Source organism: Streptomyces sp. YS415, from assembly GCF_023544665.1.
GTDB lineage: Bacteria > Actinomycetota > Actinomycetes > Streptomycetales > Streptomycetaceae > Streptomyces.
Genome location: NZ_JAMJFL010000001.1, coordinates 567,958 through 623,362 on the forward strand (window position 1 = coordinate 567,958; position 55,405 = coordinate 623,362).

The 55,405-nt window shown below is 72.3% G+C and carries 54 protein-coding genes, 1 pseudogene and 1 riboswitch (2 of these 56 running past the window's edge); of the genes and pseudogenes, 27 read left to right on the forward strand and 28 right to left on the reverse strand.

Going from position 1 to position 55,405, the window contains the following annotated elements:
- From cobN to M8H82_RS02615, 5 genes are all read right to left on the reverse strand, one after another.
- Window positions 1-352, reverse strand: partial view of a cobaltochelatase subunit CobN gene (gene cobN, locus M8H82_RS02595; RefSeq protein WP_250070642.1) — the start only. 3,302 nt of this gene lie to the left of the window's left edge; 352 of the gene's 3,654 nt are visible here — the first part of the coding sequence; it begins with the start codon at window positions 350-352; its stop codon lies beyond the left edge, outside the window.
- Window positions 349-1,860, reverse strand: a complete 1,512-nt coding sequence (locus tag M8H82_RS02600) for a cobyric acid synthase (protein WP_250070643.1) — start codon at window positions 1,858-1,860, stop codon at window positions 349-351. Before M8H82_RS02600 ends, cobN begins: the two co-directional genes overlap by 4 nt.
- Window positions 1,857-2,798, reverse strand: coding sequence for a cobalamin biosynthesis protein (locus M8H82_RS02605; RefSeq protein WP_250070645.1), 942 nt, complete (start codon window positions 2,796-2,798; stop codon window positions 1,857-1,859). Before M8H82_RS02605 ends, M8H82_RS02600 begins: the two co-directional genes overlap by 4 nt.
- A gap of 120 nt (window positions 2,799-2,918) precedes the next feature.
- Window positions 2,919-3,061: riboswitch (cobalamin riboswitch) on the reverse strand.
- A gap of 172 nt (window positions 3,062-3,233) precedes the next feature.
- Window positions 3,234-3,455 carry a hypothetical protein gene (locus tag M8H82_RS02610; protein WP_250070646.1) on the reverse strand — a complete coding sequence of 74 codons (222 nt, stop codon included), beginning with the start codon at window positions 3,453-3,455 and terminating at the stop codon, window positions 3,234-3,236.
- 31 nt (window positions 3,456-3,486) lie between these two features.
- Window positions 3,487-4,719, reverse strand: a complete 1,233-nt coding sequence (locus M8H82_RS02615) for an inorganic phosphate transporter (protein ID WP_250070647.1) — start codon at window positions 4,717-4,719, stop codon at window positions 3,487-3,489.
- A 265-nt stretch (window positions 4,720-4,984) separates the two neighbouring features.
- On the opposite strand from M8H82_RS02615, the gene M8H82_RS02620 reads away from it, so the two are divergent.
- The 3 genes from M8H82_RS02620 (at window position 4,985) to M8H82_RS02630 (ending at window position 8,877) form a co-directional block, all read left to right on the forward strand.
- Entirely contained in the window at window positions 4,985-5,686 is a 702-nt protein-coding gene (locus tag M8H82_RS02620; protein ID WP_250070648.1) for a class II aldolase/adducin family protein, read from the forward strand.
- A 489-nt stretch (window positions 5,687-6,175) separates the two neighbouring features.
- The gene (locus M8H82_RS02625) at window positions 6,176-7,303 is read left to right on the forward strand and encodes a S9 family peptidase (protein WP_250070649.1); all 1,128 of its coding nucleotides are present in this window, start codon (window positions 6,176-6,178) and stop codon (window positions 7,301-7,303) included.
- Between the two features lie 173 nt (window positions 7,304-7,476).
- Window positions 7,477-8,877 (forward strand): hypothetical protein, encoded by a 1,401-nt coding sequence (locus M8H82_RS02630; RefSeq protein WP_250070650.1) that lies wholly within the window; start codon window positions 7,477-7,479, stop codon window positions 8,875-8,877.
- 14 nt (window positions 8,878-8,891) lie between these two features.
- Here the strand turns inward: M8H82_RS02630 and M8H82_RS02635 are convergent, their stop codons facing one another.
- Both M8H82_RS02635 and M8H82_RS02640 read right to left on the reverse strand, forming a co-directional pair.
- Window positions 8,892-9,305 (reverse strand): VOC family protein, encoded by a 414-nt coding sequence (locus tag M8H82_RS02635; protein WP_250070651.1) that lies wholly within the window; start codon window positions 9,303-9,305, stop codon window positions 8,892-8,894.
- A 108-nt stretch (window positions 9,306-9,413) separates the two neighbouring features.
- A complete protein-coding gene (locus M8H82_RS02640) occupies window positions 9,414-10,304 on the reverse strand; it encodes a neutral zinc metallopeptidase (protein WP_250070652.1) in 891 nt (296 codons plus the stop codon).
- Window positions 10,305-10,845: 541 nt separating this feature from the next.
- Between M8H82_RS02640 and M8H82_RS02645 the strand changes: the two genes are divergently transcribed.
- From M8H82_RS02645 to M8H82_RS02655, 3 genes are all read left to right on the forward strand, one after another.
- Complete coding sequence (locus tag M8H82_RS02645) at window positions 10,846-12,444, forward strand: ABC-F family ATP-binding cassette domain-containing protein (RefSeq protein ID WP_250070653.1); 1,599 nt, start codon at window positions 10,846-10,848, stop codon at window positions 12,442-12,444.
- Between the two features lie 335 nt (window positions 12,445-12,779).
- Entirely contained in the window at window positions 12,780-12,998 is a 219-nt protein-coding gene (locus tag M8H82_RS02650) for a helix-turn-helix domain-containing protein (protein ID WP_019758351.1), read from the forward strand.
- Between the two features lie 108 nt (window positions 12,999-13,106).
- Complete coding sequence (locus M8H82_RS02655; protein WP_250070654.1) at window positions 13,107-13,898, forward strand: enoyl-CoA hydratase/isomerase family protein; 792 nt, start codon at window positions 13,107-13,109, stop codon at window positions 13,896-13,898.
- 50 nt (window positions 13,899-13,948) lie between these two features.
- Here M8H82_RS02655 and M8H82_RS02660 read toward each other — a convergent pair whose 3' ends face one another.
- Window positions 13,949-14,674 carry a nucleopolyhedrovirus P10 family protein gene (locus M8H82_RS02660; protein ID WP_250070655.1) on the reverse strand — a complete coding sequence of 242 codons (726 nt, stop codon included), beginning with the start codon at window positions 14,672-14,674 and terminating at the stop codon, window positions 13,949-13,951.
- Window positions 14,675-14,762: 88 nt separating this feature from the next.
- On the opposite strand from M8H82_RS02660, the gene M8H82_RS02665 reads away from it, so the two are divergent.
- Genes M8H82_RS02665 through amaP form a run of 5 tightly spaced genes read left to right on the forward strand, consistent with a single transcriptional unit; the run spans window position 14,763 to window position 17,097 of the window.
- A complete protein-coding gene (locus M8H82_RS02665; protein WP_250070657.1) occupies window positions 14,763-15,239 on the forward strand; it encodes an Asp23/Gls24 family envelope stress response protein in 477 nt (158 codons plus the stop codon).
- Between the two features lie 31 nt (window positions 15,240-15,270).
- Entirely contained in the window at window positions 15,271-15,462 is a 192-nt protein-coding gene (locus tag M8H82_RS02670; protein WP_250070658.1) for a hypothetical protein, read from the forward strand.
- A 26-nt stretch (window positions 15,463-15,488) separates the two neighbouring features.
- The gene (locus M8H82_RS02675) at window positions 15,489-15,836 is read left to right on the forward strand and encodes a hypothetical protein (RefSeq protein WP_250070659.1); all 348 of its coding nucleotides are present in this window, start codon (window positions 15,489-15,491) and stop codon (window positions 15,834-15,836) included.
- Window positions 15,833-16,513: a DUF6286 domain-containing protein gene (locus M8H82_RS02680; RefSeq protein ID WP_250070660.1), complete on the forward strand. Its 681-nt coding sequence runs from the start codon at window positions 15,833-15,835 to the stop codon at window positions 16,511-16,513. Before M8H82_RS02675 ends, M8H82_RS02680 begins: the two co-directional genes overlap by 4 nt.
- 5 nt (window positions 16,514-16,518) lie before the next feature.
- A complete protein-coding gene (gene amaP / locus M8H82_RS02685; protein ID WP_250070661.1) occupies window positions 16,519-17,097 on the forward strand; it encodes an alkaline shock response membrane anchor protein AmaP in 579 nt (192 codons plus the stop codon).
- 34 nt (window positions 17,098-17,131) lie between these two features.
- On the opposite strand, the gene M8H82_RS02690 is transcribed toward amaP, so the two are convergent.
- The 5 genes from M8H82_RS02690 to M8H82_RS02710 all read right to left on the reverse strand — a co-directional run bounded on the left by M8H82_RS02690 (window position 17,132) and on the right by M8H82_RS02710 (window position 21,887).
- Window positions 17,132-17,887, reverse strand: a complete 756-nt coding sequence (locus M8H82_RS02690) for an SDR family oxidoreductase (protein WP_250070662.1) — start codon at window positions 17,885-17,887, stop codon at window positions 17,132-17,134.
- A 4-nt stretch (window positions 17,888-17,891) separates the two neighbouring features.
- The gene (locus tag M8H82_RS02695; protein ID WP_250070663.1) at window positions 17,892-19,676 is read right to left on the reverse strand and encodes a glycoside hydrolase family 15 protein; all 1,785 of its coding nucleotides are present in this window, start codon (window positions 19,674-19,676) and stop codon (window positions 17,892-17,894) included.
- Window positions 19,677-19,740: 64 nt separating this feature from the next.
- Window positions 19,741-20,538: an SURF1 family protein gene (locus tag M8H82_RS02700; RefSeq protein WP_250070664.1), complete on the reverse strand. Its 798-nt coding sequence runs from the start codon at window positions 20,536-20,538 to the stop codon at window positions 19,741-19,743.
- A 49-nt stretch (window positions 20,539-20,587) separates the two neighbouring features.
- Window positions 20,588-20,821, reverse strand: coding sequence for a hypothetical protein (locus M8H82_RS02705; RefSeq protein ID WP_250070665.1), 234 nt, complete (start codon window positions 20,819-20,821; stop codon window positions 20,588-20,590).
- 79 nt (window positions 20,822-20,900) lie between these two features.
- Window positions 20,901-21,887, reverse strand: coding sequence for a DEDDh family exonuclease (locus M8H82_RS02710; protein ID WP_250070666.1), 987 nt, complete (start codon window positions 21,885-21,887; stop codon window positions 20,901-20,903).
- Window positions 21,888-22,119: 232 nt separating this feature from the next.
- Between M8H82_RS02710 and M8H82_RS02715 the strand changes: the two genes are divergently transcribed.
- From M8H82_RS02715 to M8H82_RS02725, 3 genes are read left to right on the forward strand one after another with little or no spacing between them, the layout of a single operon-like run.
- Entirely contained in the window at window positions 22,120-22,980 is an 861-nt protein-coding gene (locus M8H82_RS02715) for a sterol desaturase family protein (protein WP_250070668.1), read from the forward strand.
- Window positions 22,977-23,636 (forward strand): lysoplasmalogenase, encoded by a 660-nt coding sequence (locus M8H82_RS02720; protein ID WP_250070669.1) that lies wholly within the window; start codon window positions 22,977-22,979, stop codon window positions 23,634-23,636. The genes M8H82_RS02715 and M8H82_RS02720 overlap by 4 nt, the downstream gene beginning before the upstream one ends.
- Before the next feature lie 34 nt (window positions 23,637-23,670).
- Complete coding sequence (locus tag M8H82_RS02725; RefSeq protein ID WP_250070671.1) at window positions 23,671-24,714, forward strand: zinc-dependent alcohol dehydrogenase family protein; 1,044 nt, start codon at window positions 23,671-23,673, stop codon at window positions 24,712-24,714.
- 18 nt (window positions 24,715-24,732) lie between these two features.
- On the opposite strand, the gene M8H82_RS02730 is transcribed toward M8H82_RS02725, so the two are convergent.
- The 4 genes from M8H82_RS02730 to M8H82_RS02745 all read right to left on the reverse strand — a co-directional run bounded on the left by M8H82_RS02730 (window position 24,733) and on the right by M8H82_RS02745 (window position 30,340).
- Window positions 24,733-25,731, reverse strand: a complete 999-nt coding sequence (locus M8H82_RS02730) for a CopD family protein (protein ID WP_250070673.1) — start codon at window positions 25,729-25,731, stop codon at window positions 24,733-24,735.
- 100 nt (window positions 25,732-25,831) lie between these two features.
- Window positions 25,832-27,184: a CoA transferase gene (locus M8H82_RS02735; protein WP_250070675.1), complete on the reverse strand. Its 1,353-nt coding sequence runs from the start codon at window positions 27,182-27,184 to the stop codon at window positions 25,832-25,834.
- 110 nt (window positions 27,185-27,294) lie between these two features.
- Window positions 27,295-28,788 (reverse strand): S8 family serine peptidase, encoded by a 1,494-nt coding sequence (locus tag M8H82_RS02740; RefSeq protein WP_250070677.1) that lies wholly within the window; start codon window positions 28,786-28,788, stop codon window positions 27,295-27,297.
- A gap of 25 nt (window positions 28,789-28,813) precedes the next feature.
- Window positions 28,814-30,340, reverse strand: coding sequence for a S8 family serine peptidase (locus tag M8H82_RS02745; protein WP_250070679.1), 1,527 nt, complete (start codon window positions 30,338-30,340; stop codon window positions 28,814-28,816).
- 303 nt (window positions 30,341-30,643) lie between these two features.
- Between M8H82_RS02745 and M8H82_RS02750 the strand changes: the two genes are divergently transcribed.
- The 3 genes from M8H82_RS02750 to moaA all read left to right on the forward strand — a co-directional run bounded on the left by M8H82_RS02750 (window position 30,644) and on the right by moaA (window position 33,756).
- Entirely contained in the window at window positions 30,644-31,000 is a 357-nt protein-coding gene (locus M8H82_RS02750) for a DUF485 domain-containing protein (RefSeq protein ID WP_250070681.1), read from the forward strand.
- Complete coding sequence (locus tag M8H82_RS02755; protein WP_250070682.1) at window positions 30,997-32,619, forward strand: cation acetate symporter; 1,623 nt, start codon at window positions 30,997-30,999, stop codon at window positions 32,617-32,619. Before M8H82_RS02750 ends, M8H82_RS02755 begins: the two co-directional genes overlap by 4 nt.
- Window positions 32,620-32,766: 147 nt before the next feature.
- The gene (moaA, locus tag M8H82_RS02760; protein WP_250070683.1) at window positions 32,767-33,756 is read left to right on the forward strand and encodes a GTP 3',8-cyclase MoaA; all 990 of its coding nucleotides are present in this window, start codon (window positions 32,767-32,769) and stop codon (window positions 33,754-33,756) included.
- Window positions 33,757-33,760: 4 nt separating this feature from the next.
- Here moaA and M8H82_RS02765 read toward each other — a convergent pair whose 3' ends face one another.
- Together M8H82_RS02765 and M8H82_RS02770 are read right to left on the reverse strand one after the other, a co-directional pair.
- Complete coding sequence (locus M8H82_RS02765; protein WP_250070684.1) at window positions 33,761-33,979, reverse strand: hypothetical protein; 219 nt, start codon at window positions 33,977-33,979, stop codon at window positions 33,761-33,763.
- Window positions 33,980-34,191: 212 nt separating this feature from the next.
- Window positions 34,192-34,590, reverse strand: a complete 399-nt coding sequence (locus tag M8H82_RS02770; RefSeq protein WP_250070685.1) for a DUF3099 domain-containing protein — start codon at window positions 34,588-34,590, stop codon at window positions 34,192-34,194.
- Window positions 34,591-34,835: 245 nt separating this feature from the next.
- Here M8H82_RS02770 and M8H82_RS02775 point away from each other — a divergent pair, with 245 nt between their 5' ends.
- Window positions 34,836-35,114: a GlsB/YeaQ/YmgE family stress response membrane protein gene (locus M8H82_RS02775; RefSeq protein WP_250070686.1), complete on the forward strand. Its 279-nt coding sequence runs from the start codon at window positions 34,836-34,838 to the stop codon at window positions 35,112-35,114.
- Between the two features lie 75 nt (window positions 35,115-35,189).
- Here the strand turns inward: M8H82_RS02775 and tyrS are convergent, their stop codons facing one another.
- The 3 genes from tyrS to M8H82_RS02790 form a co-directional block, all read right to left on the reverse strand.
- Window positions 35,190-36,458, reverse strand: a complete 1,269-nt coding sequence (tyrS, locus tag M8H82_RS02780; protein ID WP_250070687.1) for a tyrosine--tRNA ligase — start codon at window positions 36,456-36,458, stop codon at window positions 35,190-35,192.
- 69 nt (window positions 36,459-36,527) lie between these two features.
- Window positions 36,528-37,922, reverse strand: coding sequence for a metallopeptidase TldD-related protein (locus M8H82_RS02785; protein ID WP_250070690.1), 1,395 nt, complete (start codon window positions 37,920-37,922; stop codon window positions 36,528-36,530).
- Window positions 37,919-39,442, reverse strand: a complete 1,524-nt coding sequence (locus tag M8H82_RS02790) for a TldD/PmbA family protein (RefSeq protein WP_250070691.1) — start codon at window positions 39,440-39,442, stop codon at window positions 37,919-37,921. Before M8H82_RS02790 ends, M8H82_RS02785 begins: the two co-directional genes overlap by 4 nt.
- A gap of 242 nt (window positions 39,443-39,684) precedes the next feature.
- On the opposite strand from M8H82_RS02790, the gene fabG reads away from it, so the two are divergent.
- From fabG to M8H82_RS02805, 3 genes are all read left to right on the forward strand, one after another.
- Window positions 39,685-40,389 (forward strand): 3-oxoacyl-[acyl-carrier-protein] reductase, encoded by a 705-nt coding sequence (gene fabG / locus M8H82_RS02795; protein WP_250070693.1) that lies wholly within the window; start codon window positions 39,685-39,687, stop codon window positions 40,387-40,389.
- 5 nt (window positions 40,390-40,394) lie between these two features.
- On the forward strand, window positions 40,395-41,162 hold the full coding sequence (fabI, locus tag M8H82_RS02800) for an enoyl-ACP reductase FabI (RefSeq protein WP_250070696.1): 768 nt from the start codon (window positions 40,395-40,397) through the stop codon (window positions 41,160-41,162).
- Window positions 41,163-41,339: 177 nt separating this feature from the next.
- Window positions 41,340-41,666, forward strand: coding sequence for a hypothetical protein (locus M8H82_RS02805; protein ID WP_250070697.1), 327 nt, complete (start codon window positions 41,340-41,342; stop codon window positions 41,664-41,666).
- Here the strand turns inward: M8H82_RS02805 and M8H82_RS02810 are convergent.
- On the reverse strand, window positions 41,647-42,336 hold the full coding sequence (locus M8H82_RS02810; RefSeq protein WP_250070699.1) for a FadR/GntR family transcriptional regulator: 690 nt from the start codon (window positions 42,334-42,336) through the stop codon (window positions 41,647-41,649). The two genes, M8H82_RS02805 and M8H82_RS02810, sit on opposite strands and share 20 nt — an antisense overlap.
- 82 nt (window positions 42,337-42,418) lie before the next feature.
- On the opposite strand from M8H82_RS02810, the gene M8H82_RS02815 reads away from it, so the two are divergent.
- The 4 genes from M8H82_RS02815 to M8H82_RS02825 all read left to right on the forward strand — a co-directional run bounded on the left by M8H82_RS02815 (window position 42,419) and on the right by M8H82_RS02825 (window position 45,041).
- Window positions 42,419-43,894: an MFS transporter gene (locus tag M8H82_RS02815; RefSeq protein ID WP_250070700.1), complete on the forward strand. Its 1,476-nt coding sequence runs from the start codon at window positions 42,419-42,421 to the stop codon at window positions 43,892-43,894.
- A gap of 47 nt (window positions 43,895-43,941) precedes the next feature.
- A complete protein-coding gene (locus M8H82_RS36395) occupies window positions 43,942-44,061 on the forward strand; it encodes an SGM_5486 family transporter-associated protein (RefSeq protein WP_284048361.1) in 120 nt (39 codons plus the stop codon).
- A 189-nt stretch (window positions 44,062-44,250) separates the two neighbouring features.
- Window positions 44,251-44,457, forward strand: a complete 207-nt coding sequence (locus tag M8H82_RS02820) for a hypothetical protein (protein WP_250070702.1) — start codon at window positions 44,251-44,253, stop codon at window positions 44,455-44,457.
- 65 nt (window positions 44,458-44,522) lie between these two features.
- Window positions 44,523-45,041 (forward strand): histidine phosphatase family protein, encoded by a 519-nt coding sequence (locus M8H82_RS02825; protein WP_250070704.1) that lies wholly within the window; start codon window positions 44,523-44,525, stop codon window positions 45,039-45,041.
- A 55-nt stretch (window positions 45,042-45,096) separates the two neighbouring features.
- Here the strand turns inward: M8H82_RS02825 and serB are convergent, their stop codons facing one another.
- Window positions 45,097-46,305, reverse strand: a complete 1,209-nt coding sequence (gene serB / locus M8H82_RS02830; RefSeq protein ID WP_250070706.1) for a phosphoserine phosphatase SerB — start codon at window positions 46,303-46,305, stop codon at window positions 45,097-45,099.
- A gap of 203 nt (window positions 46,306-46,508) precedes the next feature.
- Window positions 46,509-48,500 (reverse strand): streptophobe family protein, encoded by a 1,992-nt coding sequence (locus M8H82_RS02835; RefSeq protein WP_250070708.1) that lies wholly within the window; start codon window positions 48,498-48,500, stop codon window positions 46,509-46,511.
- A gap of 240 nt (window positions 48,501-48,740) precedes the next feature.
- Between M8H82_RS02835 and M8H82_RS02840 the strand changes: the two genes are divergently transcribed.
- On the forward strand, window positions 48,741-51,254 hold the full coding sequence (locus M8H82_RS02840; protein ID WP_250070710.1) for an FHA domain-containing protein: 2,514 nt from the start codon (window positions 48,741-48,743) through the stop codon (window positions 51,252-51,254).
- 79 nt (window positions 51,255-51,333) lie between these two features.
- Here M8H82_RS02840 and M8H82_RS02845 read toward each other — a convergent pair whose 3' ends face one another.
- From M8H82_RS02845 to M8H82_RS02855, 3 genes and pseudogenes are all read right to left on the reverse strand, one after another.
- Window positions 51,334-52,083 (reverse strand): transglycosylase SLT domain-containing protein, encoded by a 750-nt coding sequence (locus M8H82_RS02845; protein ID WP_250070715.1) that lies wholly within the window; start codon window positions 52,081-52,083, stop codon window positions 51,334-51,336.
- Between the two features lie 299 nt (window positions 52,084-52,382).
- A pseudogene (locus M8H82_RS02850) lies at window positions 52,383-53,467 on the reverse strand (S-adenosylmethionine:tRNA ribosyltransferase-isomerase).
- Window positions 53,464-54,162 (reverse strand): SDR family oxidoreductase, encoded by a 699-nt coding sequence (locus tag M8H82_RS02855; protein ID WP_250070716.1) that lies wholly within the window; start codon window positions 54,160-54,162, stop codon window positions 53,464-53,466. The pseudogene M8H82_RS02850 and the gene M8H82_RS02855 overlap by 4 nt, the downstream one beginning before the upstream one ends.
- Before the next feature lie 199 nt (window positions 54,163-54,361).
- Between M8H82_RS02855 and M8H82_RS02860 the strand changes: the two genes are divergently transcribed.
- Window positions 54,362-55,405, forward strand: partial view of a GAF domain-containing sensor histidine kinase gene (locus M8H82_RS02860; protein ID WP_250070718.1) — the 5' portion only. 102 nt of this gene lie beyond the right edge of the window; the window shows 1,044 of its 1,146 coding nt (coding positions 1-1,044); it begins with the start codon at window positions 54,362-54,364; its stop codon lies off the right edge, out of view.

Consider the following 55,405-nt stretch of genomic DNA (forward strand, 5'->3'; position numbering starts at 1 on the left):
GGGCCAGTTCGGTGAGGTTGGCGGGCCCGCCCTCGACGAGGTACCGCAGTGCCTCGGCGACCACACCGGCGGGCACCGACGAGTCAGCCATCAACTCGGCGTCCGGGACGCTCTCCCCGCCCAGCAGCACCGTGGGGATGCCGGACGCCTTCAGCGCGGCGAGCCCGTCCTCCCAGGCGCGCTTGCCGCCGAGCAGCCGTACGACGGCGATGTCGGCGCCCGCGAGGAGCGCGGGCAGTTCTTCGGCGACGTCCACGCGGGTCGGGTTGCCGATCCGGAAGGAGGCACCGGAGGCGGCCCTGGCCGCCAGCAGATCCGTGTCGGCGGTCGACAACAACAACACTGTGCTCATGCGGGCGCTCCCGGTGGAATGAAGGGCAGTCCTTGCGGCGCGCCCGACTCGATGAGCCGCCAGAGCGCGTCGGTGTCCGCGTGCTGTTCGATCAGATCGCCCAGCAGGTCCAGCTGTTCCTCGCGCAGCGCGGCGAAGGAGGTGTCGGCGGCCGGCACGAAGCGGCGGCCCGCGGCGGCCGCCACCTCCCGCAGGAACGCCCGGCGGAAACCGTCCGACTCCAGCGAGCCGTGCCAGTGCGTGCCCCAGGTCTGGCCGACCCGGCAGCCGTCGAGGAAGGGCTCGCCGCCCGCCACGGAGGCCACCCCGTGGTGGATCTCGTACCCCTCGACCCGCTCGCCGAGGGCTTCCCCCACCGGCCGGGTGAGGGTCTTCTCGCGGGCGAACCGCACCCGCACGGGCAGCACGCCGAGCCCCTCGACCCGGCCCCGGCGGCTCTCCACGTCGTCCTCGATGTGCTCGCCGAGCACCTGGAAACCGCCGCAGATGCCGAGCACCGGCCGCTGCTCGGCCGCCCTGCGGACCAGGGCGTCGGCCAGCCCCCGGGCGCGCAGCCACTCCAGCGCCTTCACCGTGCCCCGGGTCCCCGGCACCACGACGAGATCGGCGTCGGCCAGTTCCTCCGGCCGGTCCACGAACCGCACGACGACGCCCGGTTCGGCGGCCAGCGCGTCGACGTCCGTGAAGTTGGACATCAGCGGGACCGCGCAGACGGCGACCCGCAGCACGTCCGCGCCGACGGGCGGGGCGACCACGGACTCCCGCACGCTGCCCCGCAGGGATACCCGCAGCCCGTCCTCCTCGTCGATGCCGAGCCCGTGCCGGAAGGGCAGGACGCCGTAGGTCCGGCGCCCGGTGAGGCCGTGCAGCATGTCGAGGCCGGGTTCCAGCAGCGAGACGTCACCGCGGAACTTGTTGACCAGGAACCCGGCGACGAGGTCCTGGTCCTCCCGGGAGAGGAGGGCCACCGTCCCGAAGAAGGAGGCGAAGACGCCCCCGCGGTCGATGTCGCCCACCACCAGCACGGGCAGCCGGGCGCGGCGCGCGACGCCCATGTTCACGATGTCGGTGCGCCGCAGATTGATCTCGGCCGGCGAACCGGCCCCCTCGCAGATCACCGCGTCGTACGTGCCCCGCAGTTCGGCCAGGCAGTCCAGCACCGTCCCGAGGAGCTGCTGCTGCCGTCCGCCGTGGTAGCCGCGCGCGCTCAGCTCGCCCACCGGCTTGCCCATGAGCACGACCTGGCTGCTCTGCTCGCCGCCCGGCTTGAGCAGCACCGGGTTCATCAGCGCGGTCGGTTCGACACGGCAGGCCTGCGCCTGCATGGCCTGCGCCCGCCCGATCTCGGCGCCCTCGCGGGTGACGAAGGAGTTCAGCGACATGTTCTGCGCCTTGAAGGGCGCGACCTTCACCCCCTGCCGGACCAGCCAGCGGCAGATCCCGGCGGTGACGACACTCTTGCCGGCGTCGGAGGTGGTGCCGGCGACGAGGAGACCTCCGCCGTTCATGACCGCCTCCCCGCCACGGCGCTGCGCGCGGCGGCGCTGACCGCCAGCGCGAGCCAGCTCACCCGACGGGACAGCCGTACGGCCCGCTCGATGTCCCCCACCTCCACAGCACGCCCTTCCCCGTTCAGCACCGGCCGGTGCTCGATCCGCCCGCCGTACGACAAGGTCCCCCCGAGCCGTACCCCCAGCGCCCCCGCGAACGACGCCTCCACGGGCCCCGCGTTGGGGCTCGGATGCTGCGCCGCGTCGGCGCGCCAGGCCCGTAGCGCACCCCGGGGATCGCCTCCGGCCGCGGCGGCGAGTACGGCGGTCAGCCGCGCCCCCGGCCACCCGGCGACGTCGTCCAGGCGCGCGGAGGCCCAGCCGAACCGCCGGTAGCGGGGCGACTTGTGACCGACCATCGCGTCGAGGGTGTTCACGGCCCGGAACCCGAGGAGCCCCGGCACCGAGCCCACGGCACCCCACACCAGCGCTCCCACGACGGCGTCGGAGGTGTTCTCGGCGACGGACTCCACCACCGCCCGCGCGATCCCGTCGGCGTCCAGTGCCTGCGGGTCCCGCCCGCACAGATGCGGCAGCCGCGCCCGCGCCGCCTCGACGTCCCCCGCCCGCAGCGCTCGCCCGACGGTCCGGGCCTCCCGCGCGAGCGACGTCCCGCCGACGACCGACCAGGTGGCGACGGCGGTCAGCGCGACGGAGGCGGCGGGGGAGCGGCGCACCGCACGGGAGGCGAGCGCACCCACGGCGACGGCGCCACCGGCGCACACGGCGGTGTGCAGCGCGCCCCGGCCGCGGTCGTCCCGCCACAGCCGCCGTTCCACGGCGTGCGCGGCCCGCCCGAACACGGCGACCGGATGCCCGCGGCGGGGATCGCCGAGCAGCAGGTCACCGAGGAGGCCGGCGGCGGCGCCGTACGCGAAAACGCGATCGGCCCGCATCGGCTCAGCCGGCCGTCGGGTCGGCCGGAACCCCGGCGTCGGGGGCCTTGCACCTCAGAGCCTGTGGCAAACGGCAGCCGCGCATGGCGATATGTCCTCACTCAGGGTGTCCACGCCCTGGTTCGACGAGACCGGCGGTGAGAGTTCCTGGCTCCCGGGGCTTCCTACCCCGGTGACAGTGGCGGGACCGCGCCGGAATCGCACCGGCTTCCTCTCCTGCCGCCGTAAATGGCTCCGGCAGTCCACCACGGGCCCGGAACAGCCGTCAACTTGCTGTTGACCTGCGAGAGAAGAGTGTGCTGAGGCCCACACCGGGCCCGGCGGGGCGGGTTTGGCCCCCTGGGGCCGCCCCGCTCGCGGCGCACGCGAAAGCGCCCTGCCCCGAGGACCCCCGCAGGGGTCACCGGAACAGGGCGCGAGTCCGTCGCGCAGGCGTCAGGCCACGATCAGATAGATCCCGTACGCCACGGCCGCCGCGCACGCCGCGAAGCACGCGTACGCGCCCGTGACGGCCAGGCCCGCGGAGCCCCCCTGCTCCACCGCCCGCTCGCGCCGCGTCAGACCCGCGATGCCGAGGGTGAAAAGGGCTACCAGGGCCACGGTGACCACGAGGCTGACGCCGAAGACGGAACCGAGAGCCGCCCAGTCGATCTTCATGATGCTGCTTCCTTGAGTATCCGGTCGGGGGTCAGACGCGGGCCGACGGCGTCGGCTCCCCGGACGGGGCCGGGATCGTCGCCGCGAACTCCTCGGTCGCCGGGCCGGCCGGCGGCGGCGTGACAGCCGCCATCGCCGTCGTCACGACACCCGCGGGCTCCTCGGTCTCGTTGACGTTGGTGTGGTCGACGACCTCGCGCCGCGACACCTTCCAGATGGCCGCGCTGGAGCCGACCAGGAAGACCGCCACCACCGCCGTGCCCCAGGAACCGAAGCCCGTGACCCACTCGGCCAGCGCGGCGACGAGCGCGGCGGCCGGCAGGGTCAGGCCCCACGCGACGAACATCCGGGTCGCCGTGGACCAGCGGACGACGCCGCCCTTGCGGCCCAGGCCGGCGCCCATCACCGCACCGGAGACGGAGTGCGTGGTGGAGAGGGAGAAGCCGAGGTGGGAGGAGGCCAGGATGACCGTCGCCGCGCTGGTCTGGGCGGCGAAGCCCTGCTGCGGCTGGAGGTCGGTCAGGCCCTTGCCCATGGTGCGGATGATCCGCCAGCCACCGAGGTAGGTGCCGAGCGCGATGGCCACGCCCGCGGAGAGGATGACCCACATCGGCGGGTCCGAGTCGGGCGCCAGGGTGCCGCCGGCGACGAGGGCGAGGGTGATGATGCCCATCGTCTTCTGCGCGTCGTTGGTGCCGTGGGCGAGCGAGACCAGGCCGGCGGAGGCGATCTGGCCGGCGCGGTAGCCCTTCTCGGAGGACTTGCTGCCGCCGGCCTTCTTGCCCATGGAGTACATCAGCTTCGTGGCCAGCAGCGCCGCGAGGCCCGCGACCAGCGGGGCGGCGATCGCCGGGATGAGGACCTTGGTGACGAGCACGTCGCCGTGGACCGCGCCGACGCCCGCGGAGGCGATGGTCGCGCCGATCAGGCCGCCCATGAGGGCGTGCGAGGAGCTGGAGGGCAGGCCCACCAGCCAGGTCAGGAGGTTCCAGAGGATCGCCCCGACCAGCGCGGCGAAGATGACCTCGGGACGGATGCCGGTCTCGTCCACGAGACCTTTGGAGATCGTGTTGGCGACCTCCACGGAGAGGAACGCGCCGACAAGGTTCAGCACGGCGGACATGGCCACCGCGACCTTGGGCTTGAGCGCACCGGTCGAGATGGTCGTCGCCATCGCGTTGGCGGTGTCGTGAAAACCGTTCGTGAAATCGAACGCGAGTGCGGTTATTACCACAATCGCGAGGATCAGCGAGAAGTTTTCCATTTACCCAGGCAATCGTTCGAGGTCATTGGCCGGACGAACGTAAGTAACCTGAGTGAACGGAAGGTGAACTGGGGTGAGCCGCATGGTGTCTGAATGAGGCATTCCGACTTTCCTCGGTTGCGCACCGCCTCGCACGGTCCAGGCGCCCCAAGGGTCACGCGCTCCGGGCGATCTTGCGGCGTGGTTCCGGGATCCGTGAAAGAGATCCTGGTCACCCGGCAGCGGGCCCGCGTTGTTCCGGCGCGCGGGCTGGCAGGATCGCCGCATGGCTGAGCAGCGAGAGGGCGCACCGGGCGTGGGGGAGTCAGGACCGGAGAAGGTGCGGCCCGAGGTGGCGCGGGCCTGGGAGGAACTGGTCGCGACCGCCCGCCGGACCGTGGCCGAGGGCCTGGTCGTGGGCACGTCCGGCAATGTCTCGGTGCGCGTCGGGGACACGGTCCTGGTCACCCCCACGGGGGTGCCCTACGACCGGCTCGCGCCCGAGGACGTGACGGGCGTCGACCTGTCCGGGCGCCGGATCCTCGGGAGGCTGCGGCCCACGAGCGAGCTGCCCATGCACCTCGCCGTCTACCGCGCCACCGGCGCCCGCGCGATCGTCCACACCCACGCCGTGCACGCCACGGCCGTCTCGGCCCTGGTGCAGGAGGTCCCGGCGATCCACTACATCACCGCGGACCTCGGCGGCCCCGCCCGGGTCGCCCCGTACGCGACGTACGGCACCGAGGAACTGGCCGAGAACATGCTCCGGGCCCTGACCGACCGCACGGCCTGCCTCCTGCAGAACCACGGCACGATGGCCTACGGCGCCACCCTCACCCAGGCCTACGACCGCACGGCCCAGCTGGAGTGGATGTGCCGGGTATGGCTCACGGCGTCCTCGGTACCGGGCCTCTCCCCGTCCCTGCTGTCCCCCGGGCAACTGACAGAGGTGGCGCAAAAGCTCCGGGGGTACGGCCAGCAGGACTGACCCCGCGCCGCGGCCCTGCCCCGGGGCCTCGTCCTGGGGCCCTCTCCCGTGGCCTCGCGCAGTGGCCCGACGCCGCGGCCCTGTCCGGCCTCCTCGCTCTGCAGCCTCGCCTTCTGGCCCGACCCCGTGGCCCCACTGCGCCGCCCCGTCCAGCGCCGTGTCCTCGCCGCCACGCCCTGCGGGCCCCACGTCGCAGCCCCGCCGCCCTGTCCCCTCGTCGTTCCGCACCGCGTCGCGGTCCTGTGCCAGCGCCCTGCGGCCCCTCGCCCTGCACCCCGCGCCGCGGCCCCTCGCCTCGCGGCCCCGCCCCGCGGACGTGGGCGATCACCCGCACGGCACTGCAGCCCTCGTCACCCGGCGCCGCGCTGCACACACCTCGTCCCCCGCCACGGCACCCCACCCCTCGTCACCCCGCACCGCACCGCACCCCCGTCACCCGCCTCCGCCCTCCCACTGGCCGTAGGCGGGGTCCGCCGGGACACTGGATCCGTGCGCACTGTCACCGCGACGGCCGCTGCCGTCACCATGGCCCTGGCCGCCGGCGCGGCAAGCGTGGCCGCCGGGCGACTCGCCAGCGACGCCGCGCTCAAGGCGCCCCCAGGCAGGCCCCTGCCCACCGAACCTCCGCTCACTGTGCACGGCACGGCGGCCGGCCAGATCTCGCTCACCCGGGACCTGGCCTCCCTGCGCCCCGGCGTCTACGGCCTCGGCGGCGACGGCTCGCACGCGATCGTGGGCCCCGTGATCGCCACCGCGACCCACACCGCCGACACGGTCGTCCGCCGCCTGGAACGCGTCACCCACGGCACCCTCAGCCCCGGCAACCGCGTATGGCTCACCCCCAACCTCTACGTCGGCGACCCGCGCGCCGCGCTCGGCCTCGACCACGCCGACGTCGACATCCCCGGCGAGCTCGGCACGCTGCCCGCGTGGTTCGTGCCCGGCGCCCGCCCCACCTGGATCATCGCGGTGCACGGCCTCGGCACCACCCGCGAACTCGCCATGAACGTCATGGAGTCCCTCACCGCCCGCCACTTCCCGGTGCTCGCCCTGGGCTACCGCGGCGACCTGGGCGCACCCCGCTCCCCGGACGGCCTGAACCACCTCGGCGAGACCGAGTGGCGCGACCTGGACGCGGCACTCCGCTACGCCGTGAGCCACGGCGCCCGGCAGATCGTGCTGCTCGGCTGGTCCACCGGCGCGACGATGGCCCTGCGCGCCGCCGCCCGCTCCGGGCTGCGGGACCGGATCTCGGGACTCGTCCTGGACTCCCCGGTGCTCAGCTGGGAGGCGACCCTGCGCGCCCTCGCCGCCGCCCGCCGCACCCCGGGCGCCCTGCTCCCGCTCGCTGTCCGCGCCGCCCAGGGCCGCACGGGCCTGTACGGCGACCGCGCCGCCCCCGACGAGATCACCTACCGGCTGAACGTGCCGACCCTGATCTTCCACGGCCCCGACGACATCGTCGCCCCCTGGATCCACTCCCGCCGCCTGGCCGACGCCCACCCCGGCCTGGTCAACCTCCACACGGTCAAACGCGCCCCCCACAGCGCCATGTGGAACGCCGACCCCAAGGCCTACGAGGAAACCCTGCGCCGCTTCCTGACCCCTCTCATGTGAGCGCCCCGGACGACGACACCCACCGGACCGGTCCCGCGGGTTCCGTTTAACCCGGTACAACTGGCCTGTTATCGGTCCTCCACCGCCCGCCGGACCCCGTGCGTTGGCCATCCCCGTCGCCCCTCGTGACATTCCGTTTGGGATTTCGGACCGTCAACCGGAAGACTGCACCCGTGACGTCCCGTATCCCGCGCGACTCCAGGCTTCGACTCGTCCGCCCGCGACCCCTGGCCGCCGCCCCCAGAGCTGTGAACCAACGGCGCCCGAGCCGTCCCGCGCCCCGCCCGCCCGAGGGCACCCCGGCCCCCGCCGAGCTGGCCAGAATGGCGCGCTCCGGCCTGGCCGCGGCGGCCCGGGTCGCGCACTGGGCCGACGTCGCCCTGCGCCCCGGCCGCGACGGCGCCCACCCCGACAGCAAGGGCACCCTCTCGGACGCGAGCGCCGAACGGGCCGCGTCCGACCTGGACCTGAGCGTCGCTCAGGTCCGCGCGGACTGGGACACCGCCCGCCTCGCCGGACTGATCGAGGTGCACGGCGACAGCGCGCGCCCCGGCTGGCGGCTGCGCGCATGGCACCGCGACGACAGTGCCGTCCTGCGCGGCTGGGTCGCCCTCTTCGACGCCTGGTCGCTCGCCCACCCGGAGCCCGCCGGCCACGAGCCCGCCGCGGTCGCCGAGGTCGTCTCGGCCATGCCCCAGGTGCTCTCCTTCCTCCAGCTGTCCGCCGGCCCCGTGCCGGTGGCGCAACTCCTCGACCTGCTGGAACAGCGCGTCACCGAACTGCGCACCGAGCGCTGCGAGATCCCCTACGGCCCCCAGCCCGAGCCGGACCGCGCCGCCCCCGCCGAGGACACCCCGCTCGCCCCGCTCCTCGACTGGGCCCTGCACGCCCTCGCCTCGGTCGGCGCCCTCACCTACGGCGACGGCCAGGCCACCCTGACCCCGCTCGGCAGCTGGGCGGTCTGGGTCAAGCTGGAGCAGATCTGCGTCGCCGCGCAGAGCCCCGCCGGGAACATCGAGCAGGCGGCCGAGGACATGCTCCGCGGCTGTGCCCAGCTCCGCCCCAACGCCGCCCGCGCCGAGTACCGCGCCTGGCTGGCCGCCCGCCCGGTCGGCAGCGCGGTCACCGAGCTGATCGACGCCGCCCGCGGCGAGGACGCCCTGCTGCGCGGCCTCGCCTTCGAGGCGCTGCGCGTGGTGGGCGCCCCCGCCGAGCCCGACGTACGGTCCGTGGCCGAGGAGCCGGCCCTCAGGCCGTACGCCCTGCTCTGGCTGGCCGAGCACGAAGGGGTCGACCCCGAGGACGCCCATGAGGTCCTCACCCGGGAAGAGGCCACCTGGCTCTGGGTCGACACCGCCGCCGCGGTCGCCGACCACGGCGAGGCCCCCATGCTCGTCCGCCACCTGGAGTCCGCGCTGCAGCCGACGGTCCCCGCCCTGCTGGACGAGGTACGCGCCGTCGGCCACCCGCGCACGGTCCAGGTCCTGGTGGCCCTCGCGGCCGCCCACCCCGACCCGGCCCTGGCCAAGGCGGTCCGCCGCGCCGCCTTCCAGGTCCACACGGGCGGGAACTAGGCCCGCCCGGCCCGCTATGCCCCGATCTCCGGCGCGTACGTGCCGAAGCTCCAGATGTTGCCCTCGGCGTCCCGGGCCAGATAGTCCCGGGAGCCGTAGTCCTGGTCCGTCGGGGGCATCAGGATCTCCACGCCGTGCTCGACGGCGCGCCGGTGGTGGGCGTCGACGTCGTCCACCACGACGTACACCCCGGCCGGCCCCGCGCCCTTCATCGCCGTGTCGAAGACACCGCCGCGGCCCTTCGAACCGACCATGATCGCGCCGTTGCCCTGGGTCAGCTCGGCGTGCAGCACCGTGCCGTCCTCGCCCTCGTACATGGTCAGCTCGGTGAAGCCGAGCGCTTCCGTGAGCTGCCTGACGCCCGCCTTCGCGTCCGCGTACAGCACTGTCGGAAAGATGCTCGGACGTCCGCCCTCCGTACCTGCCACAACGCTCACTCCCTCGAGATCACCGCACGGTCACCCAACTGCGCGGTCACTGCCGGAAATGCCACCTGCCGTCCAGTCTCGCAGCGCCCACTGACAACGCCCCCGCGCTCACCGGAAGGTGTCGCACCGGGCCATGTCCCCGCTGTCGAAGCCCTGCCGGAACCACCGCTGCCGCTGGTCCGCCGACCCGTGCGTCCAGGTCTCCGGCGTCACCCGGCCCTGGAAGCGCTCCTGGATCCGGTCGTCGCCCACGGCCGCGGCGGCGGCGAGGCCGTCGCGGATGTCGGCGTCGGTGAGGCTGGTGATCAGCGGCCGCCCGGTCGACTCGTCCTTCGTCGTGGTCGCGTGGTGCGCCCACACGCCCGCGTAGCAGTCGGCCTGGAGCTCCACCCGGACCGCGTTGCTGTCCGCCCCGGTCCGCCCGTCCCGCGACCGGTCGAGCGTGCCGGTCAGGTCCTGCACATGGTGCCCGTACTCGTGCGCCACTACGTACGCCTGCCCGAACGGCCCCCCGCCGGCGCCGAACGTGGTGCGCAGTTCGTCGAAGAACCCGAGGTCCAGATAGACCTTGCGGTCGCCGGGGCAGTAGAACGGCCCGACCGCGCTGGTCGCCGATCCGCACGCGGTGCCGACCTGCCCGCTGAAGAACACCGTCGCCGAGCGTGCGTACGCCCCGCCGCGCCGGGTGAACTCCTCGTCCCAGAAGTCCTGCACGCTGTTGACCACGGCCACCGTGCGGCAGTCGTCCCGGGTGTTCGCGTCCTGCCCGGTACGGCACGACTGCTGGACCTGCGCCAGGCCCGACGCCGTGCCCGTGGGCTGCTCGGACCCGTCGGTCAGCCCCAGCTGGTCGGGGCCGACCCCGAAGAACAGCGCCAGCACCAGCGCCAGCAGACCGGCGAGCCCGCCTCCGACGGTGGCCCGCCCGCCGGGTACCCGCCTGCCGCGCACGTCCTGCACCTCGGAGGTGTCCAGCCGGGCATCGTCGTCGAACTGCATGGACCCACACCCTCCACCTTGGCCAGACCCTCATCCTCGCCCGCGCCCGCACCCAGGGCGCCGACCACGCATCCGAACGGGCGACGCCATGGCGCCCGGCGCCCATCCGGACCTGCCCCTCGCGTGTTCCCCGTCCTCCTCGTCATAGCCCTGGCGGTCGCCCTGCCCGGGGCGTCCCGCGCCCCGCCGTCAGCCCTTGCCGCGTCATCGCGTACCGCCCCTCGGACGGCGATCCGCACCGGGTGCCCCCCGCCCGCAAGAGTCGCTCCTTCGCCCCCGCGCGTGCCGTACGTCACGGCCGGACGCCGCTCCTCGCGCAGTCGTGCCCGGGGGCCGCCCGGACGTCCCAGCTCATCGCGGTAAATCGGCCCGGACCGGGCCACTCCGCACCGCCGGCCGCCCGGCAACGACGTCCCCGGCGGCAGAAAACCGCTTGCACAGCCCCGTTAGAATGGCCGTATGGCCATTCTCCTCGCGCATTAGACGGCGGGAACGTCCTCAGCCGCCCATCCCGCCAACGACCCCGCCCTGGAGTCTGTCCGTGATCTCCGCCACCGGCATCGAGCTGCGCGCCGGCGCCCGTGTCCTCATCGAGTCCGCCACCTTCCGCGTCGCCAAGGGCGACCGCATCGGTCTGGTCGGCCGCAACGGCGCCGGCAAGACGACCCTCACCAAGTGCCTGGCCGGCGAAGGCATGCCCGCCGGCGGCACCATCACCCGCTCCGGTGAGGTCGGCTACCTTCCGCAGGACCCCCGCACCGGCGACCTGGACGTGCTCGCCCGCGACCGCATCCTCTCCGCGCGCGGCCTCGACGTACTGATCCGCAAGATGCGCGAGAACGAACAGCGCATCGCCAACGGCCAGGGCGCCACCCGCGAGAAGGCGCTCAAGCAGTACGAGCGCCACGAGACGGAGTTCCTCACCAAGGGCGGTTACTCCGCCGAGGCCGAGGCCTCCACCATCGCCGCCGCGCTCAACCTCCCCGACCGGGTGCTCGGCCAGCCGCTGCACACCCTCTCGGGCGGTCAGCGCCGCCGTATCGAGCTCGCCCGGATCCTGTTCTCCGACGCGGACACCCTGCTGCTCGACGAGCCGACCAACCACCTCGACGCCGACTCGATCGTCTGGCTGCGCGACTACCTCAAGACCTACCGCGGCGGCTTCATCGTGATCTCCCACGACGTCGACCTGGTCGAGACGGTCGTCAACAAGGTGTTCTATCTGGACGCCAACCGCGCCCAGATCGACGTGTACAACATGGGCTGGAGGCTCTACCAGCAGCAGCGCGAGGCCGACGAGAAGCGCCGCAAGCGCGAGCGGCAGAACGCCGAGAAGAAGGCCGCCGCACTGCACTCGCAGGCGGACAAGATGCGCGCCAAGGCCACCAAGACCGTCGCCGCGCAGAACATGGCCAAGCGTGCCGACCGGCTGCTCGCGGGACTCGAAGCGGTCCGTGCCTCCGACAAGGTCGCCAAGCTCCGCTTCCCCGAGCCCGCGCCCTGCGGCAAGACCCCGCTGATGGCCGAGGGCCTGTCGAAGTCGTACGGTTCGCTGGAGATCTTCACCGACGTCGACCTGGCCATCGACAAGGGATCCCGAGTCGTCATCCTCGGCCTCAACGGCGCCGGCAAGACGACCCTGCTGCGTCTCCTCGGCGGCGTCGAGAAGCCCGACACCGGCCAGGTCGTCGAGGGCCACGGCCTCAAGCTCGGCTACTACGCCCAGGAGCACGAGACCCTCGACCCCGAGCGCACGGTCCTGGAGAACATGCGCTCCGCCAACCCCGACCTCGACCTGGTCGAGGTCCGCAAGACGCTGGGCTCGTTCCTGTTCTCCGGCGACGACGTCGACAAGCCGGCCGGGGTCCTCTCCGGCGGCGAGAAGACCCGCCTCGCGCTCGCCACCCTCGTGGTGAGCTCGGCGAACGTGCTGCTCCTGGACGAGCCGACGAACAACCTCGACCCGGCGAGCCGCGAGGAGATCCTCGGCGCGCTGCGCACCTACAAGGGCGCGGTCGTCCTGGTCACCCACGACGAGGGCGCGGTCGAGGCGCTCCAGCCGGAGCGCATCATCCTGCTGCCCGACGGTGTCGAGGACCTGTGGGGCGCCGACTACGCGGATCTCGTCGCCCTGGCTTGATCGAATGGCTGATCCACTGCGTATGGATCATTCGGCCGATCCGTGATCCATCATCTGTGTGAGATCTCCTCGTACCGGGGTGTGTCCTACACGCATTTTCCGGCCGAGCCCTTTGTCGACAAGGGCTCGGCCGTCGTGCGTCCCTGACCTGGCACTTCGCGGAACAACCCGTTCGGCGGTACGAACCAGCCATCCCGGAATCACTGGTTCCTCTTGTGTGGACCTGCTCCTGTCGTCACATCCATGTCTCACGGACCTTGCCGAATGGGTGGCCATGAAGGCCGGGAGGGGTGATCATGAGGAGACCAGAGCGCACTTCCCATGAGGAGGCACGGGTGGCCGAGACTCTGAAGAAGGGCAGCCGGGTAACCGGCGCCGCGCGCGACAAGCTCGCGGCAGACCTGAAGAAGAAGTACGACTCCGGTGCGAGCATCCGGGCACTGGCCGAGGAGACCGGCCGCTCGTATGGCTTCGTGCACCGGATGCTCAGTGAGTCGGGCGTCACGCTGCGTGGGCGTGGCGGGGCGACCCGCGGCAAGAAAGCCGCGGGCTGACCCTCGGGCGGCCCACCGGCTTCGATGGTGGCCACCCGGTCGGTCGGTTGATCGGCCGGGTGGTTACTGTGCAGTCACTTAAGCGACCGCACCCATCGGAGGCGCCCCATGGCTTCGCTCGACCCGGCTCTCGACAAGGACGGCGTACGACTCACCGTCGATGACGCAGTCGCCACGGTGACGCTGACCAACCCCGCCAAGCGCAACGCGCAGAGCCCCGCTCTGTGGCGTGCGCTGGCCGAGGCCGGTCGGCTGCTGCCCGGATCCGTCCGGGTCGTCGTGCTGCGGGCCGAGGGCAAGTCCTTCTCGGCCGGACTCGACCGGCAGGCGTTCACGCCGGAAGGCTTCGACGGTGAGCCGTCGTTCATCGATCTCGCGCGCGGTGACGACGCCGACCTCGACGCGACGATCGCCGAGTACCAGGAGGCGTTCACCTGGTGGCGGCGCAGCGACCTCGTGACCATCGCCGCCGTCCAGGGCCACGCCATCGGGGCGGGCTTCCAGCTCGCGCTCGCCTGTGACCTGCGCGTCGTCGCGGACGACGTGCAGTTCGCCATGCGCGAGACCAGCCTCGGCCTGGTTCCCGACCTGACCGGCACCCACCCCCTGGTGAGCCTCGTCGGCTACGCCCGGGCGCTGGAGATCTGCGCCACCGGGCGCTTCGTCACGGCCGAGGAATCCGTCAGCACCGGCCTGGCCAACATCGCCGTCCCCGTGGACCAGCTCGACGACGCGGCGCGCGACCTCGCCGCCGCCCTGCTGGCCGCCCCCCGGGACGCGGTCATCGAGACCAAGGCACTCCTGCGCGGGGCGGCCGACCGCACCTACGAGGAGCAGCGCGTCGCCGAACGCGCCGCCCAGGCGCGCCGGCTGCGGGACCTGGCGGGCGTGGGGGAGTGACGCCTCATCCAGTGGGCGAGTGACCCCTCACCCGGCGAGCGAGTGACCCCTCACCCGGCGACGGCGGTGATCAGGACCGCCACCGTCGGGTGATCCGGCAGCGCCTGCGAGACCTGGGTGCGGACCTCGCGGGCCACCTCCACGGCCCGGTGGTCCGCCCGTACCGCGATCTCGACCCGGACATGACGGGCCGGCAGGGCGGCCTCGGCGGGCCGTTCCTCGAAGTGCACCGGCCGGCCGAGGCCGCCCAGGATTCCGGTCAGCCCCGCCACGCCCGGCACCGCGAGCGCGGCCTCGGCGGCGCGGGCCTCCTCGCCCTCGGCGGGCTCCCGGGCGGACGGCGACTCCCGCGGCGATGCCGCAGCGGCCTGCGTCACCTCGTCCAGCAGGGCCGTCACCCGGAGATCCACCTCCGTGACCGTCAGCCCCAGCCGCCGGTCCGCCGCCTCGGCCAGCACCTCGCGCAGCCGGTCCGCCACCGCGGGCAGCGGCTCCGCCGCCGTCGCCGCGAAGTCCGCCGTCACCCGCAGCGCGCCCGGCGGCAGTGCGCTGGGCGGCGCCGGCACCACCGGCTCCTGCGTCCGGCCGGGATCGGCGAGTGCGATCCGCAGCGCGCCGAGGCGCACCCCCGGCACCTGTTCGTCGGCCGCGCGCCGCAGCGCGGTCGCGGCCGCCTCCTCGGCGATCCATGCGCCGTCCCGCGGCCCGCCCAACGGCAGCAGCCTGCCGAGCCCCAACTGCTGCCGTACCGTCCTCGCCCATCCGTCCACCGTCATTACTCCAGCCTGCCGCATCCCCGGGGCGAAATGGCGCAACCCCGCTTACGGTGGACGAAGGAGGACGAACCGAAAGGGACGTGCGGCGATGAGTGACATGACCCAGAGGGCCGAGGTCGAGCAGGAGCCGACCTCGCAGACCCGCAAGACCGTCAAGCGCGGTGGCGGTGACCCGGCGAGCCGGGGCCGGACCACGATCGCCGACGGCGTGGTGGAGAAGATCGCGGGGCTCGCGGCGCGGGACGTCGTCGGCGTGCACGCGATGGGCAGCGGGATGAGCCGCACCTTCGGCGCGGTACGGGACCGGGTGCCGGGCGGTGCCTCGAAATCCGTCACGCGCGGGGTGAAGGCAGAGGTGGGCGAGGTGCAGACCGCGCTCGACCTGGAGATCGTCGTCGTCTACGGCGTGGCTATCTCCGACGTGGCCCGGGCCGTGCGGGAGAACGTGGTCGCCGCGGTGGAACGGATGACCGGCCTGGAAGTCGTCGAGGTCAACATCGCGGTGAGCGATGTGAAGCTCCCCGACGAGGAGGAAGAAGAGGAACCGGAGCCCCGGCTCCAGTGACCAGCCATCCCAACGCTGAAGGGAGCGCACCATGAGCATGGCCGTCGTCGGCTTGATCGCCGGCATGGCGCTGGGCTTCGCCGGGTATTTCGGCGGCTTCGGTGCCTTCCTGCTGGTGGCCGCCCTGGGCGCCGCCGGGTTGGTCGTCGGCCGGTTCCTCCAAGGGGACCTGGAACTCGGCGACTTCTTCCGCACCCGTGACGACCGGCGCGACCGGCGGTGACGTAGGTGACCGTGCAATCCGGTGACGTGGACAGACCCCGGGCCGTCGTGCCGCCGAGTGAGCGCGGCGCCACCCGGATCGCCGACCGGGTCGTGGTGAAGATCGCCTCGCAGGCGGCCCGCGAGGCCCTGGGCCCGCTGCCCGCGGACGCCTCGCCCCCGCACGCGGGTGCCGTCGTGCACCACGGCACGGCCCGCCTCCGCCTCCATCTCGAACTCGACTACCCCACCGACATCGGCGCCCGCTGTTCCGCCGTGCGTCGTCATGTCGCCGAGCGGGTAGGCGCGTTGGTGGACATGGAGGTGCCGGAGGTCGTCGTCCACGTGGAGCGGCTGCATCCGGTACACGGCGCGGCACAGGGGAGGACGCGATGAGCGAGCCCCAGGGCTCCGAGGGCACCACACGACCACTGCCGGTCCTGGAGAAGCAGACCGGCACCGAGCCGCTCGCCCGGAACGGGCCCGCGGCCGGCGACGACCCCCCACCCGTCCTGGAGGGGAAGGACGCCGCGAACGGCCGCTTCTGGTCGCCCCGCCGGATCACGGCAGCGATCGTCGCCCTGCTGCTCCTGGCCCTCGTCGGCCTGTTCCTCTACGACATCGCCGCCGTGCGCGCCGACCGGTCCCCCATGGCCTGGCGCCGGGAACTGACCGACCAACTCGCCCAGCGCCCCCTGGACGACACCTGGGTGCTGATCGGCGCGGGCGTCGCCACGGCCCTCGGCCTGTGGCTGCTCGCGCTGGCCGCCACTCCCGGCCTGCGCTCGCTGCTGCCGATGCGCCGCACCCACCCCGACGTCCGCGGCGCACTGGACCGGGAGGCCGCGGCGCTGGTGCTGCGGGACCGCGCCATGGAGATCTCCGGTGTGCAGTCGGCCCGGGTCCGCATGCGCCGCAGGCGGGCCGACGTCCAGGCGGTCTCCCACTTCCGCGACCTGGACGACGTACGCGCCGACCTGGACGGCGCGCTCGCCGACGCCGTCCACGGCCTCGGCCTGTCCCGGCCGCCCGCCCTGTCGGTGCGGGTACGGCGACCCGGACGGAAAGGGTGAGCGCGATGCTCAGGACCGTCAACCGCGTCCTGCTCGGCCTGCTCGGGCTGCTCCTGATCGTCCTCGGCGGCTCCGTGCTCGCCGTGGGCCTCGGTCTGAAAGCGCCGTCCTGGTGGATCCACCACGGCAAGGACGACGTCCTGCTCAGCGACGCCGAACGGACCCGCTGGCAGGACGAGGGCTGGTGGTGGCCGACGGTCATCGCCGCACTGGCGGTGCTGCTCCTGCTGCTCCTGTGGTGGCTGGCCGCGCTGCTCCGGCGTCGCCGGCTCACCGAGGTCCTCGTCGACACCGGCGACGGCGAGGGCGCGCTGCTGCGGGGCCGCGCCCTGGAGGGCGTACTGGCGAGCGACGCGGAGTCGATGGACGGCGTCCATCGGGCGCACACCCGGCTGACCGGCCGGAGGAGCGCTCCCGGGGCCCGCGTACGGCTGATGCTGGAACCGCATGTGGACCCGGGCACGGCGCTGACCGGCCTCACGGACGGGGCCCTCACCCACGCGCGCCGGTCGGCGGGGCTGGCGGCGCTCCCGGCGGAGGTCAGGCTGAGGGCGGCCAAGCACCGCGCGGAGCGGGTCAGCTGAGCCGGACCCGCTCGTTCGGACCACTCCCCGGCCGCTAGAACCCGTGCCGCAGGCCGCCGTCCACCGGAACCATGATGCCGGTCAGGTAGGAGGCGGCCGGGGAGAGCAGGAACGCGCCGGTGCGGCCGAACTCCTCCGGCCGTCCGTAGCGCCGCAGCGGGATCCGCGTCTCGGCGGCCGACCGCGTGGCCTCCGGGTCCGCGGACATGCCGTCCAGCTCGCGGACCCGGTCGGTGTCGATGCGCCCCGGCAGCAGCCCCACGACCCGGATCCCGCGCGGCCCCAGCTCGTCCGCGAGGGACTTGGCGAACCCGGCGAGGCCCGGCCGCAGTCCGTTCGAGATGGTCAGGCCCGGGATCGGCTCGTGCACGGACCCCGACAGCACGAAGCCGATGACGCCGCCCGGCTCCAGCTCGGCCGCCGCCGCCCGGGCCAGCCGCACCGCGCCGAGGAACACCGACTCGAACGCCGCCTGCCACTGCTCGTCGGTGTTGTCGGCGACGAAGCCGGGCGCCGGACCGCCGACGCTGACGAGGACGCCGTCGAAGCCGCCGAAGCGCTCGCGCGCGGCGGCCATCAGCCGGGCGGGCGTCTCCGGGTCGGCGTTGCCCGCCGCGACCCCGGCCGCGTTCGGGCCCAGCGCGGACGCGGCCTCCGCGACCGTCGCCTCCTCCCGCCCCGAGATGATCACCTTCGCGCCCTCGGCGACCAGCTCCCGCGCGGTGGCGTTGCCCAGGCCCCGCGTCGCTCCGGTGACGACGTACACCCGGTCCTTCAGTCCAAGATCCATGCTCCTATCCTGCCTCCTCCGTCCCGAACAGGGCGAGGGCGGTGTTCACCAGGCCGATGTGGCTGAACGCCTGCGGGAAGTTGCCCAGCTGGACGCCGACCGCGGGGTCGTACTCCTCGGCCAGCAGCCCGACGTCGTTGCCGAGCACCACGAGCCGTTCGAACAGCTCCCGGGCCTCCTTGCTGCGGCCCGTCATGTGCAGGGCGTCCGCCAGCCAGAACGAGCACGCCAGGAAGGTGCCCTCGCTGCCCGGCAGCCCGTCGGGGGCCGTCTTCTCGGGGCTGTAGCGGCGCAGGAAGCCGCCGAGGCACAGTTCGTCGCGGACCGCGTCGATGGTGCCGATGACCCGGGGGTCGTCCGGCGGCAGGAAGCCCACGCGCGGGATGAGCAGCAGCGAGGCGTCCAGCTCGCGCGAGCCGTAGTACTGGGTGAAGGTGTTCCGCTCGGGGTCGTAGCCCTGTTCGCACACCTCCTGGTGCACCTCGTCGCGCAACGCGCGCCAGGCGTCCACGTCACCCTCCAGATGGGGGTCGCGCTCCACCGCGCGCACCGCCCGGTCGGCGGCCACCCACACCATCACCTTGGAGTGGACGAACTGCCTGCGGCCCCCGCGCATCTCCCACAGCCCCTCGTCGGGCTGCCGCCACGCCTTGCACAGGAAGTCCATCAGCGCGAGCTGCAGCGCCCACATCTGCGGGGTGGAGGGCAGACCCGAACTGCGGGCCAGCGACAGCGAGTCCATGACCTCGCCGTACACGTCGAGCTGGACCTGCTTCACGGCCTCGTTGCCGATCCGCACCGGGCCGCTGTCGGCGAAGCCGGCCAGCCACGGCAGCTCCAGCTCGGGCAGCCGGCGCTCGCCCGCCAGGCCGTACATGATCTGCAGGTCCGCCGGGTCGCCCGCGACCGCCCGCAGCAGCCAGTTCCGCCAGGCCTCGGCCTCCTCCTGGTACCCGGCGGCCAGCAGCGCGCCGAGGGTGAGGGTGGAGTCGCGCAGCCAGCAGAAGCGGTAGTCCCAGTTGCGCACGCCGCCCAGCTCCTCGGGGAGCGAGGTGGTGGGGGCGGCGACGATGCCGCCGGTGGGGGCATAGGTGAGTGCCTTGAGGGTGATCAGGGAGCGGACCACGGCGTCCCGGTGCGGGCCGTCGTAGCGGCAGCGGGCCGCCCAGGCCTGCCAGTCGGCGACGCTGGTGGCCAGCGAGGCGTAGGGGTCGACGAGCGGGGGGCGTGGCTCGTGCGAGGGGTGCCAGGTGAGCACGAACGCCACCGACTCGCCCTCGGAGACGGTGAACTCCGAGTACGTGCAGTGGTCCGCGCCCCAGGTGCGCACCTCCGGTTCGCTGCGCAGCCACACCGAGTCCGGGCCCGCGACGGCGACGCGGTGGCCGTCGGAGCGGCGTATCCAGGGGGTGATCGAGCCGTAGTCGAAGCGCAGCCGGAGCGTGCTGCGGACGGTGACGTCGCCGCGCAGGCCCTCGACGATGCGGACGAGGTCGGGGGCGCGGTCCCGTTGTGGCATCAGGTCGGTGACGCGGACGGCGCCTTCGTCGGTCTCCCATTCGGTGTCCAGGACGAGGGTGTCCGGTCGGTAGGCGCGGCGGGTGCACCGCTCGGCGCCGATGGGGGCGATGCGCCAGTGGCCGTTCTCCTTGTCGCCGAGCAGCCGGGCGAAGCAGGCGGCGGAGTCGAAGCGGGGCAGGCACAGCCAGTCCACGGAACCGTCCGTGCCGACCAGGGCAGCCGTCTGCTCGTCGCCGATGAGCGCGTAGTCCTCGATACGGGGATGCACGGGGAGCGGGTTCCCGGCAGAAAGGACGCGCAATCTTGCGGTGTGGGCGATCCGGCCGGACGGCTCACACCGCTGCGGGCTCGCTCTCCGCGGCGGGCTGCCCGGTCGCGCGGGCCCGGCGGTCGCGCAGCTCGCGGCGGACCAGGACCACCCAGCCGGCGGGGACGCCCGCGGCGAACAGCCACCACTGGACGGCGTAGGCGTAGTTCAGCGCGGCGTCCTCCTTGCCGGGCTTGCCGAGCTGCTGCGGGGTGTCGCCCTTGGGGGGCGGTCCGGTCTGCACGAGGTAGCCGCCGAGCACCCGGGCGTCGAGGCGGCGCGCCTCCTGCTCGCTGTTGATCAGCATGATCTGGCGGTCGGGCAGGCCCTCCAGGTCCTTGATGCCGCTCGCCTCGGTCGTCTCGTCGGGCATCAGCCGGCCGGTGACGGTGAGCTCGCCGCTCGGCGGGGCGGGAACCTTCGGGTACGCGCTCTGGCTCGCGGCCCGGTCGGCGGGGATCCAGCCCCGGTTGACCAGCAGCACCTTGCCGTCGCGCAGCACGAACGGGGTGAGCACGTGGTAGCCGACCTCGTCGTCGCCGTTGGTGCGGCGGCGGACGACGACCTCGTCGTCGGTGTCGAAGTGCCCGGTGGCGGTGACGGTGCGGTACCGCTCGTTCCTGGTGACGGCGTGGCCGGGGGCGGTCAGCCGCTCGACGGGTACCGGCTTCGCGGCCAGTGAGTCGGCGACCAGCTGGTTGCGGGCGGTGCGCTCGTCGTAGCGGTGCATCTGCCAGATGCCCAGCCTGATCATCGTGGGGATGAGCAGCAGGGCGACCAGCGTGAGGATCACCCACTGCCGGGACAACAGGAAGCGGTACACCCCACGACCGTACAACTCGGTCGTGGGGTGCTTTCAGGCGGGTACCGGGTCAGACCTTGTCGATGATGCCCGCCTTTCCCTCCGCGCGGGCGCAGTGGGCACCGCAGTACCAGTGGCCCTCGACCTCGACGCCCTGCCCGATGATCTGGACGCGGCAGTGCTCGCAGATGGGGGCCATGCGATGGATCGCACAGGCGAAGCAGTCGAAGACGTGCACCGCGCCCTGTGCACGAATCTCGAAGGTCATTCCGTAGTCATTGCCGCAAACTTCGCATCTCGCCATGCGCCACAGGGTGGGCCGTCGGCGCGGTGCGAGCGAGTGGGCGCCGGGCGAGTCGCACGGCAATCACCCATCCGTACGGTCACTGCTCGGGTGCCGGCTCCACATCGGCGAGGAGCTGTCCGAACGCCGCCTCGTCCACCACGGGGGTGCCGTACTGCTGGGCCTTGACCACCTTGGAGGTGCCCGAGTCCGGGTCGTTGGTGACGAGCAGGCTGGTCAGCCGGGAGATGCTGGTGGCGACATGCAGTCCGGCCTCGACCGCCCGGTCCTCCAGCAGGTCGCGCTCGACGGAGGTGTCGCCGGAGAAGGCGATGCGCATGCCCTGCTTGAGTCGTTTGCCCTCTTCGTACCGGCCTGGGTTGGGATAGGGGCAGGCGGGCCGTTTGCGGGCGGGGCGCCAACTCGTGGGCCGGTAGCCCCCGTAGCCGCCCTGCTGCTGCCGCGGCACCGCCCGGTCCGTCCACTCGGTCAGCGGTCGGCACTCGTGCAGCGGAAGCCGTACGCCGCCCTCGGCCGCCGCCTTCAGGCTCGGCCGGAACGCCTCCGCCAGCACGCGCGCGTCGTCCAGCGCGTGGTGCGCGCGCTGCTGGACGACGCCGAAGTGCGCGGCCAGCGACTCCAGCTTGTGGTTGGGCAGCGGCAGGCCCAGCTCCTTGGAGAGCGCGATGGTGCACAGCCGCTGCCGCACCGGCGCCTCGCACCGGGCGCGTGCGTACTCGCGGGCGATCATCTGCCAGTCGAAGACGGCGTTGTGCGCGACGAGCACCCGGTCCGCCAGGCGCGCGGAGAACTCCTCGGCGATGTCCGGGAAGAGGGGCGCTCCCTCCAGTACGTCGCTCGTCAGACCGTGGATCCACACCGGGCCCGGGTCGCGCTCCGGGTTGACCAGCGTGTACCAGTGGTCCTCGACCTCACCGCGCGCGTCCAGCCGGTAGACGGCCGCGGAGATTATCCGGTCGTCCCGGGCCAGCCCGGTGGTCTCCACGTCAACGACCGCGTATCCCTGCGGATACGCGGTCGGCCACCCGGCGGGCGAGGACGCTGCGGTCGTACGGTCTTCGAGCATGGTCACTGAGGATACGGGCCGGGACTGACAGTCCCGGCGCGAGGCCCCGGCTCATCACCCCGTCAGGTGCCCTGCCACGCCCGCCCGTTCGAGCGCCGACCGGGGGAGCGCGTCAAGTCCCCTCCTGGGTCCCCCTTTGGCGGAGATCGCCAACAAGTAAGCGCGTACCCCTGGTAATACTTGTGAGTAACAACGTCTAGCCCTGGGCGACCTGCGGTTCTACGGTGCCAGCATGCCGAACCTGCCCGATGTCGTGCTGTGGTCGATACCCGCCTTCGTCCTGCTCACCGTGGTCGAGATGATCAGCGTCCGCCTCCATCCCGACGAGGAGGCCGCGGGGTACGAGACGAAGGACACCGCGACCAGCCTCGGCATGGGGGTCGGCAGTCTGTTCTTCGACTTCCTGTGGAAGATCCCCATCGTCGCCGTCTACACGGCCCTCTACGAGCTGACGCCGCTGCGGGTGGCCGTCCTGTGGTGGACGGTCCCGTTGATGCTGCTCGCGCAGGACTTCTTCTACTACTGGTCCCACCGCGGCCACCACGTCGTCCGCATCCTGTGGGCCTGCCACGTCGTGCACCACTCCAGCAAGAAGTTCAACCTCACCACCGCGCTGCGCCAGCCCTGGACCTCCCTGACCGTCTGGCCGTTCTACGTCCCCCTCATCGCCTGCGGTGTGCACCCGGCCGCGCTCGCCTTCTGCTCCTCGGCCAACCTCGTCTACCAGTTCTGGATCCACACCGAGCGCATCGACAAGATGCCCCGGTGGTTCGAGTTCGTCTTCAACACGCCCTCCCACCACCGCGTCCACCACGCCTCCCAGGGCGGCTACCTGGACCGCAACTTCGGCGGCATTCTCATCGTCTGGGACCGGCTGTTCGGTTCCTTCGTCGCCGAGACCGAGCGTCCCGTCTTCGGGCTGACCAAGAACATCGACACGTACAACCCCGTGAAGGTCGCCACCCACGAGTACGTCTCCCTCGCCAAGGACCTGAAGGCGGCGCGCCGTTGGCGGGACCGGGCCGGGCTCCTCCTGCGCGGGCCCGGCTGGCAGCCCGTCCCGCAGCCCGCGCGGGAGAGCGTGTCGGCGTGAAGCGCCTCCTCCTGGCGGCCTTCGCCCTGGCCGCCCTCGTCGACCTGGGCTGTCTGGCCGCCGGCTTCGACCCCGGGCACCTCGTCGCCAAGCCGCTGCTGATGCCGCTGCTCGCCGGGTACGCCGCCGTGTCCGGGGCGCCCCGGCTGCTCGTCGCCGCCCTGCTGTGCGGCTGGGGCGGCGACGTCCTGCTGCTCTTCGACGCCGAGCCGGCGTTCCTCGCCGGCATGGGCTCCTTCGCGGCCGGGCACGTCTGCTACCTGCTGCTGTTCCGGGCGCGCGGGAGGCACCAGCCGTTCCTGCTCGCCGTGTACAGCGTCGCCCTCACCACCACCGTCGCCGCGCTCTGGCCCCACCTCCCGGCCGACCTGCGCGTCCCGGTCGCCGGCTACAGCCTGCTGCTCACGGCGATGGCGTACCGGGCGGGCAGCCGGTTCGGCCTCCTCACCGGGCTCGGCGGCGCGCTCTTCATGCTCTCCGACACCCTCATCGCGACCGGCGTCGCCGAGTGGGCCCAGCCGCCCCGGCCGGACCTGTGGATCATGCTCACCTATATTGCGGCGCAGTTCCTGCTCGTCACCGGCACACTGAGAACGCTCGAAGCGCATCCGTACCCGGCGGCGACGTACGGTGAGGTGCGCCCGGCCACCCCCTGAGCGCTCCCACACCCCGCAGGAGAAGGACCTCGCCATGCGCGCCACCACCATCCACGCCCCGTTCGACATGCGGGTGGCGGACGTACCCGACGCCGTCGTCCAGCTGCCCACCGACGCCGTCGTGCGGGTGCTGCGCGCCTGCATCTGCGGCAGCGACCTGTGGGCCTACCGCGGCGAGGCGGCCCGGCAGCCCGGTCAGCGGATCGGGCACGAGTTCCTCGGCGTCGTCGAGGAGACCGGCTCCGAGGTCTCCGGCGTACGGACCGGCGACCTGGTCGTCGCGCCCTTCATGTGGTCCGACGGCGTCTGCGACTACTGCCGGGAGGGCCTGACCACCTCCTGCGAGCACGGCGGCTTCTGGGGCTCCGTCGGCTACGACGGCGGCCAGGGCGAGGCCGTGCGCGTGCCCTTCGCCGACGGCACCCTCGTCCGGCTGCCCCAGGAAGCCGCCTCCGACGAGCGGCTGCTGGCCGCCCTGCTCACCCTGTCCGACGTGATGGGCACCGGCCACCACGCCGCCCTCACCGCGGGCGCCCGGCCGGGAGCCACGGTCGCCGTGGTCGGGGACGGAGCCGTCGGCCTGTGTGCCGTGCTCGCCGCCCAGCGGCTCGGCGCCGAGCGGATCATCGCACTCGGCCGCCACCAGGCCCGTACCGACATCGCCCGCCGCTTCGGCGCCACCGACGTCGTCGCCGAGCGCGGCGAGGCCGCCGTGGACGCCGTCCGCGCACTCACCCGCGGCCAGGGCGCGCACGCCGTCGTCGAGGCGGTCGGCACCGAGCAGTCCATGCGCACGGCCGTGAACATCACCCGCGACGGCGGCGGCATCGGCTTCGTCGGCGTGCCGCACGGCAGCGGCACCGGGCTCGACCTCGGCGTCATGTTCGACCGGAACATCGCCCTGCGCGGCGGTGTCGCGCCGGTCCGCGCCTACATTCCCGAGCTGCTGCCCGACATCCTGGACGGCACCATCGACCCCTCGCCGGTCTTCGATCTGACGGTCGGCCTGGAGGGCGTGCCCGACGGCTACCGGGCGATGGACGAGCGGGTGGCGCTCAAGGTGATGGTCACCATCTGACGGGCCTCAAGGTCACGGTCACCATCTGATCGGCACCGGCAACGCCGTCAGCAGCCCCGACACCGCCACGACCAGCCCCAGCGCGACGACCTCCACGCGCGCGGGGGCGCAGGCCGTGAGCGGGTCGGCGGCCCGGCCCAGCCGGATCCGCGCCCACAGGGCGAGCGCGGCGACGGCGGCCACCAGCAGCACCTTGGCGAGCAGCACGCGCCCGTACGCCGTCGCCGTCAACTGCTCGACGATCGTCTCGGGCGGCATGCGGCGCAGCGAACTGCACACGCCGGTCGCCGTGATGGCGGCCAGCAGAACGGCCGCCACGCGCGCGTAGAGCCCGAGCAGCGCCGCCCCGGACGGCGGACCGCCGCGCAGGCTCCGCAGGACGTGCAGCAGACCGCCCGCCCACAGCGCCGCACACGTGAGATGGACCAGCGTCAGGCCGGAACCGGCGAGCGGGGACTGCTCGGTCACCGGATGCGCGCGCAGCGCCTCGGCGACGACGACCGCGGCCAGCGGCCACAGTTGGGTGCCGGGCCGCCGCGACAGCGCGCACAGCCCGGCCACGGCGAAGGCGTTGACCTCCAGCAGGGCGAGCTTGCCGTCGCGGGTGGCGTACAGGCCGCCGACGTCGAGGTCGGAGAGGCCCTCCGGTACGAGGTTGCCGGTGGAGACGACGGAGGCCAGTCCCAGGGCGGCGAGGAAACCGGCGCCTGCCGCCCAGGGCGCCCAACTGCGGGGCGGCGGGGGAGCACCGGGGACGGAACGGGCCAGCCGGTTCACGAACAGTTCGCCGAACGGCACGCACAGGGCCGCGAACAGCACCGTCCGCAGCAGCGCGATGCCGCCGGTGCCGGGGGCTGCGGCCTCCCCGGTGTCGTGCAGGGCGGGGGACGGCCCGAGCAGCGGTATCAGCGCCCCCAGGGCCACCAGCACGAGGACGGCCACGGCGCGGCCGGTGCCGGGGCCGCGCCGGGGCCCGCTCGTGTCGGCCACCTCCGACGTGGGTCGTATCAAGGTCACCTCATGATCTTCACCAGTCGCCCCAGAACCGGGCAAGCGCTGGAAAACAACTGGCGGTACGGCATTCCGCCCATGAGTACGTTTTCGGACGGCCCGCATCTCAGCTCCAGCCCGCCGGATCGGCGCCCAGGGGGCCGGGCGGGCGTGCCCAGTCACCGGGCCCGCCCTCGTAGGCCACCGGCGGCAGGGCGTACCGCAGCCGCCCGAGCGCGCTGTCCGTCTCGGCCAGCCAGGGCTCCGGCCCCTCGTACGCCACCCCGCCCGTGCCGGTCGCGTCGATTCCGTCCGTCAGCCACAGCGCGGTGCGCGCCAGCGCCAGCCGTACGACCCTGCTGCCGCCGTCGTCGGCCTGCTCGGTCAGGGCGCGCAGCACGGCCGCCGCGAGCAGGTAGCCGGTGCCGTGGTCGAGCGCCTGGGCGGGCAGTGCGCCCGGCCGCTGGGCCGAGCCCTCCGTGACGGCGATGCCGGTCGCCGCCTGGACCAGGCTGTCGAACCCGCGCCGCCGTCCCCAGGGCCCGGACGTGCCCCACGCCGACACCTGCGCCACGACCACCCCGGGCCGGCGCTCCGCCAGCGCCTCGGGGGCCAGCCCGAACCGGTCCAGGGCGCCCGGCCGGTACCCGGTGACGACCACGTCGGCGCTCTTCAACAGCTCCTCCAGGGCGCGCCGGTCCGCCCTCAGGTCCAGCGTGGCGGACCGCTTGCCGAACCCCGTGTCCGCGTGCTGGTCGGGGAGTTCGGGGTACCGCGGCGGATCGACGCGCAGCACGTCCGCGCCGAGCAGGGCGAGGGTGCGGGTGCCGACCGGGCCCGCGAGGACCCGGGTGAGGTCCAGGACCCGGACCCCGTCCAGCGGGAGCGCCGGACCGGCCGACGGAAGCACGCGCGCGGGGGCCGGGTCCAGCCGCTCCCGTTCCACCAGCGGACGCCCGGCCACCGCGCGGGCCTGCGGATGCGCCGCCCACTCCTCGGGCGTCCGTACCGCGACCGCGAGGCCGCCCGCCGCGTACACGGCCTCCTCGACCTGTGCGGCGGACCGCTCCGCGAGCGCCGCCTCGACGCCGTCCGGACGACAGCCCAGCGCCGTCAGCAACCGCTCCGTGTGGTGCGGGTAGTTGGCGTGCGTGCGCACCCAGCCGTCCGCTGTCCGCCAGAACCGCGACAGGGGTGCGAAGGCGACCGGCGCCCGGCCATCGATCAACAGATGCCGTTCACTCGCGAACGCCGTACCGACAACGCCGTCGTCCACCCGGACCCCGGGCACCACCCGCAGCCGGGCCCCCCGCGCACCGAGTTCGGCGGCGGCCAGCGCGCACGCGCTCACGCACGCGCGTGCCAACTCCCGCACCGGAAGCCGTCCCTGGAGCACCCCCTCGCGCGGAACGGTCGACAGCCGCGGAAGAAGCGCGGGATCGCCGCCCAGCGCGGCCCAGGCGTACGTCAGGGAGTCCATGACCGCACTATGCAGTATTGACTGAATCAATACATGACGCGGCCCGTCCTCCCCACCGCGCGAAAGGGCCGGACGGTGGCTCCGTCCGGCCCTTCACCTGCTGGTGTCCGCTACTTCGTGACCGCGTCCAGCGCGTCCGTCATGCCCCAGCCGTAGAACCCGTTGCGGTTCTTCGAGCCCTCGCACACCGCGTCGATCTTGCCGTCGCCGTCGATGTCGTACGGGTCGGTGCACGCCGTGGCGTCGGCCTGGGCGTACAGCAGCGCCTTGACCGCGGCCGGCGGCGCCCACGGGTGCGTCGACTTGATGAGCGCGGCGACGCCCGCGACGTGCGGCGAGGCCATCGACGTACCGGCCATGTAGCCCCACTTGCCGCCGGGCAGCGTGCCCAGGATCAGGCCGCTGGTGGCCGGCGGGGCCGGGGTCTGGAAGCGGGTCGAGTCGCCGCCGGGCGCGGCGATGTCGATCACGCCGAGACCGTGGTTGGAGAAGGACGACTTGATGCCCTTCGCGCCGGTCGACGCCACCGTCACGATGCCCGGCAGCTGGGTCGGTATGTCGAGGCACTCGGACGGGTCGATGACCCGCTCCGAGGGCGTGCCGTCGTTCGGCGAGACCGGGTCGGTGATCTCGTCGGCCGCGAGGTCGTAGTTCTCGTTGCCGGCCGCCGCGACGTTGACGGCGCCCTTCTTCTCCGCGTACCGCGAGGCCCGGGTGATGGCGTCGACGAGCGCCTTCTGGTCCGGGTCGTTCTTGCAGTTGAAGTACCACGGGTCGGTGTAATAGCTGTTGTTCGTCACGTCGACCCCGTGCTCGGCCGCCCACACGAAGCCGCACACGACGGCCTCCGTGTAGAAGTACCCGGCGGTCGTCGACACCTTGATGCCGGAGACCTTCACCCCGGGCGCGACACCGGTCATGCCGACGCCGTTCTTGGCGGCGGCGATCTCACCGGCCACGTGCGTGCCGTGCGCGCTCTCGGTCGGGCCCGGCCGCCAGGCGCCGTCGGCGGTGTCGGGCTTGCCCGTCACGCAGTTGACCGACGCCGCACGGTCGAAGTTGGGCGCGAGGTCGGGGTGGGTGTCGTCGACGCCGGTGTCGATCACCGCGACGGTGACGTCCCGGCTGCCCAGCGACTTCTCGTGCGCCTTGTCCGCCTTGATGGCAGGCAGGTCCCACTGCAGGGGCTGGAGCGGGTCCTGGCCCTCGGCCACCTCGACGGCCGCGGCCTCGGCGGTGCCGAGCACCTTCGGCGTGCCGACGTCCGTCGTCGACTGGGCAGGCAGCGGCGCGTTGCGGGTGTTGCCGGCCGAGGCCACCCCGGGCACCGTGCGCAGCGTCTTGGCGAAGTCGGGGTTCGCCGAGTGGACGACGATCACACCGATCTGGTCGTACGAGGTCACGATCGTGCCGCCGGCCTGGGCGATGGCCCGCTCCACGCGCGGTGAAGGGCCGTGGCCGGGCTGGACGTTGACGACGTAGCTGAGCGACGTCGCGTCCGGCTCGGCCGCCGCCGACACGTTCGGCAGCAGGGCGAGCGCCGTCGCCATGGCCATCCCGGCGGGGACGGCCAGCACGCGGCGAGAGCGGAAGTGCGCTGTCATGGTGTCAGTTTCTCCCGTTCGTGTCCTACTTGACCGCGCGCAGCGCGTTGACGATGCCGAAGCCGTAGAAGCCGTTCACGCGCGTGCCGCCCTCGCACACCGCGTCCTGGGTGCCGTCGCCGTTCTGGTCGTAGGACTCGGGGCAGCCCGGGTTGTCCGCCTGCGCCTTCAGCATCGCCTGGAGCGCGGCTCCGTTCGCCCACGGGTGCTTGGACTTCAGCAGCGCGGCCACGCCCGCGGCGTGCGGCGAGGCCATCGAGGTGCCCTGGAGGAAGGCGTACTGCCCGTTGGGCATGGTCGACAGGATGCGGCCGTTCTTCGAGGGCGTGTCGGGTATCTGGTACAGCCGGTCGCCGCCCGGGGCCGCGACGTCGACGACGCCCCTGCCGTACGAGGAGTAGTACGACTTGAGGTTCTGCACGCCCGTCGCGCTGACCGTGACGATCCCCGGCAGCTGGGTCGGCACGTCGTAGCACTCGTGCGGGTCGATCGTGCGCTCCACCGGGGTGGAGTCGTCGGGGCTGGAGTCGTCGACGATCGCGTCCGCGTCCAGGTCGTGGTTGGAGTTGCCCGCCGAGGCCAGGTGCAGGGTGCCCTTGCGCTGGGCGTACAGCTGGGCCCGGTTGACCGCGTCGACGATGGCCCGCTGGTCGGGGTCGTCCATGCAGTTGTACAGCCACGGGTCCACGTAGTAGCTGTTGTTCGTGATCTCCACGCCGTGGTCGGCGGCGAACACGAAGGCGCACACGACGCTCTCGGGGTAGAACAGCCCGTTGTCCGGGTCGCTCACCTTGATGCCGGAGACCTTGACGCCGGGGGCCACGCCCGCGACGCCGATGCCGTTGCGGGCGGCGGCGATCTCGCCCGCGACGTGCGTGCCGTGGTAGTCGTCCGCGGTGTACGGCCGCCAGGCGCCCTCACTGGTGTCCGCGACGCCGCCGACGCAGTTGGCCGACTGGGACTTGGAGAAGTTCGGCGCGAGGTCCGGGTGGGTGTCGTCGACGCCAGTGTCGATGACCGCGACGGTCACCTTGCTGCTGCCGGGGTTGATCTTCGCTGCCTTGTCGGCGCCGATGGCGCGCAGGTCCCACTGGTCGGCCTCGAGCGGCTCGGTGTCGGGAGCGGCGGCGGCCGCCGTCCTCGCGGCCTGGGCGTCGGTGAGGAACTCCGCGGCGCCCTGGTCCGTGGTGCCGGCGGCGGCCAGCGGCGCGGTACGCGTCGCACCCGCCGACTGCACTCCGCGCACCTGGCGCAGCTGCTTGCCGAAGTCCGGGTTGGCGGAGTGGGCGACGATCACCCCGATCTTGTCGTACGACGCCACGACGGTTCCCCCGGCCGTGGCGACGGCCTTCTTCACCGACTCGATGGTCCGGCGGTCCGTCGTGGTGTTCACGACGTAGGCCAGGTTCGGCGCGTCCGCGGCCTGCTCGGCGGTGGTCTCCGCGAGCGGGGCGGCCGTCGCGCCGGCCGGCAGGAAGCCGAGCGAAGCGGTCAGCGACAGCACGACGGGGACGGCCAGCGCGAGCCGGCGTCTGGAAGGCAGATGAGCCATGGGATCTCCACATCATCCGGAAACGAAACCGGCCCGAGGCACAGGTGGTGCTCGGGCAGGTACATGACGGGCGTGCAGGGTGAAACTATCTCCCCGCCTCGCTGGCCAGCAATGACCTACAGGCGATGAGTTCGGAAAGTAGTCCGCCGGGTTGAACCGGTCCTCGCGTGGCGCCGTGACGTTGAACAGGGGGCGCGAGCACGATCGAGCTCCCTGCCCACCGCTGAGAACAGAGCCGCCATGTCCGTACCGCACCCGTCCCCGTCCACCGCCGCACCAGCGCCCGTACCGCGAGGAGACTCCGTGGCCACCGACGCACCGCCCCCGTCGAAAGAGCAACACCAACTCCCCTCCACCGAGGAGTTCACCGCGGTGCAGCAGAGCGCGGAGTTCGCCGAACTGCGCCGTTCCTACCGCTCCTTCGCCTTTCCGCTGACCGTCGCCTTCATCGCCTGGTACCTGCTGTACGTGCTGCTGTCGATCTACGCCGGTGACTTCATGGGCACCAAGCTGTTCGGCAACATCAACGTGGCCCTCGTCCTCGGCCTCGCCCAGTTCCTCACCACGTTCCTCATCGCCTGGTGGTACGCGCGGCACGCCGCCGCGAAGCTCGACCCCAAGGCCGACGCGATCAAGTCCCGGATGGAGGGCGGCGCATGAGCACCGCGCACATGTTCCTTGCGGCCGACCCGGCGAGCGAGCACCGCACGCTGATCATCAGCCTCTTCGCGGTCTTCGTCGTCGCGACCCTCGGCATCACGGTGTGGGCGGGCCGCCAGACCAAGGACGCCAACGACTTCTACGCGGGCGGCCGCCAGTTCACCGGCTTCCAGAACGGCCTCGCCGTCTCCGGCGACTACATGTCCGCCGCGTCCTTCCTCGGCATCGCGGGCGCCATCGCCCTGTTCGGCTACGACGGCTTCCTGTACTCCATCGGCTTCCTGGTCGCCTGGCTCATCGCGCTGCTGCTGGTCGCCGAGCCGCTGCGCAACTCCGGCCGCTACACCATGGGCGACGTCCTCGCCTACCGGATGCGCCAGCGCCCGGTCCGCACGGCGGCCGGCACCTCCACGATCGTGGTGTCGATCTTCTACCTGCTGGCGCAGATGGCCGGCGCGGGCGTCCTGGTCTCCTTGCTGATGGGCATCACCAGCGACGCCGGCAAGATCGTCATCGTCGCCCTGGTCGGCGTCCTGATGATCATGTACGTCACCATCGGCGGCATGAAGGGCACCACCTGGGTCCAGATGGTCAAGGCCGTGCTGCTGATGACCGGTGCCCTGCTGCTGACCTTCCTGGTCCTGCTGAAGTTCGACTTCAACGTCTCCGACCTGCTCGGCGCCGCCTCCGACCAGAGCGGCAAGGGCGCGGCGTTCCTGGAGCCCGGCCTGAAGTACGGCGCCACCGGCACCAGCAAGCTGGACTTCATCTCGCTGGGCATCGCGCTGATCCTCGGCACCGCCGGCCTGCCGCACATCCTGATCCGCTTCTACACGGTTCCCACCTCCAAGGCCGCCCGCAAGTCCGTGATCTGGGCGATCGGCCTGATCGGCTCCTTCTACCTGATGACCCTCGCGCTCGGCTTCGGCGCCGCCGCGCTGATCTCACAGGAGGAGATCACCAGCTCCAACAAGGCGGGCAACACGGCGGCCCCGCTGCTCGCGCTGCATCTGGGCGGCGTCGACTCCAACTGGGGCGCCATCCTGCTCGCCACCATCTCCGCGGTCGCCTTCGCGACCATCCTCGCGGTGGTCGCGGGCCTGACGCTGGCCTCGTCCTCGTCGTTCGCCCACGACATCTACGCCAACGTCATCAAGAAGGGGAAGGCCACCGACAAGGAGGAGGTCCGCGCCGCCCGCTGGGCGACCGTCGGCATCGGCGTCGTCTCCATCGCGCTGGGCGCCCTGGCCCGCGACCTGAACGTGGCCGGCCTCGTCGCCCTGGCCTTCGCGGTCGCCGCCTCCGCCAACCTGCCGACGATCCTCTACAGCCTCTTCTGGAAGCGGTTCACCACCCAGGGCGCCCTGTGGTCGATCTACGGCGGTCTGACCACCGCGGTCGGCCTGGTGCTGTTCTCGCCGGTCGTCTCCGGCAAACCCACCTCGATGTTCCCGGACGTCGACTTCCACTGGTTCCCGCTGGAGAACCCCGGCATCATCTCGATCCCGGTCGGCTTCCTGCTGGGCATCATCGGCACCTACCTGTCCAAGGAGGAGCCGGACAAGGGCAAGTACGCCGAGCTGGAGGTCCGGTCCCTGACCGGCACCGGCGCCCACTGAGCACGCCTCCCCGCGCGGCCGCGTCGTAGATCCCTACGACGCGGCCGCGTCTTACCTCGTGGGATCGGGCCCTGTCGTTGTCGGTGCGGTCACGTAGGCTCGCAAGTGACGCAACATGAGTGCTCCGCGACGAGGGAGGGGGCCCACGTGCTCATCGACACCTACGGCCGGGTCGCCACCGACCTGCGCGTCTCGCTGACCGACCGGTGCAATCTGCGCTGCACCTACTGCATGCCCGAGGAGGGCCTGCAGTGGCTGGCCAAGCCCGACCTCCTCACGGACGACGAGATCGTCCGCCTGATCGACATCGCGGTCACCTCCCTCGGCATCGAGGAGGTCCGCTTCACCGGCGGCGAGCCCCTGCTGCGCCCCGGCCTGGTCGGCATCGTCGAGCGCGTCGGGGCCCTCACCCCCCGCCCCCAGATGTCCCTCACCACCAACGGCATCGGCCTGAAGCGCACCGCGAAGGCCCTCAAGGCCGCCGGTCTGGACCGGGTCAATGTCTCCCTGGACACCCTGCGCCCGGACGTCTTCAAGACCCTGACCCGCCGCGACCGGCACCGGGACGTCCTGGAGGGCCTGGAGGCCGCCCGCGACGCCGAGCTGACCCCGGTCAAGGTCAACTCCGTGCTGATGCCGGGGCTGAACGACGACGAGGCGCCCGACCTGCTGGCCTGGGCCGTCGAGCACGACTACGAGCTGCGCTTCATCGAGCAGATGCCGCTGGACGCCCAGCACGGCTGGAAGCGCGACGGCATGATCACCGCGGGCGACATCCTGACCTCGCTGCGCACCCGCTTCGAGCTGACCGAGGAGGGCTCCGAGGAGCGCGGCTCGGCCCCGGCGGAGCGCTGGCTGGTGAACGGCGGACCGCACCGCGTCGGTGTCATCGCCTCCGTCACCCGGCCGTTCTGCTCGGCCTGCGACCGCACCCGTCTCACCGCCGACGGCCAGGTCCGCACCTGTCTGTTCGCCCGCGAGGAGACGGACCTGCGCGCGGCGCTGCGCTCCGACGCCCCCGACGAGGAAATCGCCCGGATCTGGCGGCTCGCGATGTGGGGCAAGAAGGCGGGAGCGGGTCTGGACGACCCGAGCTTCGTCCAGCCGGACCGCCCGATGTCGGCGATCGGCGGCTGAAACCTTACGGTCCCGCGGGCTCTTCCCACTCGGCGAACGGCACGACGTCCTTCAGGAACCCCCGCACCCCCAGGAACTGGGAGAGATGCTCCCGGTGCTCCTCGCAGGCCAGCCAGGTCTTGCGCCGCTCCGGCGTATGGATCTTGGGGTTGTTCCAGGCCAGCACCCATGTCGCGGCCGCACGGCAGCCCTTGGCGGAGCAGATGGGGGTCTCGTCACTCACGGATTCGTCTCACAGGAGTCAACAAAAGGCGACGCCGAGCAGCCACGGGGGGAGCTGCCCGGCGTCGGTCAGTCGCTCCGACGGGGGATGCGGAGCGCCTACGAAGTATGTCATGGGTCACCCGCGGCCCGGCACCGGAACAGCACTATTGATCTGAGCTTTTCTTGAGCTTGGTGCGGAGGTTGCTTCCGTTTGTCAGCGCCTCGCCAAGGTCATTTCCGGTCATGTGTTTCGCCCGCCGGACCCGGTGCCGGATCACGGATCACATCTTCCGGGACGGGTTCCGCGAAGGGCACGTCCGGCCCCGGTCCGGCGATCATCGGACGCGTCGGCGCGACCACGAAAGTGGAAGGGAGCGACGGCGCGTTCTCCCGCCCGGCGTTGGCGATCACCACCGCGATGTACGGCATGACCACGCCGAGCACCAACGCCACGACGGCCACGTGCCGTTCGACGTTCCACAGGGTCGCGGCCAGGATCACCGACAGCGTACGGACCGACATCGAGATGACGTACCGGCGCTGCCGCCCTCGTACGTCCTCCTGGAGGCTCGTCCGGGCTCCGGTGATCCGGAATACCTGGGAGCTGCCTCCGTCGTGCTGCTTCCGCATCACATTCCACCATCCGCCCGCATCGGACTTTCCCCTGCCCGCACCCGGACCGCCACCGGCCGGGAGGCCGGGCCCGGACACCCTCCACGGTACGCCTGGCCTGCGCCGCCTACGAGACCGGGGCACCTTCCGCCCGGGCGACGGACCTCGGCCGTCCCGCGTACGGCCGTACCCGGCATGCGGCGTAGGCGGGGCGGCCCGAGACTGGGCGTAATGCTCACGTCGAGCCGTACAAGGAGGCAGCAATGGGCTGGTTGTGGGCCATCATCGTGGGATTCGTGCTGGGACTGATCGCCAAAGCGATCCTGCCCGGCAAGCAGCACAGTCCCCTCTGGCTGACCACCATCTTCGGCATGCTCGGCGCCATCGTCGGCAACGCCCTCGCCCGCGCGATGGGTGTCGAGGAGACCTCCGGCATCGACTGGAGCCGGCACATCTTCCAGCTCGTCGCCGCGCTCATCATCGTGGGCGTGGGGGACATGGCCTACATGGCGACCCTGGGCAAGCGGAAACAGCGGACCTGAGCGGACGTACGACGCCTCAGCGGGCGTACGACGAAGGGGCGGCCCTCCCGGTGGAGAGCCGCCCCTTCGGTGTGCCTAGGCCCCGGTGACCTCGACCGCGGCGAGGTTCTTCTTGCCCCGGCGCAGCACCAGCCAGCGTCCGTGCAGCAGATCCTCCGCCGCCGGTACGGCGTCCTCGGCGGTGACCTTCGCGTTGTTCACGTAGGCCCCGCCCTCCTTGATCGTCCGCCGCGCCGCCGACTTGCTCGCCACCAGCCCGACCTCCGCGAACAGATCCACCACCGGCGCCGGCTCCGCGACCTTGATGTGCGGCACCTCGGACAGCGCCGCCGCCAGCGTCCGGTCGTCCAGCTCCGCCAGCTCGCCCTGCCCGAAGAGGGCGCGGCTCGCGGCGATCACGGCAGCCGTCTGGTCGGCGCCGTGCACCAGGGTCGTCAGCTCCTCGGCCAGCGCCCGCTGCGCGGCCCGGGCCTGCGGCCGCTCCTCGGTCTGCGTCTCCAGCTCCTCCAGCTCCTCACGGGACCGGAAGGACAGGATGCGCAGGTACGTCGAGATGTCCCGGTCGTCCACGTTCAGCCAGAACTGGTAGAACGCGTACGGCGTCGTCATCTCGGGGTCGAGCCAGACGGCGCCGCCCTCGGTCTTGCCGAACTTGGTGCCGTCCGCCTTGACCATCAGCGGGGTCGCCACGCAGTGCACCTCGGCCTCGGGCTCCAGCCGGTGGATCAGGTCCAGACCCGCCGTGAGGTTGCCCCACTGGTCGCTGCCGCCCTGCTGGAGGGTGCAGCCGTACCGGCGGTACAGCTCGAGGAAGTCCATGCCCTGCAGCAGCTGGTAGCTGAACTCGGTGTAGCTGATGCCCTCCTGGGACTCCAGGCGCCGGGCGACCGAGTCCTTGGTGAGCATCTTGTTGACGCGGAAGTGCTTGCCGATGTCGCGCAGGAACTCGATGGCCGACATCCCGGCCGTCCAGTCCAGGTTGTTGACCATCACCGCGGCGTTCTCGCCCTCGAAGGACAGGAACGGCTCGATCTGTGCGCGCAGCCGGTGCACCCAGTTCGCGACCGTCTCCGGGTCGTTCAGGGTGCGCTCGGCCGTCGGACGCGGGTCGCCGATCTGGCCGGTGGCGCCGCCGACCAGGGCCAGCGGACGCAGGCCCGCCTGCTGCAGCCGGCGCATGGTGAGGACCTGCACCAGGTGACCGACGTGCAGACTGGCCGCGGTCGGGTCGAACCCGCAATAGAACGTGACGGGACCGTCCGCGAGCGCCTTGCGCAAAGCGTCCTCGTCAGTGGACAGGGCCCACAGGCCACGCCACTTCAGCTCGTCGACGATGTCCGTCACGGTTCTCGTATCTCCTCGGAAGTGCTGCTCGAAAGGGCCGCTCGAAAGTGCTGCGGGTCGGGTACGAGGTTATACGCCCTGACTGACAGAGCTCATATTGAAATCCGGCACCCGCAGCGCCGGCATCGCAGCCCGGGTGAACCAGTCGCTCCACTCCCTGGGCAGCGTCTTCTCCGTGCGCCCGGCCTCGGTGGCCCGGCCCAGCAGATCCACCGGCGACTCGTTGAACCGGAAGTTGTTCACCTCGCCGGTCACCTCGCCGTTCTCGACCAGGTACACGCCGTCCCGGGTCAGGCCGGTGAGCAGCAGCGTCGCCGGGTCGACCTCGCGGATGTACCACAGGCAGGTCAGCAGCAAGCCGCGCTCGGTCGCCGCGACCATCTCCTCCAGCGACTGCTCGCCACCGCCGTCCAGGATCAGATTGTCGATCCCCGGCGCCACCGGCAGGCCGGTCAGACCCGCGCTGTGCCGGCTGGTCATCAGGTGCCGCAGTTCGCCCTCGCGGACCCATTCCGTGGCCTTGAGGGGGAGTCCGTTGTCGAACACCGAGGTGTCTCCCCCGGAGGAGTGCGCCAGCACGAAGGGCGCCGCCTCCAGGCCCGGCTCGTTCGGGTCGCTGCGCAGCGTCAGCGGCAGCTCGGTGAGCCGGTCGCCGACCCGGGTGCCGCCCCCGGGCCGGGAGAACACCGTGCGGCCCTCGGCCGCGTCCCGGCCGGACGCCGACCACATCTGGTAGATCAGCAGATCCGCCACGGCGGTCGGCGGCAGCAGCGTCTCGTACCGTCCGGCGGGCAGCGCCACCTTGCGCTCGGCCCAGCCGAGGCGTACGGCCAGCTCGGCGTCGAGCGCCGCGGGGTCGACGTCCTTGAAGTCACGGGTGGAGCGGCCGGCCCAGGCCGAACGGGTGCGGTCCGGGGACTTGGCGTTCAGCTCCAGCGTCCCGTTCGGCTGGTCATGGCGCAGCCGCAGCCCCGTCGACGTACCGACGTAGGACGAGACCAGCTCGTGGTTGGCGAAGCCGTACAGCTCGCGGCCGCCCGCACGCGCGCGAGCGAAGGCCTCACCGAGCGCCGGGGCGAAGTCGGCGAACACCGCGGAGGTGGTCTCGGCGGGCACGTCCGTGAAGTCCGGCGCCGCCGGCACGCCGGTGACCAGCGGCTGTGCGTCCTCGGCGGGCCCGGCGCCGCGCGCGGCGGCCTCGGCGGCCCGGACCAGGGGCTCCAGCTCGTCCGGCGTCACCGCGGAGCGGGACACGACTCCCGAGGCCGTGCCCTCCTTGCCGTCGACGGTGGCGACGACCGTGAGCGTGCGCCCGCGCGTGACGCCGTTGGTGGTCAACGCGTTGCCCGCCCAGCGCAGGTTGGCGGTGGACTGCTCGTCGGCGATGACGACACAGCCGTCCGCGCGCGACAGCTCCAGGGCCCGCTCGACGATCTCGTGCGGCTTGTTCGTACGAGGACTCATCGACCGGCCTCCTGGGTGGTGTTGAGGATGTTGACGCTGCGGAACAGGGCGGACGGGCAGCCGTGCGAGACCGCGGCCACCTGCCCCGGCTGGGCCTTGCCGCAGTTGAAGGCGCCGCCCAGGACGTAGGTCCCCGGGCCGCCGACGGCCGCCATGGATCCCCAGAAGTCGGTGGTGGTGGCCTGGTAGGCGACGTCCCGGAGCTGGCCGGTGATCCGGCCGTTCTCGATCCGGAAGAAGCGCTGACCGGTGAACTGGAAGTTGTAGCGCTGCATGTCGATGGACCAGGACCGGTCCCCGACGACGTAGATGCCGCGGTCGACGCCGCCGATGAGGTCCTCCGTCGACATCCCGGCCGGGTCCGGCCGGAGCGAGACGTTGGCCATGCGCTGCACCGGCACATGGGCGGGGGAGTCGGCGAACGCGCAGCCGTTGGACCGCTCGAACCCGGTCAGCCTCGCGATCCGCCGGTCCAGCTGGTAGCCGACCAGGGTGCCGTCCTTCACCAGGTCCCAGGTCTGGCCCTCGACGCCCTCGTCGTCGTAGCCGATGGTCGCCAGGCCGTGCTCGGCGGTGCGGTCACCGGTGACGTTCATCAGCTCCGAGCCGTACCTCAGCTTGCCGAGCTGGTCGAAGGTGGCGAAGGAGGTGCCGGCGTAGGCGGCCTCGTAGCCGAGCGCCCGGTCCAGCTCGGTGGCGTGCCCGATGGACTCGTGGATCGTCAGCCACAGGTTGGACGGGTCGACGACCAGGTCGTACACGCCCGCCTCGACGCTCGGCGCGCGCATCTTCTCGGCGAGCAGCTCGGGGATCTGCGCCAGCTCGCTCTCCCAGTCCCAGCCGGTGCCCCGCAGGTACTCCCAGCCGCGCCCGACGGGCGGCGCGATGGTGCGCATCGAGTCGAACTCGCCGCTGGACTCGTCGACCGACACCGCGGTCAGCTGCGGGTGCAGCCGGACGCGCTGCTGCGTGGTCACGGTCCCGGCGGTGTCGGCGTAGAACTTGTTCTCGTGCACGGTGAGCAGGGAGGCGTCGACATGGTTCACCCCGTCCGCCGCCAGCAGCCGCGAGCTCCACTCGGCGAGCAGCGCGGACTTCTCCTCGTCGGGCACGGTGAACGGGTCGATCTCGTACGACGAGATCCACGTCTTGTCGGCGTGCACGGGCTCGTCGGCGAGCTCCACCCGCTCGTCCGACCCGGCCGCCTTGATCACCTGCGCGGACAGCTTGGCCATCGCCACGGCCCGGGCGGCGACCCGGGCCGCCGCGTCCATGCTCAGGTCCACCCCGGAGGCGAAGCCCCAGGTCCCGCCGTGCACGACGCGCACCGCGTAGCCGAGGTCCGTGGTGTCCGAGGAGCCCGCGGGCCTGGCGTCCCTGAGCCGCCAGGACGCGCTGCGCACCCGCTCGAACCGGAAGTCCGCGTGCTCGGCGCCGAGGGCACGCGCGCGTGCCAGCGCGGCGTCCGCCAGAGCGCGCAGGGGTAGTGCCGTGAAGGACTCGTCGATGGTATGAGGCACCTGGGTCTCTTCCTGTCGCCGTTACCGTGGTCGCTCCGATCATGTCGCGCGGGCCGGTCCCGGGACCACACGTTTGCCGCCGGTGGCCGGTTCGGTTCTGTAGGGATCCGACAGTGACTCCTGCGCGCCACTGTCGGTGCCCGCTTCTTCGCGCGCGCCCCGGGACCGATAGGTTTTCGGGGAAGCCGCCTGTCATCCAGGTGTCCGGGCGGGTGTCAGACCGTTATCGAAAGGGTGATCCGTTGAGCCGCTCGGTTCTCGTCACCGGAGGCAACCGGGGCATCGGCCTCGCCATCGCCCAGGCATTCGCCGACGCCGGCGACAAGGTCGCCGTCACATACCGCTCGGGTGAGCCGCCCAAGGGCTTCCTCGCCGTCAAGTGCGACATCACCGACAGCGATCAGGTGGAGCAGGCCTACAAGGAGATCGAGGCCGAGCACGGCCCGGTCGAGGTCCTCGTCGCCAACGCCGGCGTCACCAAGGACCAGCTGCTGATGCGCATGTCCGAGGAGGACTTCACCTCGGTCGTCGACACCAACCTCACGGGCACCTTCCGGGTCGTCAAGCGCGCCAACCGGGGCATGCTGCGGGCCAAGAAGGGCCGCGTCGTGCTGATCTCGTCCGTCGTCGGCCTGCTCGGCTCCGCGGGGCAGGCGAACTACGCCGCCTCCAAGGCCGCGCTGGTCGGCTTCGCGCGTTCCCTCGCCCGTGAGCTGGGTTCGCGCAACATCACTTTCAACGTCGTCGCGCCCGGCTTCGTGGACACCGACATGACCAAGGTGCTCACCGACGAGCAGCGCACGGCCATCGTGTCGCAGGTCCCGCTCGGCAGGTACGCGCAGCCGGAGGAGATCGCCGCGACGGTGCGGTTCCTCGCCTCGGACGACGCCTCGTACATCACTGGAGCCGTCATTCCCGTTGACGGCGGACTGGGAATGGGTCACTGATCACCATGAGCGGAATTCTCGAGGGCAAGCGCGTCCTGATCAGCGGTGTGCTGATGGAGTCCTCCATCGCCTTCCACGCCGCCAAGCTGGCCCAGGAGCAGGGCGCGGAGATCATTCTCACCGCCTTCCCGCGGCCCACGCTGACCGAGCGCATCGCCAAGAAGCTCCCCAAGCCCACCAAGGTCATCGAGCTCGACGTCACCAACGACGAGCACCTCGGACGCCTCGCGGACCTCGTCGGCGAGGAGCTGGGCGGCCTCGACGGCGTCGTGCACTCCATCGGCTTCGCGCCCCAGGACGCCCTCGGCGGCAACTTCCTGAACACCCCGTTCGAGTCGGTCGCCACGGCCATGCACGTCTCGGCGTACTCCCTGAAGTCGCTGACCACGGCCTGCCTGCCGCTGATGCAGAACGGCGGCTCGGTCGTCGGCCTCACCTTCGACGCCCAGTACGCCTGGCCGCAGTACGACTGGATGGGCCCGGCCAAGGCCGCCCTGGAGGCCACCAGCCGCTACCTCGCGCGTGACCTGGGCAAGCAGAACATCCGCTGCAACCTCATCTCCGCGGGGCCGCTCGCCTCCATGGCCGCCAAGTCCATCCCGGGCTTCGGCGAGCTGGCCGCCGTGTGGGACGACCGCTCCCCGCTGGAGTGGGACCTGAAGGACCCGGAGCCGGCCGGCAAGGGCATCGTCGCCCTGCTGAGCGACTGGTTCCCGAAGACCACCGGCGAGATCATCCACGTCGACGGCGGTCTGCACGCCATCGGCGCCTGACACTGCCGCAGACCTTGCGAGGGCCCCGCACCCGACCGGTGCGGGGCCCTCGGCACGTGGTGCCGGTGTCGCCCGTTCGGCCTATCCGGCCGGGCGGGGCGGCGCTGTGACCGGGCACTCTGGATTACGCCCGCACCACGCGTTTTCCTCGTCAGCACGGCCGAGGAGGTCTCTCTTGTGCGTCTGCCCCGCAGCCTCGCCCCAGTGACCGTCGCCGTAGCTCTCCTGGTGTTGCTGCCGTACGAGGCGACACCGCAGGCACGCGAGCCGGAGCCGTTCGGCTCCGAGTGCCGCACGCGCGTGCAGGGCTCCCATGTGATCGCCTACTGCCACAACCCCTACGCCGACGCCGACCGCGTACGGCTGCACATCGAGTGCAGCCGGTGGTGGGACCTCGACACCGACAGCTCCCCGGTCGACACCGGCCCGGCGGCGACCGTACGGCTCACCGGGCGCTGCTGGAAGGAGGTCCGCACGGCATGGGTCAGCCACCAGCAGCGGTGAACCTGCCCGGACGGCACTGGAACGGATAGCCTGCCGCCTCCCGGGCGGCGGTGGTCGCGTCGCCCGCGCGGATCGCCTCCACCAGCCGGGCGTGGTCCATGTACGTCTCCGGCGTCAGCTCCTCGCCGACGTCCTCGCGCAGCCAGTCCCGCAGCACCTCGCCCAGGTCCGCGTACATCGCCGTCATCGCGTCGTTGTGGGACGCTGCCACCACCGCGAGGTGGAAGGTGGCGTCGGCCGCCACGAACGCCTCGGCGTCGCCCGACGCCCAGGCCTCCTCACGCCGCGCCAGCAGCGCGTCGAGCTGCTTGAGGTCCTTCTCGGTGCGCCGCTCGGCGGCCAGCCTCGCCGCGCCCGACTCCAGCGTGGAGCGCAGCTCGGCGATGTGCCGCGGGTCCGCGTCGGCGAAGCGGCGGTGCATCACCCCGGCCAGCTCGCTGGTCGCCACGACGTAGGTGCCCGAGCCCTGGCGGATGTCCAGCAGGCCGTTGTGGGCGAGGGCGCGGACGGCCTCCCGGACCGTGTTGCGGGCGACGCCCAGCTGCTCGACCAGCTCCGGCTCGGTCGGGATGCGGGAGCCGACCGGCCACTCGCCGGAGGTGATCTGGTGCCGCAGCGCGGCGATGACCTGCTCGGACAGGGCGGAGCGGCGTTGCTGGCTCAGGGGCATGGCACACCTTCGCACGGGACGGGCGACCGGCCCAGCCCGGAGGTTGGACAACCATTCATCCCATGATTCTATGATGGACATCATGGCGAGCGAGGAAACGCGGACGACGAACCCCACGACCGTACGCAGTCCGGCTCGGGCGGCCGACGAGTCCCCGGTGCCCACGCGCGCGTGGACGACACGTCTGATCGTCCTCGGCATCGTGCTGGCCGCGCTGAACCTCCGCCCTGCCATCACCAGCCTCGGCGCCCTCCTGCAAGAGGTCCGGGACGGGCTCGGCATGAGCGGCAGCATGGCCGGGCTGCTCACCTCCGTGCCCCCGCTCTGCTTCGCGCTCTTCGGCGTCACGGCACCCCGCCTCGCCCGCCGCTTCGGCGCCGGTGCCGTCGTCTGCGCGGGCATGGTCGCCATCACGGCCGGCCTGCTGATCCGGCCCTACGCGGGCAGCACGCCCGCCTTCCTGGCCGCCACCGCCCTCGCCCTGATGGGCATCGCGGTCAGCAACGTCCTGATGCCGGTCATCGTCAAGCGCTGGTTCCCGGACCGGGTCGGCTCCATGACGGGCCTGTACTCGATGGCCCTCGCCCTCGGCACCTCGGCCGCCGCGGCCGTCACGGTGCCGATGACGGACGCGCTCGGCGGGAACTGGCAGACCGGGCTCGCGGTGTGGGCGGCCCTGGCGGCGGCGGCCGTGCTGCCCTGGCTCCCGTTCGTACGGGACCGGCGGGTGCCGGGAGCGGAGGAGCGGGCGGCCGGGCGTGGTGAGGTGCCCACGCGCGGGGGAGCTGCTGGGGCTGGGGGAGCGCCCGCGCGTGGGGGAGCGGCCGGGGACGGTGAGGCACTCGCGCGTGGGGACGCGGCCACCCGGGAGGACGCGCCCGCACGGCAGGGGGCATCCGCCGACGGCGGGGCGTCCGGGCGGGCGGGAGCGCTCGCTCGTAGGGACGCGCGACGGCGTGCGGAGGCGCCCGCGCTGCGGATCACGCGCAGCCGTACCGCCTGGGCGCTCGCCGTGTTCTTCGGGCTCCAGGCCACCGCCGCCTACATCACGATGGGCTGGATGGCGCAGATCTTCCGGGACGCGGGCGTGCCCGCGAGCACCGCCGGGCTGCTGCTGGCCGTCACCATGGTGATGGGCGTGCCGCTGGCCTTCGTCATCCCGCGCGTTGCCACCCGCCTGCCGCACCAGGGGCCCATCGCGCTCGTGCTCGGCGTCTGCGGCCTCGCCGGATACGCCGGCCTGTACTTCGCGCCCGCCGCCGGAGCCTGGGCCTGGGCCGTCCTGCTCGGCATCTCCAACTGCGCCTTCCCCCTGGCCCTCACCATGGTCGGGATGCGGGCCAGGACCGGCGCGGGCGTCGCCCAGCTGTCGGCCTTCGCGCAGAGCACCGGCTATCTGATCTCCATCCCGGGCCCGCTCCTGGTCGGCGTGCTCTACCAGCACAGCGGCGGCTGGGGCCTGCCGATCGCGCTGATGACCGCCCTGATGATCCCGCAGATGGCGGTCGGCGTCCTCGCCGGGCGCAACCGCACGGTCGAGGACGAGGCCGCCCGCTGAGCCCACCCCGCGGGCCCGCCCCGGGCGGCGGATGCGACACTTGCCCCATGTCGCCAGTGCTCGACCCGAACCCGCAGAACGGCCAGAAGAAGATGCTCCTCGTCTTCGGCTCGTTCCTCGCCATCTTCGTGATCATTGCCGTCATCGCGACGATCGCCTCACCCTGAGCCGGGGCGGCCCGGCACCGGCCGGGGGTGGGGGTAGCCCCCCTGTCCCCTAGGGGGCGAGTGTCAGGGTCAACTGGGTGGATCACCGGATGGGTTGTGTGCCGCGGATTCCGTAGCTTCGAGATGTGACCGCGAGACGCGGACCACGGAGCAGGAATCCCGGCCAGTCGACACCCCGCGGAGGCACCCATGTCGGCCCCTACGCAGACTCCGCCCCACCCGGCACGCCGCGGCGGCGTCGACATCAGGCTGCCCTGGTGGGCCCTGGCCCTGCCCGTGCTCGCCTTCGTCACCCTGCTGATGCTGATACTCGATCCGGCCGAGGCGCACGCCGCGACCGCCGACCCCGCGATCACCCAGCTCTTCGAGCGCGTACAGCAGCTGCTGGCTCGCTGAACACCGATGCGGCCGCCCGCCAACTCCCTGCGACGCGTGGCGTGTTTCATGCGAAGCTGGGACTCATGAGCGTCGCAGAATCCCGCAGGATCGTCCTCTTCCGGCATGCGAAAGCCGACTGGCCACAGGTGACCGACCATGAGCGGCCGCTCGCCGAGCGGGGCCGGATGGACGCCGCCGTCGCCGGACGCAAGCTCGCCGACACCGGTGTCCCCTTCGACCTGGCCCTGTGCTCCACCGCGACCCGGACCCGGGAGACCTGGAAGCTCGCCGTCCACGAGTTCCCGCACCGACCGAAAACGGTCTACGAGGAGCGGATCTACGAGGCCTCGCCGGGCGAGCTGATCGCCGTGCTCAACGAGACCCCGGACGAGGTGCGCAGCGCCGTCCTCATCGGCCACAACCCCGGCATCCAAGGGCTCGCCGAGGTGCTGGCCGGGTCCGCCGAGGAGGAGGCCCGCACGAGGATGGGCCGCCGCGGCTTCCCGGCCGCCGCCTTCGCCGTGCTGAGCTTCACCGGTCCCTGGAAGGCGCTGGAACCGGGCGGGGCCAGGCTGCTCGACTACTGGGCACCGTCGGAGTGACCGCACCCGGGTGACAGGGGGCCCGGTGCCGGGCCCCTTCCGGCGTACCGGCGACTCAGTCCTTCTCGTGCATGTCGGCGGCCTCGACCTCTTCGCGGGTGACGCCCAGCAGATAGAGCACCGTGTCGAGGAACGGCACGTTCACCGCGGTGTGCGCGGCCTCCCGCACCACCGGCTTGGCGTTGAAGGCGACCCCGAGGCCGGCCGCGTTCAGCATGTCCAGATCGTTGGCGCCGTCACCGATCGCCACCGTCTGCGCCAGCGGTACGCCCGCCTCGGCCGCGAAGCGGCGCAGCAGCCGGGCCTTGCCCGCGCGGTCCACGATCTCGCCGGTGACCTTGCCCGTCAGCCTGCCGTCGACGATCTCCAGGGTGTTGGCCTGGGCGAAGTCGAGCCCGAGCCGCTCCTTCAGATCGTCCGTGACCTGGGTGAATCCGCCGGAGACCACGCCGACTTGGTAGCCGAGCCGCTTCAGCGTACGGATCAGCGTGCGCGCGCCCGGCGTCAGCCGTACCTCGCTGCGCACCTTGTCCACCACGGAGGCGTCGAGCCCTTCCAGCAGCGCCACGCGCGCGTGCAGCGACTGCTCGAAGTCCAGCTCGCCGCGCATCGCCGCCGCCGTCACCTCGGCGACCTTGTCCTCGCAGCCCGCGTGCGCGGCGAAGAGCTCGATCACCTCGTCCTGGATGAGCGTGGAGTCCACGTCCATCACGACCAGGCGCTGCGCCCGCCGGTGCAGGCCGGCCGAGACCACCGCGACATCGACGCCGAGCTGCGCGGCCTCGGTCACCAGAGCGGTCCGCAGCGGCTCGGTCTCCACGCCGGACACCGCGAACTCGACGGCCGTCACGGGGTACTTGGCGAGCCGGAAGATACGGTCGATGTTGCCGCCGGCGTGGGTGATCTTCGCGGCGATGGCGGCCGTCGCCTCCGCGGTGAGCGGATGCCCGAGCACGGTGACCAGGGAGCGGCCGAGCCCGCGCGGGCGGTTGTCGCCGAGCCCGGAAATGATCTCGGCCTGCATCTTCAGCGACTCCGCCCAGCTGTGGACGGTGGCCCGCAGATCCCCCTCGAGACCGCGGGGCGGCTCGGTCACGAGCGCGCACAGCACGATCCGGCCGCGGGTGACGACCTGCTCGATGTCGACCACGTCGACGGAGTAGGCGGCGAGGGTGTCGAAGAGTCCGGCCGTGATGCCCGGCCTGTCCTTCCCGAAGATCTTGACGAGAAGGGTGGGGACGTCAGAGGTCTGCGAAGCGCTCATGGTGCTTCCACCGTATCCGGCACCCAGTGCCTCCCGCCCCCGAGGTCCGCCTGGCGGACACGGAACACTGGGCGACGACCCGATGACCCCCACGTTACCGACCGCCCACCCATCCAGGCAGGGTGGCCCTTCGCGCCGGGGCGGCCGCAGATGACCGGCGCCCGGACTTCGCGGCGGACCACGACGTACCCGCCGACCACACCTCAGCGGCGTCCCTTGGGCCCCCTGGGCGGCGCGGGCGGCGGCGGAGGTGGAGGCGGGGGCGGCCCCTCGCCGGAGCCGCCCGAGGACGACCGGCGCCCGGACCTCGGCGGCGGATCGATCGGCCGGACCACGGTGGGTGCGCCGTACACGTCCTCGCCGCTCCGACCGGCCTCCTCGGCCCCTGCCCTCTCCGGAGGCGCGTCCTCCGGTTCCCGCAGCTCCCCGGGCACCCGCAGATACGGATTGGTGCCGGGATTGGGCGGCCGGTACGGCACCCCGGGCGCGTACGGCCCGTCACCGGGCGCGCCGGTCGATCGCCCGGGCGTTCCGGATGCCTGGCCGGCCGCCCCGGCTCCCTGCTCTGCCGCCCTGTCGGCCGGCCCACCCGCCCCGTCCGCTTGCCTGGCCGGCCCACCCGCCCCGGCCGCTTGCCCGGCCGCCCCGCCCGCCTGCCAAGCCGTTCCACTCGCGTGCCCTGCCGCCGGCCCCGCCCGCCCAGGGGCCCCGCCCCGGTCCCACCCGGGCTCACCCGCCCGCCCAGGCGTCGTCGCGCTTCCCTCCCAAGACCCATCGCCCACCCGAGCAGGCTCCGCACCCGCCACCCCCACGTCACCGAGTGCCAGTGGTGCCGCCCGTCGGCCCGCCGCCCCAGTGGCCCGGGCCAGGAGTGCGCCCGTCGCCCCCGCCGCCGCCCCCCACGCCGCGCCGAGCAGCAGCGCCGGCCCCAGCTGTCCGTGCAGCTCGACGCCCGCGTCGAAGGCGTCGACGCCCAGCACCGCCAGGGACGCGTCGACGGACACCTCCGTCAGCCAGGCCAGCAGCGGCAGCGCCAGTGCGGTCACGATGCCGAGCCGCAGCGCGCACCGTCCCGCGAAACCGAGGGTGCCCGAACCCCGTAGCACGGGTGTCCGCACCGCAGTGAGCACGCCCGCCAGCAGCATCGCCATCGCCGCCGCCACCCCCAGCAGCCACACCCGTCCGTCCAGCTCCGCCAGCCGCCCCAGCGTCACGGCACGGTCGGAGTCGACCAGCAGGTCGTCCAGCGGGTCCGGCAGGAACTGTGCCAGGGGACCGGTGGCCTCGCCGTCCCACGGCACGAACAGGCCGATCGGGATGCCCAGCCACACCCCGTTCGGCGCCCCGAGCAGCGCGGCGCCCGCGATCCGCTTCGGGTTGTCGTCGCCGATCAGCGCGTACGCCGCCGCCGCGAACCCGGCGAGGACCGCCATCAGCAGCACCCCGACCAGGGCGGACACCGCGGGCCGCACCACGCGGTGCAGGGCCGCCCAGCCGGCCGGCAGGGGAGTGCGCCGCGACGCCAGCAGCGCGATCAGCAGGATCCCCGCCGACCAGCACGCGCCACCGAGCAGCGTCGGTGCCGTGTCGACCGTGAAGCCGACCGCCGCCTCGGCGTCGATCAGATCACCGATCTGATCGGGCAGCAGCCCGCCGATGTCCCCGACGTCCCCGAGCCCGGGGATCTCGACGCCGCCCCCGCCTCCGCCGCCGGGCAGCTCGTCGAGCCCGAGCGCCCTCCCGTCGAGGGTGACGACGTCGTCCCCGGCCCAGGCCAGCCCGCCCAGCATCGCCACGGACAGCGCGACCACCGCGCCCGCGCGCGCGGCGAGTTCGGCCGGCGCGATGACAACTCCCGCCGCGCGCAACGACCGTAGGAAGAACCATGACAGGAGCAGCGCGCCGACCAGGCTCACACCCAGTGGCGTGATCTCGATGGCGGTCGTCGCCTCCGCACCCGTAAGACCGAATGCGGACACATCACCGGAAGGCGTCACCGAACCACCCGCCCCGAGCGCCACGACCGCCGCGGTCATCGGCCCGAGCGAGCCCGCCGTGTCCGCCTCCAGCAGATGCAGGCCCAGCGCGGCCGTACCTGCCATTCCGATCAACGCCCAGCTCACCGCGGCGACCGCGGACAGCAGGACGTCCACCCAGGGCACCTTCGTGCTCCCGGCGGTCCTCGACGCGCTCATGGCAGGCCCCCCGATCCGCGCAGCGGCGAACTCGCCGCGCATGTCCCCCTCGCGAGGAATACCACTCTCCGGCCCGGTTTCAACCCCGTCAACGGAACCGCTCGATGCGTGTGCGCGTGGTCTTCACAAGGCCCGACTTTCGGTCAGGGGGCCGAGCCTGAAATAGTTCCCGACGATGTTCGCCATCCCTAGACTCCCTCTGATGGGGGTAACTCGGGGGACTACTCAGTGGGGCATGGAGTGCCGGAACTCGTACTGGAATTGAATGGACAAACCTGGACGCTCGATCCGTCCAGGACATACACCCTCGGCCGTGATCCGCAGGGTGACATCGTGCTGGACGACGCCAGGGTCTCCTGGCGGCATGCCACGATCAGCTGGAACGGCCGCAGTTGGGCCATCGAGGACCACGGATCCACCAACGGCACGTTCGTGCAGGGCCAGCGGATCCACCAGCTGGAACTCGGCCCCGGCTCGGCCGTGCACCTGGGCAACGCCACGGACGGTCCGCGCCTGAGCCTGACCGGCGCAGCGGCCGGCGTGTCCGTGCCGGAGGCGCAGCAGCCGTACGCCGCCCAGGGCGCGAACCCGGGCTGGGCCCAGCAGGCGCCGCCGCAGCAGCAGGCCCCGGGGGCCGGCTGGCAGCAGCCCCAGCAGGCCGCGCCGAGCATTCCCCAGCAGCAGGGACCCGGCGTCGGCGCGGGGGCGCCGCCGGTCTACGGCGACCGCAGCCCGACCACGTTCCACCAGTTCGCCGTCGGTCGCGTGATGCGCATCGGCCGTGCCCTGGAGAACGAGCTCGTCGTCTCCGACCTCCAGGTCTCCCGTCACCACGCCGAGTTCCACTCGACGCCCGACGGCCGGATGGAGATCCGTGACCTGGGCTCGCACAACGGCACCTACGTCAACGGCCAGCCGATCGCCAAGGGAGGTTCGCAACTCCTCGGCCACGCCGACATCGTGGGCGTCGGCCACTCCACGTTCCGGATCGTCGGCGACCGCCTCGAGGAGTTCGTCGACACCGGTGAGGTCTCCTTCTCGGCCCGCCACCTGACGGTCACCGTCGACGGCGGCAAGCAGATCCTCAAGGACGTCTCCTTCGGCGTCCCCGAGAAGTCGCTGGTCGCGGTCATCGGCCCGTCCGGATCCGGCAAGTCGACGCTGCTCAAGGCGCTCACCGGCTACCGCCCCGCCAACCAGGGCGACGTCCTCTACGACAACCGCAACCTCTACAAGCAGTTCGCCGAGCTGCGCCAGCGCATCGGTCTGGTCCCGCAGGACGACATCCTGCACAAGGAGCTGACCGTCAAGAAGGCCCTCAAGTACGCGGCCAAGCTGCGCTTCCCCGCCGACACCACGACGGCCGAGCGCGAGGCCCGGATCGGCGAGGTGCTGCGCGAGCTGAAGCTGGACATCCACAAGGAGAAGAAGGTCACCTCCCTCTCCGGTGGCCAGCGCAAGCGCGTCTCGGTGGCCCTGGAGCTGCTCACCAAGCCGTCGCTGATCTTCCTGGACGAGCCCACCTCGGGCCTCGACCCGGGCATGGACCGCGATGTCATGCAGCTGCTGCGCGGCCTCGCCGACGACGGCCGCACGGTCCTGGTGGTCACCCACTCGGTGGCCGAGCTCGCGATCTGCGACAAGCTGCTGGTGATGGCCCCGGGCGGCGCGGTCGCGTACTTCGGCCCGCCCGAGGAGGCCCTGAACTTCTTCGGCTACGACACCTGGGCCGACGTCTTCTCCGCCTTCGAGAACTACCGCGACTACGACTGGGCCGGACGCTGGAAGGGCTCGCAGCACTACCAGATGTACGCCGCGGACATCGACGCGATCGCTCCGCAGTCCGTACAGATGCCGCCGATGCAGGCGATGAGGCCGCCCAAGCCGCAGGGCTGGGGTTCGCAGCTGCTGACCCTGGTCCGCCGCTATGTGTCGGTGATCGCCTCCGACAAGGGCTTCCTGGCCCTGACGGTGATCCTGCCGGCCGTGCTCGGCGCGGTCAGCCTGCTCATCGACCCGGACAAGGACCTGCTGGTCCGGCCGGTGAACCCGGGGACCGGCATGCCCGTCCCGAACGGCACGGCCACCACGGTCCTGCTGATCCTCGCGGTCGGCGCGTGCTTCGCGGGCGCGGCCAACTCCGTCCGTGAGCTGATCAAGGAACGGGTGATCTACGAGCGGGAGCGGGCCACCGGTCTGTCGCGCTCGGCGTACCTGATGTCCAAGGTGATCGTGCTCGGCACCATCACCGTGCTCCAGGGCCTGATGGTCGGCGCCATCGGCTTCTCCAGCCGGACCATCCCCGACGAGGCGCTGATCCTCGGCGAGGGCAAGACCGCGGTCCTGCTGGAACTGTCCATCCCGATCATGGGCCTGGGCTTCACGTCGATGATGTTCGGCCTGGTCATCTCCTCGCTGGTGAAGACCGCCGAGAAGACCATGCCGCTGCTGGTGATGTTCGCGATCGTCCAGGTCGTGTTCACCGGCTGCCTGTTCGCCCTGCACGGCAGCCCCGGCGTCAACGAGTTCTCGTACCTGATGCCGTCCCGCTGGGCGGTCGCCGCCGCGGGCGCCACGCTGGACTTCAACAACATCAGCCCGCCCAAGGAGAAGGGCGACACCGACCCGCTGTGGGACCACGCGGTCGGCGCCTACGGCCTCGACATGATCGCCCTGATCGTGCTCGGCGTGATCTGCGGCGTCCTCGTGGCCCGCTTCCTGCGCCGCCACGAGCCCGAGGTCATGCGCAAGTAACGCCCGTACGACCCCGAAGGGCGGCACCCGTCAGGAGGTGCCGCCCTTCGGCGTTCCGTACCGAGGTCCGCGCCGGGCCTCAGTACGCGCTGTTGACGTTGTCGATCGAGCCGTAGCGGTCGGCAGCGTAGTTGGCGGCCGCGGTCAGGTTGGCGACCGGGTCGTACTGGCTCCAGGCGGTGCCGGGGACGTGGTAGGCGTCGAAGGTCGGCTTGATGACCTGGAGCAGGCCGATCGACGGGACGCCGTTCTGGGCGTTGATGTCCCAGTTGTTGATCGCGTTCGGGTTGCCCGAGGACTCCCGGATGATGTTGCGGTGCAGGCCGTTGTAGGTGCCGGGGATGTTGTGCTTGTCCATGATGGCCAGCGCCTCCTTGATCCAGCCGTCAAGGTTGTTGGCGTAGGTCTTCTTCACGGCGACCGGCTTGGCCTGGGGGCGGGCGGCGGACCGGCTCGCGGCCTCCTTGGCCTTGCGGGCCTGCTCGGCCTTCTTCTTGGCGGCGGCCTCGGCGGCGGCCTTCTTCTGGGCCTCCGCCTTCTTCTTCGCGGCGGCGTCGGCTGCCGCCTTCTTCTCGGCCGCGATGGCCTCGGCCTTCAGGCTGGCGTTCGCGAGCTGGTCGGTGACGCTGGCCTTGACGTCCTTGATCTGCTCGGTCTTGAAGGCGACCTGGGCGGCGGCGGGCTCCGCGGTCGTCGTGGTCTGCGCATTGCCCGGAACCGCGGAGAAGGCGAGGGCGGCGGCGCCGAGCGTGGCGACACCTGCGAGCGCGATCTTGTGCTGCCTGGTCACCGAGGGACGACGGCCAGGGGTGAGGATGTTCTTGGGCATGGCGGGGAGACCTCTTCGAGTAGCGCGGAGGTCGCTCGCTGTCCGGCGGGGGACACGGGTGCTTCCGGCACAAACGCCGCGGGCGGAACCCACGGCGTTGAGCGACGAGAGCCATTGTTAGCGGCCGCAAAATGGCCAGGCAAAGGTGTGACGTACGATCCCCGATAGTGGATCAGGTAAGGGCAAATCAGGACAGACAGGAACGTCTTTCCCGCTCACGTGGGGGCCCTTTACCTCCTATGCCCCTTCGTACGTGATCTGGGTCCTATGCGCGGCCTCACATCAGCCGGGTGGCAACCTCACCGGACGTTGCACGAGCGATGCTCTGTGTGAGGGTCCTCCGCCGGGAGGAGGAGATGCACATCCCCGAACTCGTGCCACAGGTACCGCCCGCGCAGCGCCTCCTCGTACCCACGGCCGATCGCCGCCCGCCCCGCGACCGCCTCCAGCATCAGCAGATGCGAGGCCTCCGGCTCGTGCAGCCCTGTCAGCAGCCCGTCCACCACCCGCACCCCGCGCTCAGGGGTGATGACGAGATCCGTCCATCCCGCACGCGCGCGTACCGCCCCGTCCGCGCCCACCGCCGACTCCACGGCCCGCACCGCGGTCGTCCCCACCGCGATCACCCGCCCGTCACCGGCCCGTACGGCGTTGATCAACCGGGCCGAGGCCTCCGGCACCGCGAACCGCTCCGGATACGGCGGCTCGTGCGCCTCCGCCGACGCCACCCCGGTGTGCAGCATGACCGGCGCGAACTGCACCCCCCGGCTCACCAGCTCCGCCACCATGCGCGCCGTGAAGGGCCGCGCGGCACTCGGCATCTCCGCACTGCCGGACCCGTCCGCCGAGTCCAGCGCGAACACCGTCCGGTACGCCGACAGCGGCTGATCGCGTTCCGTGTAGGAGTAGCGAATGGGCCGCCCGTGCTCCCGCAGCATCGCGGGCATCCGGGACCGCTCGCCCGGACCCACCACAGCCGCTCACCGTCCGCGCTCAGCGGCTCCTCGAACACCAGGCACACCCCGCCCGGCAACCGCACCCGCGCCCCCGCCGGACCGCCCGCACGCGCACGCGTGGTGCCCCTGCCGTCCGGATCCCGCAGCTCGACCGCCCACCGGCCGTCGTCCCCGCGCGTGGAGAAGTGCACCACCACACGCGCGTGCCCCAGCTCCCCGTCCACCGCGGCGGCCAGCGTCGGCGAGGTGTTCACCACCAGCAGGTCCCCGGCCCGCAGCAGGCCGGGCAGCTCCCGGAACGCGTGATGGGCCACCTCCGTCCCCCGCGACACCAGCAGCCGCACCGCGTCCCGCCCGAGCCCGGGCCCCCGCTGCTCGGCCGGCACCCGCGCCGACAGCTCCGGCGGCACCCACACCGCCAGCGTCATCGCCGGCCCGCCAGCAGCGCCGGCGCCCCGTACCGCCCGCTCACCGGCCGCTCGTCCAGCAACCGCAGAAACGCCGGCACCACGCTGTGCGGCGCAGGCCGCCGGCCGTCGTCGTCCGGTACGGCCGCCGCGTACAGGTCGGTGGCCATGTCCCCGGGATCCACCGCCCAGACCCGCAGCCCGGGCTCCTCCGCGCCGAGCACCGCCGCCAGGTGGTCGAGGGCCGCCTTGGACGCCCCGTACCCGCCCCACGTCTCGTACGCCTCGACGGCGGCGTCCGAGCTGACCATGACGACCGTGCCGGCCCCGGACGCCCGCAGCAGCGGCAGCGCCTCCTGGACCAGGCCCAGCGCGGCGACCGTGTTCACCTCCAGCGCCCGCCGCAGCCCTTCCAGGGGTAGCTCCTCCAGCCGTACCAGCGGTTCGGCACCCAGCGCGCTCGCGTTGTGCACCAGCAGATCGACCCCGCCCAGCTTCCAGGCCGTGGCCACCAGCGCCGCCCGGTGCCCGGCGTCCGTGACATCGCCGGGCAGCGCCTCCACGCGCGTGCCGTGCGCGGAGACCGCCGCCGCCGTCTCCTTCAGCACCCCCTCGGTACGAGCGTCGAGCACCAGATCCCAGCCCCGCGCGGCCAGCGCCTCGGCCAGCGCACGCCCCAGCCCCTTCGAGGCCCCCGTGATGATCGCAACCGGCATGACACATCTCCTCACAGATCGATGTGCCCTCAACGTAGGAACGGGCCCGCCCGGACCGCCTCGGCCGCGGGCCGCAGAGCGCCGGGTCCCTTCGGCGGGGGGCCTGCGCACGGGGACCGGGGACCTAGGGCCACCGGCCTAGGCGTGGGCGGTCACTGGTCCGATCCGCACTGTCACACCCCGCCGGTACCGTGAGGACATGAATCAAGGTCCAGGGTCCGGTCTGGCGGCGGTGAGCTCCGCGCTGCTGGCCATGAGCAGGCATCTGGAGGTGCGCGACGTCCTCAAGACGATCGTCGCCTCGGCCCGCGAACTGCTCGACGCGCAGTACGCCGCCCTCGGCGTCCCGGACGACCACGGCGGTTTCGCCCAGTTCGTGGTCGACGGCGTGAGCGACGAGCAGTGGAAGGCCATCGGCCCGCTCCCGCGCCAGCACGGCATCCTGGCCTCGATGCTGCACGAGGCCAGGCCCGAGCGCCTCGCCGATGTCCGCATGGACCCCCGCTTCGAGGGCTGGCCCTCCGCCCACCCGGACATGTCCGACTTCCTGGGCCTGCCGATCCGCGACGGCGACGAGGTCATCGGCGCGCTGTTCCTGGCCAACAAGAGGTGTGCCAAGCCCGAGGGCGCCTGCGGCTTCACCGAGCAGGACGAGGAACTCCTCGCACTGCTCGCCCAGCACGCGGCCATCGCCCTGACCAACGCCCGCCTGTACGAGCGCAGCCGCGAGCTGACCATCGCCGAGGAGCGCTCCCGCCTCGCCCATGAACTGCACGACGCGGTGAGCCAGAAGCTGTTCTCCCTGCGCCTGACCGCGCAGGCCGCGGCGGCCCTCGTCGACCGCGACCCGGTCCGCGCCAAGGGCGAGCTGCAGCAGGTGGCCGTGCTCGCCGCCGAGGCCGCGGACGAACTGCGCGCCGCCGTCGTGGAGCTGCGCCCCGCGGCCCTCGACGAGGACGGCCTGCTGGCCACCCTGCGCACCCACGTCCAGGTCCTCGACCGGGCCCACGGCGCGCGCGTGACCTTCGACGGCCGCGGAGTGCGGGCGCTGCCCGCGGCCCAGGAGGAGGCGCTGCTGCGGGTCGCCCAGGAGGCCCTGCACAACGCCCTGCGCCACTCGGGCGCCGACGCCGTCGACGTGACCCTCCACCGCTCCGGTGCCGGAGCGGTGCTGCGGGTGACGGACAACGGCAGCGGCTTCGACCCGAAGACCGTCCGCCGTGCGGGCCGCCATCTGGGCCTG

Bases quoted from the DNA above. Each gene is read 5' to 3' on its own strand.
- M8H82_RS02715 (WP_250070668.1), top strand. From the start codon at position 22,120: ATGCCGAACCTGCCCGATGTCGTGCTGTGGTCGATACCCGCCTTCGTC.
- M8H82_RS02680 (WP_250070660.1), top strand. From the start codon at position 15,833: ATGAGCGAGCCCCAGGGCTCCGAGGGCACCACACGACCACTGCCGGTC.
- M8H82_RS02825 (WP_250070704.1), top strand. From the start codon at position 44,523: ATGAGCGTCGCAGAATCCCGCAGGATCGTCCTCTTCCGGCATGCGAAA.
- M8H82_RS02640 (WP_250070652.1), bottom strand. From the start codon at position 10,304: ATGCAGTTCGACGACGATGCCCGGCTGGACACCTCCGAGGTGCAGGAC.
- M8H82_RS02615 (WP_250070647.1), bottom strand. From the start codon at position 4,719: ATGGAAAACTTCTCGCTGATCCTCGCGATTGTGGTAATAACCGCACTC.
- M8H82_RS02660 (WP_250070655.1), bottom strand. From the start codon at position 14,674: ATGACGGTGGACGGATGGGCGAGGACGGTACGGCAGCAGTTGGGGCTC.
- M8H82_RS02620 (WP_250070648.1), top strand. From the start codon at position 4,985: ATGGCTGAGCAGCGAGAGGGCGCACCGGGCGTGGGGGAGTCAGGACCG.
- amaP (WP_250070661.1), top strand. From the start codon at position 16,519: ATGCTCAGGACCGTCAACCGCGTCCTGCTCGGCCTGCTCGGGCTGCTC.
- M8H82_RS02775 (WP_250070686.1), top strand. From the start codon at position 34,836: ATGGGCTGGTTGTGGGCCATCATCGTGGGATTCGTGCTGGGACTGATC.
- M8H82_RS02810 (WP_250070699.1), bottom strand. From the start codon at position 42,336: ATGCCCCTGAGCCAGCAACGCCGCTCCGCCCTGTCCGAGCAGGTCATC.
- M8H82_RS02670 (WP_250070658.1), top strand. From the start codon at position 15,271: ATGAGCATGGCCGTCGTCGGCTTGATCGCCGGCATGGCGCTGGGCTTC.
- M8H82_RS02855 (WP_250070716.1), bottom strand. From the start codon at position 54,162: ATGCCGGTTGCGATCATCACGGGGGCCTCGAAGGGGCTGGGGCGTGCG.
- M8H82_RS02820 (WP_250070702.1), top strand. From the start codon at position 44,251: ATGTCGGCCCCTACGCAGACTCCGCCCCACCCGGCACGCCGCGGCGGC.
- M8H82_RS02665 (WP_250070657.1), top strand. From the start codon at position 14,763: ATGAGTGACATGACCCAGAGGGCCGAGGTCGAGCAGGAGCCGACCTCG.
- serB (WP_250070706.1), bottom strand. From the start codon at position 46,305: ATGAGCGCTTCGCAGACCTCTGACGTCCCCACCCTTCTCGTCAAGATC.
- M8H82_RS02690 (WP_250070662.1), bottom strand. From the start codon at position 17,887: ATGGATCTTGGACTGAAGGACCGGGTGTACGTCGTCACCGGAGCGACG.
- M8H82_RS02835 (WP_250070708.1), bottom strand. From the start codon at position 48,500: ATGAGCGCGTCGAGGACCGCCGGGAGCACGAAGGTGCCCTGGGTGGAC.
- M8H82_RS02815 (WP_250070700.1), top strand. From the start codon at position 42,419: ATGGCGAGCGAGGAAACGCGGACGACGAACCCCACGACCGTACGCAGT.
- M8H82_RS02845 (WP_250070715.1), bottom strand. From the start codon at position 52,083: ATGCCCAAGAACATCCTCACCCCTGGCCGTCGTCCCTCGGTGACCAGG.
- M8H82_RS02705 (WP_250070665.1), bottom strand. From the start codon at position 20,821: ATGGCGAGATGCGAAGTTTGCGGCAATGACTACGGAATGACCTTCGAG.
- M8H82_RS36395 (WP_284048361.1), top strand. From the start codon at position 43,942: ATGTCGCCAGTGCTCGACCCGAACCCGCAGAACGGCCAGAAGAAGATG.
- M8H82_RS02740 (WP_250070677.1), bottom strand. From the start codon at position 28,788: ATGACAGCGCACTTCCGCTCTCGCCGCGTGCTGGCCGTCCCCGCCGGG.
- M8H82_RS02785 (WP_250070690.1), bottom strand. From the start codon at position 37,922: ATGAGTCCTCGTACGAACAAGCCGCACGAGATCGTCGAGCGGGCCCTG.
- M8H82_RS02655 (WP_250070654.1), top strand. From the start codon at position 13,107: ATGGCTTCGCTCGACCCGGCTCTCGACAAGGACGGCGTACGACTCACC.
- M8H82_RS02755 (WP_250070682.1), top strand. From the start codon at position 30,997: ATGAGCACCGCGCACATGTTCCTTGCGGCCGACCCGGCGAGCGAGCAC.
- M8H82_RS02735 (WP_250070675.1), bottom strand. From the start codon at position 27,184: ATGGACTCCCTGACGTACGCCTGGGCCGCGCTGGGCGGCGATCCCGCG.
- M8H82_RS02725 (WP_250070671.1), top strand. From the start codon at position 23,671: ATGCGCGCCACCACCATCCACGCCCCGTTCGACATGCGGGTGGCGGAC.
- M8H82_RS02610 (WP_250070646.1), bottom strand. From the start codon at position 3,455: ATGAAGATCGACTGGGCGGCTCTCGGTTCCGTCTTCGGCGTCAGCCTC.
- M8H82_RS02605 (WP_250070645.1), bottom strand. From the start codon at position 2,798: ATGCGGGCCGATCGCGTTTTCGCGTACGGCGCCGCCGCCGGCCTCCTC.
- M8H82_RS02600 (WP_250070643.1), bottom strand. From the start codon at position 1,860: ATGAACGGCGGAGGTCTCCTCGTCGCCGGCACCACCTCCGACGCCGGC.
- fabI (WP_250070696.1), top strand. From the start codon at position 40,395: ATGAGCGGAATTCTCGAGGGCAAGCGCGTCCTGATCAGCGGTGTGCTG.
- M8H82_RS02745 (WP_250070679.1), bottom strand. From the start codon at position 30,340: ATGGCTCATCTGCCTTCCAGACGCCGGCTCGCGCTGGCCGTCCCCGTC.
- M8H82_RS02710 (WP_250070666.1), bottom strand. From the start codon at position 21,887: ATGCTCGAAGACCGTACGACCGCAGCGTCCTCGCCCGCCGGGTGGCCG.
- M8H82_RS02770 (WP_250070685.1), bottom strand. From the start codon at position 34,590: ATGCGGAAGCAGCACGACGGAGGCAGCTCCCAGGTATTCCGGATCACC.